This is a genomic window from Pseudomonas thivervalensis (assembly GCF_001269655.1).
GTDB lineage: Bacteria > Pseudomonadota > Gammaproteobacteria > Pseudomonadales > Pseudomonadaceae > Aquipseudomonas > Aquipseudomonas thivervalensis.
In genome coordinates this window covers 460,463-516,970 of the sequence record NZ_LHVE01000009.1, presented here as the reverse complement: position 1 = coordinate 516,970, position 56,508 = coordinate 460,463, and the positions used below count along the sequence as shown (strand labels likewise).

At 62.0% G+C, this 56,508-nt stretch carries 51 protein-coding genes (2 of these 51 only partly in view); 25 read left to right on the top strand and 26 right to left on the bottom strand.

What is annotated here, in order from left to right; all coding sequences use genetic code 11:
• From pnuC to AD659_RS14380, 8 genes are all read left to right on the top strand, one after another.
• Nucleotides 1-537: the 3' portion of a nicotinamide riboside transporter PnuC gene (pnuC, locus tag AD659_RS14415; RefSeq protein ID WP_053122302.1), read on the top strand. It extends 27 nt beyond the left edge of the window; the window shows 537 of its 564 coding nt (coding positions 28-564); its start codon lies off the left edge, out of view; it ends in the stop codon at nt 535-537.
• A complete protein-coding gene (locus AD659_RS14410) occupies nt 534-1,058 on the top strand; it encodes an AAA family ATPase (RefSeq protein WP_053122300.1) in 525 nt (174 codons plus the stop codon). The genes pnuC and AD659_RS14410 overlap by 4 nt, the downstream gene beginning before the upstream one ends.
• A 320-nt stretch (nt 1,059-1,378) precedes the next feature.
• Nucleotides 1,379-1,825: a hypothetical protein gene (locus tag AD659_RS14405; protein WP_053122299.1), complete on the top strand. Its 447-nt coding sequence runs from the start codon at nt 1,379-1,381 to the stop codon at nt 1,823-1,825.
• A gap of 1 nt (nt 1,826) precedes the next feature.
• Nucleotides 1,827-2,420: a hypothetical protein gene (locus AD659_RS14400; protein WP_053122297.1), complete on the top strand. Its 594-nt coding sequence runs from the start codon at nt 1,827-1,829 to the stop codon at nt 2,418-2,420.
• A gap of 62 nt (nt 2,421-2,482) precedes the next feature.
• Nucleotides 2,483-3,469, top strand: a complete 987-nt coding sequence (locus AD659_RS14395; protein WP_053122295.1) for a hypothetical protein — start codon at nt 2,483-2,485, stop codon at nt 3,467-3,469.
• 235 nt (nt 3,470-3,704) lie between these two features.
• Nucleotides 3,705-4,385 carry a C39 family peptidase gene (locus AD659_RS14390; RefSeq protein WP_053122293.1) on the top strand — a complete coding sequence of 227 codons (681 nt, stop codon included), beginning with the start codon at nt 3,705-3,707 and terminating at the stop codon, nt 4,383-4,385.
• A 58-nt stretch (nt 4,386-4,443) separates the two neighbouring features.
• Nucleotides 4,444-5,190, top strand: coding sequence for a hypothetical protein (locus AD659_RS14385; protein WP_053122290.1), 747 nt, complete (start codon nt 4,444-4,446; stop codon nt 5,188-5,190).
• A gap of 46 nt (nt 5,191-5,236) precedes the next feature.
• Nucleotides 5,237-6,517 carry a transporter gene (locus AD659_RS14380; protein ID WP_053122289.1) on the top strand — a complete coding sequence of 427 codons (1,281 nt, stop codon included), beginning with the start codon at nt 5,237-5,239 and terminating at the stop codon, nt 6,515-6,517.
• Nucleotides 6,518-6,678: 161 nt separating this feature from the next.
• Here AD659_RS14380 and AD659_RS14375 read toward each other — a convergent pair whose 3' ends face one another.
• A complete protein-coding gene (locus tag AD659_RS14375) occupies nt 6,679-8,004 on the bottom strand; it encodes a sigma-54 dependent transcriptional regulator (RefSeq protein ID WP_053122287.1) in 1,326 nt (441 codons plus the stop codon).
• Between the two features lie 341 nt (nt 8,005-8,345).
• Here AD659_RS14375 and AD659_RS14370 point away from each other — a divergent pair, with 341 nt between their 5' ends.
• From AD659_RS14370 to nhaB, 3 genes are all read left to right on the top strand, one after another.
• The gene (locus AD659_RS14370) at nt 8,346-8,612 is read left to right on the top strand and encodes a hypothetical protein (protein ID WP_013693488.1); all 267 of its coding nucleotides are present in this window, start codon (nt 8,346-8,348) and stop codon (nt 8,610-8,612) included.
• Between the two features lie 185 nt (nt 8,613-8,797).
• The gene (locus tag AD659_RS14365) at nt 8,798-10,087 is read left to right on the top strand and encodes a hypothetical protein (RefSeq protein ID WP_053122284.1); all 1,290 of its coding nucleotides are present in this window, start codon (nt 8,798-8,800) and stop codon (nt 10,085-10,087) included.
• A gap of 94 nt (nt 10,088-10,181) precedes the next feature.
• The gene (nhaB, locus tag AD659_RS14360; protein WP_053122282.1) at nt 10,182-11,684 is read left to right on the top strand and encodes a sodium/proton antiporter NhaB; all 1,503 of its coding nucleotides are present in this window, start codon (nt 10,182-10,184) and stop codon (nt 11,682-11,684) included.
• Between the two features lie 203 nt (nt 11,685-11,887).
• Here the strand turns inward: nhaB and AD659_RS14355 are convergent, their stop codons facing one another.
• Genes AD659_RS14355 through gnd form a run of 3 tightly spaced genes read right to left on the bottom strand, consistent with a single transcriptional unit; the run spans nt 11,888 to nt 15,224 of the window.
• On the bottom strand, nt 11,888-12,706 hold the full coding sequence (locus tag AD659_RS14355) for a Cof-type HAD-IIB family hydrolase (protein WP_053122280.1): 819 nt from the start codon (nt 12,704-12,706) through the stop codon (nt 11,888-11,890).
• On the bottom strand, nt 12,703-14,223 hold the full coding sequence (gene zwf / locus AD659_RS14350) for a glucose-6-phosphate dehydrogenase (protein ID WP_053122278.1): 1,521 nt from the start codon (nt 14,221-14,223) through the stop codon (nt 12,703-12,705). The genes AD659_RS14355 and zwf overlap by 4 nt, the downstream gene beginning before the upstream one ends.
• Nucleotides 14,220-15,224, bottom strand: a complete 1,005-nt coding sequence (gnd, locus tag AD659_RS14345; RefSeq protein WP_269457833.1) for a phosphogluconate dehydrogenase (NAD(+)-dependent, decarboxylating) — start codon at nt 15,222-15,224, stop codon at nt 14,220-14,222. The genes zwf and gnd overlap by 4 nt, the downstream gene beginning before the upstream one ends.
• A 251-nt stretch (nt 15,225-15,475) precedes the next feature.
• Here gnd and AD659_RS29975 point away from each other — a divergent pair, with 251 nt between their 5' ends.
• Together AD659_RS29975 and AD659_RS14340 are read left to right on the top strand one after the other, a co-directional pair.
• Nucleotides 15,476-15,649 (top strand): DUF6026 family protein, encoded by a 174-nt coding sequence (locus AD659_RS29975; RefSeq protein WP_013693491.1) that lies wholly within the window; start codon nt 15,476-15,478, stop codon nt 15,647-15,649.
• 340 nt (nt 15,650-15,989) lie between these two features.
• Nucleotides 15,990-17,729: a phosphoethanolamine transferase CptA gene (locus AD659_RS14340; protein ID WP_053122274.1), complete on the top strand. Its 1,740-nt coding sequence runs from the start codon at nt 15,990-15,992 to the stop codon at nt 17,727-17,729.
• Between the two features lie 24 nt (nt 17,730-17,753).
• On the opposite strand, the gene AD659_RS14335 is transcribed toward AD659_RS14340, so the two are convergent.
• From AD659_RS14335 to AD659_RS14320, 4 genes are all read right to left on the bottom strand, one after another.
• Complete coding sequence (locus AD659_RS14335) at nt 17,754-18,248, bottom strand: GNAT family N-acetyltransferase (RefSeq protein ID WP_053122272.1); 495 nt, start codon at nt 18,246-18,248, stop codon at nt 17,754-17,756.
• A gap of 57 nt (nt 18,249-18,305) precedes the next feature.
• Nucleotides 18,306-19,427 carry a cell division protein ZapE gene (gene zapE, locus AD659_RS14330; protein WP_053122270.1) on the bottom strand — a complete coding sequence of 374 codons (1,122 nt, stop codon included), beginning with the start codon at nt 19,425-19,427 and terminating at the stop codon, nt 18,306-18,308.
• A gap of 268 nt (nt 19,428-19,695) precedes the next feature.
• Nucleotides 19,696-20,037, bottom strand: a complete 342-nt coding sequence (locus AD659_RS14325; protein ID WP_053122268.1) for a nuclear transport factor 2 family protein — start codon at nt 20,035-20,037, stop codon at nt 19,696-19,698.
• Between the two features lie 51 nt (nt 20,038-20,088).
• Nucleotides 20,089-20,805 (bottom strand): helix-turn-helix transcriptional regulator, encoded by a 717-nt coding sequence (locus tag AD659_RS14320; RefSeq protein ID WP_053122266.1) that lies wholly within the window; start codon nt 20,803-20,805, stop codon nt 20,089-20,091.
• A gap of 305 nt (nt 20,806-21,110) precedes the next feature.
• Between AD659_RS14320 and AD659_RS14315 the strand changes: the two genes are divergently transcribed.
• Entirely contained in the window at nt 21,111-21,581 is a 471-nt protein-coding gene (locus AD659_RS14315) for an LEA/WHy family protein (protein ID WP_053122264.1), read from the top strand.
• A gap of 1 nt (nt 21,582) precedes the next feature.
• Here AD659_RS14315 and AD659_RS14310 read toward each other — a convergent pair whose 3' ends face one another.
• Nucleotides 21,583-22,506 carry a carbon-nitrogen hydrolase family protein gene (locus tag AD659_RS14310; protein ID WP_053122527.1) on the bottom strand — a complete coding sequence of 308 codons (924 nt, stop codon included), beginning with the start codon at nt 22,504-22,506 and terminating at the stop codon, nt 21,583-21,585.
• Between the two features lie 85 nt (nt 22,507-22,591).
• Between AD659_RS14310 and AD659_RS14305 the strand changes: the two genes are divergently transcribed.
• Nucleotides 22,592-23,500 carry a LysR family transcriptional regulator gene (locus AD659_RS14305; protein ID WP_053122525.1) on the top strand — a complete coding sequence of 303 codons (909 nt, stop codon included), beginning with the start codon at nt 22,592-22,594 and terminating at the stop codon, nt 23,498-23,500.
• A gap of 3 nt (nt 23,501-23,503) precedes the next feature.
• On the opposite strand, the gene AD659_RS14300 is transcribed toward AD659_RS14305, so the two are convergent.
• Nucleotides 23,504-23,758 (bottom strand): hypothetical protein, encoded by a 255-nt coding sequence (locus AD659_RS14300; protein ID WP_003181187.1) that lies wholly within the window; start codon nt 23,756-23,758, stop codon nt 23,504-23,506.
• A gap of 161 nt (nt 23,759-23,919) precedes the next feature.
• Here AD659_RS14300 and AD659_RS14295 point away from each other — a divergent pair, with 161 nt between their 5' ends.
• The gene (locus AD659_RS14295; RefSeq protein WP_053122262.1) at nt 23,920-24,237 is read left to right on the top strand and encodes an ElaB/YgaM/YqjD family protein; all 318 of its coding nucleotides are present in this window, start codon (nt 23,920-23,922) and stop codon (nt 24,235-24,237) included.
• A gap of 179 nt (nt 24,238-24,416) precedes the next feature.
• Here AD659_RS14295 and AD659_RS14290 read toward each other — a convergent pair whose 3' ends face one another.
• The 3 genes from AD659_RS14290 to AD659_RS14280 all read right to left on the bottom strand — a co-directional run bounded on the left by AD659_RS14290 (nt 24,417) and on the right by AD659_RS14280 (nt 28,818).
• Complete coding sequence (locus tag AD659_RS14290) at nt 24,417-26,294, bottom strand: feruloyl-CoA synthase (RefSeq protein WP_053122523.1); 1,878 nt, start codon at nt 26,292-26,294, stop codon at nt 24,417-24,419.
• A 140-nt stretch (nt 26,295-26,434) separates the two neighbouring features.
• On the bottom strand, nt 26,435-27,883 hold the full coding sequence (locus AD659_RS14285) for an aldehyde dehydrogenase (RefSeq protein ID WP_053122260.1): 1,449 nt from the start codon (nt 27,881-27,883) through the stop codon (nt 26,435-26,437).
• Nucleotides 27,884-27,987: 104 nt separating this feature from the next.
• Nucleotides 27,988-28,818 (bottom strand): p-hydroxycinnamoyl CoA hydratase/lyase, encoded by an 831-nt coding sequence (locus tag AD659_RS14280; RefSeq protein WP_003202420.1) that lies wholly within the window; start codon nt 28,816-28,818, stop codon nt 27,988-27,990.
• Nucleotides 28,819-29,031: 213 nt separating this feature from the next.
• Between AD659_RS14280 and AD659_RS14275 the strand changes: the two genes are divergently transcribed.
• Nucleotides 29,032-29,517, top strand: coding sequence for a MarR family winged helix-turn-helix transcriptional regulator (locus tag AD659_RS14275; RefSeq protein WP_053122258.1), 486 nt, complete (start codon nt 29,032-29,034; stop codon nt 29,515-29,517).
• Nucleotides 29,518-29,692: 175 nt separating this feature from the next.
• On the opposite strand, the gene AD659_RS14270 is transcribed toward AD659_RS14275, so the two are convergent.
• A complete protein-coding gene (locus AD659_RS14270) occupies nt 29,693-31,000 on the bottom strand; it encodes an OprD family porin (RefSeq protein ID WP_053122256.1) in 1,308 nt (435 codons plus the stop codon).
• Between the two features lie 313 nt (nt 31,001-31,313).
• On the opposite strand from AD659_RS14270, the gene mhpT reads away from it, so the two are divergent.
• Entirely contained in the window at nt 31,314-32,531 is a 1,218-nt protein-coding gene (mhpT, locus tag AD659_RS14265) for a 3-(3-hydroxy-phenyl)propionate transporter MhpT (protein ID WP_053122254.1), read from the top strand.
• 193 nt (nt 32,532-32,724) lie between these two features.
• Here mhpT and AD659_RS14260 read toward each other — a convergent pair whose 3' ends face one another.
• From AD659_RS14260 to AD659_RS14235, 6 genes are all read right to left on the bottom strand, one after another.
• Nucleotides 32,725-35,145: an efflux RND transporter permease subunit gene (locus AD659_RS14260; protein ID WP_053122251.1), complete on the bottom strand. Its 2,421-nt coding sequence runs from the start codon at nt 35,143-35,145 to the stop codon at nt 32,725-32,727.
• 52 nt (nt 35,146-35,197) lie between these two features.
• Complete coding sequence (locus tag AD659_RS14255; protein ID WP_053122249.1) at nt 35,198-36,301, bottom strand: WD40/YVTN/BNR-like repeat-containing protein; 1,104 nt, start codon at nt 36,299-36,301, stop codon at nt 35,198-35,200.
• 69 nt (nt 36,302-36,370) lie between these two features.
• The gene (locus AD659_RS14250) at nt 36,371-37,732 is read right to left on the bottom strand and encodes a DUF1329 domain-containing protein (RefSeq protein WP_053122246.1); all 1,362 of its coding nucleotides are present in this window, start codon (nt 37,730-37,732) and stop codon (nt 36,371-36,373) included.
• A 15-nt stretch (nt 37,733-37,747) separates the two neighbouring features.
• Nucleotides 37,748-39,397 carry a DUF1302 domain-containing protein gene (locus AD659_RS14245; RefSeq protein ID WP_053122244.1) on the bottom strand — a complete coding sequence of 550 codons (1,650 nt, stop codon included), beginning with the start codon at nt 39,395-39,397 and terminating at the stop codon, nt 37,748-37,750.
• A 91-nt stretch (nt 39,398-39,488) separates the two neighbouring features.
• Complete coding sequence (locus AD659_RS14240) at nt 39,489-40,256, bottom strand: coniferyl-alcohol dehydrogenase (protein WP_053122242.1); 768 nt, start codon at nt 40,254-40,256, stop codon at nt 39,489-39,491.
• Nucleotides 40,257-40,324: 68 nt separating this feature from the next.
• Nucleotides 40,325-41,797, bottom strand: a complete 1,473-nt coding sequence (locus tag AD659_RS14235) for a benzaldehyde dehydrogenase (RefSeq protein WP_053122240.1) — start codon at nt 41,795-41,797, stop codon at nt 40,325-40,327.
• Between the two features lie 283 nt (nt 41,798-42,080).
• On the opposite strand from AD659_RS14235, the gene AD659_RS14230 reads away from it, so the two are divergent.
• Nucleotides 42,081-43,856, top strand: coding sequence for a sigma-54-dependent Fis family transcriptional regulator (locus tag AD659_RS14230; RefSeq protein ID WP_053122239.1), 1,776 nt, complete (start codon nt 42,081-42,083; stop codon nt 43,854-43,856).
• 259 nt (nt 43,857-44,115) lie between these two features.
• Here the strand turns inward: AD659_RS14230 and AD659_RS14225 are convergent, their stop codons facing one another.
• Together AD659_RS14225 and AD659_RS14220 are read right to left on the bottom strand one after the other, a co-directional pair.
• Nucleotides 44,116-44,751, bottom strand: coding sequence for a hypothetical protein (locus AD659_RS14225; protein ID WP_053122237.1), 636 nt, complete (start codon nt 44,749-44,751; stop codon nt 44,116-44,118).
• Complete coding sequence (locus tag AD659_RS14220) at nt 44,735-45,664, bottom strand: helix-turn-helix domain-containing protein (RefSeq protein WP_053122235.1); 930 nt, start codon at nt 45,662-45,664, stop codon at nt 44,735-44,737. Before AD659_RS14220 ends, AD659_RS14225 begins: the two co-directional genes overlap by 17 nt.
• A gap of 305 nt (nt 45,665-45,969) precedes the next feature.
• Here AD659_RS14220 and AD659_RS14210 point away from each other — a divergent pair, with 305 nt between their 5' ends.
• On the top strand, nt 45,970-46,743 hold the full coding sequence (locus AD659_RS14210; RefSeq protein ID WP_053122231.1) for an L-iditol 2-dehydrogenase: 774 nt from the start codon (nt 45,970-45,972) through the stop codon (nt 46,741-46,743).
• Nucleotides 46,744-46,938: 195 nt separating this feature from the next.
• On the top strand, nt 46,939-47,790 hold the full coding sequence (locus tag AD659_RS14205) for a CAP domain-containing protein (RefSeq protein ID WP_053122229.1): 852 nt from the start codon (nt 46,939-46,941) through the stop codon (nt 47,788-47,790).
• Between the two features lie 131 nt (nt 47,791-47,921).
• On the opposite strand, the gene AD659_RS14200 is transcribed toward AD659_RS14205, so the two are convergent.
• Nucleotides 47,922-48,818 carry a LysR family transcriptional regulator gene (locus tag AD659_RS14200; RefSeq protein WP_053122227.1) on the bottom strand — a complete coding sequence of 299 codons (897 nt, stop codon included), beginning with the start codon at nt 48,816-48,818 and terminating at the stop codon, nt 47,922-47,924.
• Nucleotides 48,819-48,918: 100 nt separating this feature from the next.
• On the opposite strand from AD659_RS14200, the gene AD659_RS14195 reads away from it, so the two are divergent.
• From AD659_RS14195 to AD659_RS14185, 3 genes are read left to right on the top strand one after another with little or no spacing between them, the layout of a single operon-like run.
• A complete protein-coding gene (locus AD659_RS14195) occupies nt 48,919-50,268 on the top strand; it encodes an acyclic terpene utilization AtuA family protein (RefSeq protein ID WP_053122225.1) in 1,350 nt (449 codons plus the stop codon).
• Nucleotides 50,268-50,591 (top strand): AtuA-related protein, encoded by a 324-nt coding sequence (locus AD659_RS14190; RefSeq protein ID WP_003201468.1) that lies wholly within the window; start codon nt 50,268-50,270, stop codon nt 50,589-50,591. Before AD659_RS14195 ends, AD659_RS14190 begins: the two co-directional genes overlap by 1 nt.
• A gap of 52 nt (nt 50,592-50,643) precedes the next feature.
• Nucleotides 50,644-51,951, top strand: a complete 1,308-nt coding sequence (locus tag AD659_RS14185; RefSeq protein WP_053122223.1) for a CitMHS family transporter — start codon at nt 50,644-50,646, stop codon at nt 51,949-51,951.
• 16 nt (nt 51,952-51,967) lie between these two features.
• Here the strand turns inward: AD659_RS14185 and AD659_RS14180 are convergent, their stop codons facing one another.
• Entirely contained in the window at nt 51,968-52,864 is an 897-nt protein-coding gene (locus tag AD659_RS14180) for an NAD(P)/FAD-dependent oxidoreductase (RefSeq protein WP_053122221.1), read from the bottom strand.
• A gap of 145 nt (nt 52,865-53,009) precedes the next feature.
• Between AD659_RS14180 and AD659_RS14175 the strand changes: the two genes are divergently transcribed.
• A complete protein-coding gene (locus AD659_RS14175) occupies nt 53,010-53,477 on the top strand; it encodes an Rrf2 family transcriptional regulator (protein WP_053122219.1) in 468 nt (155 codons plus the stop codon).
• Nucleotides 53,478-53,596: 119 nt separating this feature from the next.
• On the opposite strand, the gene mqo is transcribed toward AD659_RS14175, so the two are convergent.
• The gene (gene mqo / locus AD659_RS14170) at nt 53,597-55,240 is read right to left on the bottom strand and encodes a malate dehydrogenase (quinone) (RefSeq protein WP_053122217.1); all 1,644 of its coding nucleotides are present in this window, start codon (nt 55,238-55,240) and stop codon (nt 53,597-53,599) included.
• 518 nt (nt 55,241-55,758) lie between these two features.
• Nucleotides 55,759-56,508, bottom strand: partial view of a hybrid sensor histidine kinase/response regulator gene (locus AD659_RS14165; protein ID WP_053122215.1) — the 3' portion only. 621 nt of this gene lie beyond the right edge of the window; only the last 750 of its 1,371 coding nucleotides appear in the window; the start codon falls outside the window, past its right edge; the stop codon is at nt 55,759-55,761.

Sequence of the window (56,508 nt, the reverse complement as noted above, 5' to 3'; positions counted from 1 at the left end):
GCCCTCGGCGTGATCGCTGTCTGGCTGACCGTCAAGCAGAACCCCTGGTGCTGGCCGATCGGCCTGGTCATGGTATTGCTGTACAGCTGGATCTTTTTCGAGGTGAAGCTGTACTCGGACATGCTGCTGCAGGTGGTTTACGCGGTGCTGCAACTTTATGGTTGGTGGCAATGGACGCGCGCCGGGCACAATCATGATGGGCGCCAAGTCAGCCGCCTCGGTGGGCCCTCGGTGTTGCTCGGCCTGGTCATCGGCGCAACGGGCAGCCTGTTGCTGGGTGCCGCCATGGCCCACTGGACCGACGCCGCCCAGCCCTGGCTCGACGCCGCACTCACGGGGTTCAGCCTCGTGGCCCAGTGGTGGATGGCGCAAAAGCGCGTGCAATGCTGGCCATTGTGGATTGTCCTGGACGTGATCTTTGTCGGCCTGTTCATCTACAAGGGCTTGCACCTGACCGCCGCGCTTTACGCCCTGTTCACCCTGCTGGCCGTGCAGGGTTGGCGGGAATGGCGCGCCGACCCGGCCCTGCGCGCATGAAGGTGGTGGTCCTGACCGGCCCGGAATCCAGCGGCAAGAGCTGGTTGGCGGCGCAATTGCAGCAACGCTTCGGTGGCGCGCGGGTGGACGAGTATGTGCGCCATTTCATGGAGCAGACCCAGCGCGATACCTGCCTGGCCGACATCACCGACATCGCCTCCGGTCAATTGGCCTGGGAAGACGAGGCACGTGCCCGCCAGCCAGCGCTATTGATCCTCGACACCCACTTGCTGAGCAATATTCTCTGGAGCCAAACCCTCTTCGGCGATTGCCCGGAGTGGCTCGAACCGGCGCTGCTGGCCCGCCATTACGACCTGCATCTGTTGTTGAGCCCGGAGCAGGTCGAATGGAGTGGCGACGGTTTGCGCTGCCAGCCCGAGCTGGCAGACCGGCTAGCGTTTTTTCAAGCGATCGAAGCTTGGCTGAGCCAACATCGGCAACCTTTCCAGGTTATCCAAGGCAATTGGGCGCAACGCCAGCAGCAAGTGTTTACGGCCGTAACCCAACTGCTTGAAGCCTGAGCACAGGTGATCTGTTTCACGCTTGAAACATCACGCTCGCCCCAAAGCCGGATCCAACGCCGTTTCATGCCATTGTTCTCAAGACTGTCAAGTCACTGAAACACTCCCTCAAAAACCTGGATCCAGAGCTCTGGAACGGCGTGTAGCCGGTTGGCCCTCATGGGCCTTGTCTCAACGCTGAAACAGGTTTCTTTCCCTCCATCGCATAGCCCAACCCAACTCGTTGAATTCATAGGCAATTCAAAACCCGGCACGACACCTGCTCTCCCCCACTTCGCAACGCTGACTAGGGCCAGCGTACCGAAGAAGGAATCGATGCCATGGGGATGTTCGATAGGGGCATGACGTGCCTGCTGTTGATCGGCTGGGCGGCCAGCGCAACGCTCAGCTTGCCAGCACAGGCCGAGGGTAACGGCGTCATCGTGCTCAGCCGTGACGTGCAACCCATCGCAATCGGGCGCAACGGCGGCAAAGACCCCTACCCGACCACCGTCAATGCCAACCCCTCCGAACGCATCAACCAGGCGACCGCCAGCACCGAACTGAGCGACGGCGAGTTCGCCAGCGTGGCCAGCGGCTCGTCGATCCGCAACATCGTCACCCCCAATACCGGGGTGCAAGGCCTGAACGTGGTCACCAACCCCAACGGCATGCCGGGCATGAACGCCGGTCACGGTGGCGGTAGCGGCGGTGCGATTTCCGGCACCATCAATCGTTCGCTGAGTTCCGGCCTGGCCCCGCTGGGTCGGCTGGCGGGGGGGCAGTGACATGAAGCCCGTCCTGTTTCTTCTGGCCCTGGTCATGCTTTCCCTGCTCAGCTCTTTCACCGTATTTGCCGATTCGGGCGTGGCGGTGGTCAGCAACGCCAACTTGCAGGATTCCGGCAGCCACTACACCGGCAATTTCAACGTCAACCAGGCGGCCGGCGACCGGATCCAGCAAACCAACACCCGGGCCATCGCCATTGGCAGCCACGCCCAGGCCAGCACGAGCGTGCAACAACGCGTCGACACGCAGGCCAACCCCTCCATGGACGCCACCGCCCGTATCGGCGGCCAGTCCTTTACCAACGGCAACGGCGTATTGGGCGTGAACCAGTCCGCCGGGGCCAACAACCAGATGGCCAATGTGATGCGGGTGGGCATCAGTGCCCATCCGCAAAGCATGGACGACAGCGCCCTGTCCCAACAGAACGTGGCGCTGTTACCGAACTCAGGAGCAACTGGCGCCCCAACCGGCAGTCGCCAGGTCGTTACCAGCGACCAGGCCTTCACCGGCAGCCGAGGGGTGATTCAGGTGAACCAGAGTGCCGGGGTGGGGAACCGCATGGCTAACACCCTGAGCATCCGGGTCGCTGACTGATCCGGCGCAGTGCGCATAAGAAAGCACCAACACTTAACCAACGACACGCAAGGAGAAACACCATGAAACCTACAATGGCGCTCAAACCATTGGTTTTCGCTCTCGCCGCTGTCATGGCAATGGCTGCACAGGCTGGAGGAAACGACAACAATAATGGCCATGGCAATGGTCACGGCCACGGCAACGGCCATCAGCAAGGGCCGACGCTGGATCAGATCCTCTCCATCAGTGCCGGCGCTGGGGCCACAGTGCTGGATGAGCAGAACAGCGACGGCAACGTGGTGACCAACCAGGCCACCAAAAACACCGCTGAAGCCAAAGACTCGCTCAATGGCAGCAACGGCAACATGGGCGCCAACATTGCCGGCGGCGACGGCAACCAGCAAGACAACGCCGCCGCCCTCGCCACCGCCGACGAAAGTTTCATCTTCGGCTCGGCTGTGGCCGCCTCCAGCGCTACACAAGTCAATAACAACAACTACGTCAAGAACAACTCGACGCAAAACAACGCCTCGCTCACCAATGCCGGCAACAACGGCTCCGGCAACATCGGCATCAACGTGACCGCCGGCAACTTCAACCAGCAGAAAAACAACCTGGCCATCGCCGTATCCGGGGGCCGTGTCGCACAGGCCTCTGCCGCGGCCAACCAATCCTCCACCGGCCTCGAAGTGGACAACAAAGGCGTGCGGACCTACAAGACCGACACCCTTACCAACAGCTATACCGCTGAAGGCTCGTTCAAGGCCAAAGGCACCGGTACCGTCGAAGACGACGGCGGCTGGGGCAACAAGGGCGGTGGCTACGGCGGCGGTCACGATGACGACAAGTTCAAGTTCTCCGCCGTGGGGACTTTCGAACTGGCCGGCAGCAACACCCAGCAGGTGCTGACCCGCGACGGTTGGAAAAACCCTGTGATCAACAACGCCACCATGACCAACTCCATGAACGGCTTCTCCGGTAACGGCGGCGCCAACGTGTCGGCGGGCGTGGGCAACCAGCAAAGCAACTCGCTGTCCATCGCGGCCGGCTGCAAGGCTTGCATGTAAGCGTGGGTGAAACGAAGCCCCGGCAACAGCAATGCTGTTCCCCTAGGGTTTGGATGAATCTTGTGGCGAGGGAGCTTGCTCCCGCTCGGTTGCGCAGCAACCGCAAAAACTTGGGGCCGCTCCGCAGCCCAGCGGGAGCAAGCTCCCTCGCCACGGACTCATTTTCAATGCTCTAGACGAAGGGTGCTGCTGGAAAAGGGGCTTTTTTTCCGGATGTCCATCAGGCGTATTGATCATGCGTGTCACTGCCGTTTCCCTGCTGCTCTGCCTGGCCTGTGTGGCCGAAGCGGCGCAGATGCCGGTCGCCGCCCTGCCTGGCGGCATGCTGGTCTACAAACCGGTGCAAAGCGTACGCGAGCGCAAGTTCAGCGACATCGTCGAGCAGAAAACCGATTTCAGTTGCGGCGCCGCCGCGCTGGCCACGGTGCTGCGCCAGGCCTATTGGCTTGACGTCGATGAAGAGCACGTCATCAAAGGCATGCTGGTCAATGCCGACCATGACCTGGTTCGCACCCAGGGCTTTTCCATGCTGGACATGAAGCGTTACGTGGAAACCATCGGCATGCGCGCCCGAGGCTACCGGATACCGCCGGAGAAACTCGAAGCGGTGACGATCCCGGTGGTGGTCCTGATGGAAATACGCGGCTACAAGCACTTCGTGGTATTGCAGCGGGCGGACAAGCAATGGGTCTACATCGGCGACCCGGTGCTGGGCCACAAGCGCTATTCCCACGATGATTTCGTCAAAGGCTGGAACGGCATCGTCTTCGCGATCGTCGGCCCGGGCTATGACAAGACCAATGCACTACGCAGCCCTCCTCAACCCCTGACAGCCCGTAACAAGCTGGACGGTTTCAACCCGGTCAGGGATGCGGAACTGATGGATTTCGGCTTTATACAGAGCGACTTTTTCTAATCGCCGACCACTGCCAACAATAAGTACAACAAGGAGCAGGACGCTCCGGGAGCAGCACATGAAAACCTCACACTGGCTGTCGCTGGCCTGCCTGCTCGCGACTGCCTCGGGCTATGCCCATGCCGGCTTCAAACCCATCGAAGTCAAGGACCAGGAGCTCGCCGAGCTGCGTGGTCGTTATGTCATGCCCGGGCGCGTCATCAGCTTCGGCATCGTCATGAGCAGTACCTGGCGCAACGCCAGCGGCGACCTGATCGGCGCCACCAGCACGATGCAAATCCAAGCCGCCACCGTCAAACCCGAGTTCTATGTCTCCACCGTCAAGCAAACCGGTAACGGCAGCGTCCCGGAACAGGGCAGCGGCAACATTACCGGTGGCGCCGGCCTCGGCACGAGCCAGGGCGTGACCCAGAGCGTGCGTGCCGCCGGCGACGGCAACATCGCCTACAACAACGTCAACATCAACGTGAAGGAGAGCAACCAGGCGCCGGCGCTTGTCCCCTCGCAAGGCCAACTGTTGACCAAAGGCCAGACCATCAGCGGCAGCAACGCCGCCGGCAGCGTCGCGGTCACTGCCACCGGCAACGGCGTGCAAATGGCGATCCAGGCCAGCCACAATCAGGGCGGCACCTTGCAACAAGTGGCCCAGGGCGGCTTGCTGCAGAACACCCGCCTGCTGGGCAATAGCAACCTGGTCAACAACCTGACGCAGCTCAACGTGGTGCTGAACAATAACGGCCCCAGTGCCGGGGCATTGGACTGCAACCTGACCCAACTACGCGGTCTTCGAAACCTCGGATATTGATCTACGCTGATTTCCGATCATTGGGCAAATAGGGACGGCATATTTCATGTATCGATCCGTATCGTTGCGCGCTGTGATGTGTTTAAGCACGTTGTTCCCGGCGGCCGTGTTGCAGGCGGCGCCGGATGCCGAAATAGAAGCCCTGAAACAGGAGCTTCTCGAGCTCAAGCAACGATACGAGGTCCAGCAAAAGGCCCTGGCGGTGCTCGAACAGCGGGTTCGCCAGGTCGAGGACCAACCCGCCGCGCCGCCGCCCAAGCGCCTGGCCAAATCCCCGGCCGACATGAAAGGCAACCAGACCGCCGGCGGTGCTGCAACAACGGCGGGCGGCAGCGGCTATGGGCAATCCCTGGCCGACGATTCCCAGCCGGCCCAAAGTGTCTCCAACCTCTATGACGAGGCCAGCGGCTTCTTTGGCGGCGGCAAGTTCAGTTTCGAGACCGGCGTGACCTATTCGCGCTACGACACGCGGCAACTGATCCTCAACGGCTTCCTGGCCCTGGATTCGATTTTCCTGGGCAACATCAACCTCGACCGGATCAAGGCCGACACCTGGACGCTGGACCTCACCGGCCGTTACAACTTCGACAATCGCTGGCAGTTCGACCTCAACGTACCGGTGGTCTACCGCGAATCCACGTACCAGTCAGGCGGCGCGAACAATGGCGCGGCCGGGGTCACCAGCGAAGAAACCGTGACCCGCGACCCGACCATCGGCGACGTCAACTTCGGCGTCGCCTACAAATTCATGGATGAGTCGATCAACTCTCCGGACGCGGTGGTCACCCTGCGGGTCAAGGCCCCCACCGGCAAGGACCCGTTCGGTATCAAGCTGCGCCAATCCCAGGCCAACACCAACCTGTTCGTGCCGGACGACCTGCCCACCGGCAACGGCGTCTGGTCGATCACCCCCGGGCTCTCACTGGTCAAGACGTTCGATCCAGCCGTCCTGTTCGGCACCCTTTCCTACACCCATAATCTCGAAGAATCGTTCGACGACATCAGCTCGACGGTCAACCAGAAGGTGCCGGGCAAGGTGCGCATCGGCGACAGCTTCCAGATCGGCGCAGGCATTGCCTTCGCCTTGAACGAGAAGATGAGCATGTCGTTCTCGGTCTCCGACCTGATCCAGAAGAAAAGCAAGCTCAAACAGGACGGTGGCGACTGGGAGTCGGTGACCTCCAGCGACGCCAACGCGGGCTACTTCAATATCGGCATGACGGTTGCCGCGTCCGATAACCTGACCATCGTGCCCAACCTGTCCATCGGGCTGACCGACGATGCGCCGGACTTCACCTTTAGCCTGAAATTCCCATACTACTTCTGACACTCTCAGGGATATGTGAAGGACACCTATCCCAAAAGCACCACAAATCCCTGTGGGAGCGAGCTTGCTCGCGATGAGGCCCTTCTAGTCAACATGGATGTTGAATGAAAGACCGCTATCGCGAGCAAGCTCGCTCCCACAGTTTTTTGCGCAGGTTTTAGTCAGCGGATCTGATGCTTGTGCAGCAGACGATAGAACGTCGGCCGGGACACGCCCAGCACCCGGGCGGCCACGCTCAGGTTGTCGCTGTGCCGGTTGAGCACATCGCTCAGGGCCTGGCGCTCGGCGCGGGTCTTGTAATCTTCCAGCGTGCCCATCGGTGCCGCGACACCCTGCTGGCTCGCCAGGCCAAGGTCGCGGGCTTCGATCTGGCGCCCTTCGGCCAGCACCAACCCGCGACGGACGCGGTTGGCCAGCTCCCGCACATTGCCAGGCCAGTCGTGCATGCCCATCGCCACCAAGGCATCGTCGCTGAAGCTACGGGGGCGGCGACCGGTTTCCTGGCTGTAGAAGTGGGAAAAGTGGCTGGCCAGCATCGCCAGGTCGCCATGGCGTTCGCGCAGCGGTGCCATGACCACCTGCAACACGTTCAAGCGGTAATACAGGTCCTCGCGAAATCGCTTGTGCTCAATGGCCGCCTCAAGGTCCACATGGGTGGCCGCCAAGACTCGTACATCGACGGCAATCGGCTGGCTGCCACCGACCCGCTCGATGTGCTTTTCCTGGAGGAAGCGCAGCAGGTTGGCCTGCAACTCCAACGGCAGGTCGCCAATTTCATCGAGAAACAGCGTGCCACCGTGGGCCGCCTCGATCCGTCCGATCTTGCGTTGGTGAGCGCCGGTGAACGCGCCTTTCTCATGACCGAACAATTCGGACTGGATCAAGTGTTCCGGAATCGCCCCACAGTTGATGGCGATGAACGGCTTGTTACGCCGGTGCGACTGGCAATGCAGAGTGCGCGCCACCAGTTCCTTGCCGGTGCCGCTCTCGCCGCGAATCAACACTGGCGACTCGGCCGGCGCCAACTTGCTCAACAACTTGCGCAGTTCGCGAATCGGCTTGCTGTCGCCCAACAGTTCATGTTCGGGCTGGTCGATGTGAATCGAGCCCTGCCCTCGCAGGCGCGCCATGCCGAATGCCCGGCCCAGTGTCACTTGGACCCTGGACACGTCGAAGGGCAAGGTATGGAAGTCGAAAAACCATTCGCAGACAAAATCACCGACGTTTTGCAGACGCAAGACTTCCTGGCTGAGCACCGCGATCCACTCGGTGCCGCTGCGGCTGATCAACTCCTTGACGGCTTCCGGGCGCTCCAGATGAAAAGGTTGCAAGCGCAACAGACCGACGTCACAAGTCCGATCGCCGGCGTGTTCGAGGGCGCAACTGTCCACATCCCAACCAATGGTGCGCAGCCCTGGCAACAGGCGATGACAATCGTCGCAGGGATCAACGACGAGCAGACGACGTGACGTACTGGCTTCGATCATGACTGATCCTTGGCGCCAAAATAAGGAAATATGATTAGAAACAGTCGTTTGGCAAACCTGCATGTAACAGTAGCAAGAAGTTGACGCGCCCTTGTATCAATTGATTATCGAGATCGCGTGAAACTGGTTATAAGCGAGCGTTTCGTTAGTTGTCTTAGTCCGTTTTCTTTCAGGGCGCTTTCAAACAAAAGTCCAAAAGCCTGGTCTGAAAGAAAATCGAAATTTATTTAAATAATGTGTGACCCGCCTGCGGGTTCGGGACATCAGTACAAGTAACCAGCCGCACGGTACGCCCAACCGACGGCACATCATTTGTTTGGGCACACTGAAGAGAAAACGCCATGAACGCCCCGCTCCGTATCAACGAAGCTCTTTTGATTGCCGACCGCGCATTCCGTCCTTTCCAATGCGTGGCCTGGGCTCCACAAGACGGTAACGGCGAACTTAGCCTGACCGTCATTGACCGCACCAATACCCACATTGGCCGCACTCAGATTCCAAGCAGCGCCTACACCGACCCGGTCCAACTGGCCGATCTGTTGAAACAGGCCCGTGCCGAATTGAGCCAGGAAGGCTACACATTGCAGTCTTGGTCGATGCCTGAATAAACCCGCCGATAAAGCCTGTTATCGATTGCAGGCTTGGCATTGGGTTGCAAAGCCATCGTTATGGCACGCATCGCCTCTGTAACTGTAAAGCCTGACAGTTGTGCATTGTCACATTCAGGGATTGAATGTTGCCATCATGCAGTCGTCGCCCTTCCGGGCCGGTCGACACGCAAGGAGAGGCAGGCATGCTCAACCAGTTCGCGTTCGTGCTCCCCAAGGCCATGGCCCACCCCGGGCAACTTGACCCAGGCTTTGCCGCCAACGGCAAAGCCTGGGTTCATTTCGAAGGCAGCACCTCGAGCCTGATCACCGGATTGACCCTCGATCGTGCTGGACGAATCCTGGTGGCAGCCCGGATCGAGACGCCCGATGGCAGTCGGTTCGGGCTGGCGCGACTCAACCACGACGGTTCGACCGACCCCGGTTTTGGCACCCGCGGCTGTGTGATCGGCGCATTCGAACACGGCTTCGAAGCCACGGCGGGCAAGGTGATCGAACTGCCCGACGGGCATGTCCTGCTCTCCGGCCTGCATTACGAAAATACCGAGAACACCCTTCCCGCCCTCGCGCTGTTCGATCCACAGGGCCGTGCCGCCCAGAGCTTCGGCAACGCCGGCCGGCACATCATCCGGCTGTGCGGCAATCTTTCCCAAGGCCTGCGTGATCCCTGGCTGCCGCCCGGCGTGCCAGGCCTCGAAGCCTGTGACATGCAAGTGCAGGCCGATGGCCGGATCCTTCTGCTCGCCAACCATCATTACCAATTGTCCGACCATGTCGGCGTACTGATCCGACTCCTGCCGGACGGGGCCCTGGACACCTCGTTCAACGGTCGCGGTTTCGTGATGGTACGACGCTTGTTGAAAAATACCTGGCTCGGCTGCCTGACGCTCCAGGCTGACGGTCATATTGTCGTCGGTGGCGCCATCGACCTGCCCCAGCATGGCTTGATCGCCCGCTATGACAGCAGCGGCAGGCTCGATGACAGCTTCGGCGAAGAAGGTTTCCTGTCCATCCTGGCCCAGGGTCACAGCGCGATGGTCAGCCAAATCGTTGAGGATGCGAACGGATATCTGCAGGCCTTCGGCAGCAGCCGCGATCCGATGCATAGCCTGTCCCTGAAAGTGCGTCCGGACGGCACGCCGGATCGGCACTGCAATCAGGGCCAGTGCCAACTCATGGCGATCGGGCGCAACGCCAGCCAGTGGACCGCGGCCCAGATTCAACCGGACGGCAAGCTGGTGACCGCCGGTGCCACCATTGGCGGTATCGAGGCCGACTTCGTGCTTGCCCGGCATTTGCCGGATGCCAGCCTCGACCCGGATTTCGGCCAGGGCAAGGGCTGGGTTCGCACGCGACTCGGCTACAGCCTCGACACCGCCACCGCCTTGGCGGTGCAGGCTGACGGCAAAATCCTGGTGGGCGGCTACTCGCTCCAGGGGCATTATCGGGCGGTGGTTGCGCGGTATTGGGGCTGAGTCAGATTGTCGCGGGCGACCGGTATTCATCCTACGCTTGATATTCCTCATTTCTTACGGCAAGTTGCGCGCTTCTAACTAAAAGGAGCAGCCGATGTCCGGTTCAATGGCTCAGGCTTTCGCGCATAACTTTCTGGGGCATTCCCCGCGCTGGTACAAAGCGTGCATCATCACCTTCCTGGTCCTCAATGCCGTGGTGCTATGGACACTGGGCCCGGTCGTTGCTGGCTGGATGCTGGTGCTGGAATTCATCTTCACCCTGGCCATGGCCCTTAAATGCTACCCGCTGATGCCCGGCGGCTTGCTGCTGGTCGAAGCCCTGGCGCTGGGCATGACCACGCCCAAGGCGCTCTACGACGAACTGCTGCATAACTTCCCGGTCATCTTGCTGCTGATGTTCATGGTGGCCGGGATCTATTTCATGAAGGACCTGCTGCTGTTCCTGTTCTCACGCCTGCTGCTGGGCGTGCGCTCCAAGGCCATCCTCGCCTTGATGTTCTGCTTTCTTTCCGCGTTCCTGTCGGCCTTCCTCGATGCCTTGACCGTCACGGCAGTGATCATCAGCGCCGCCGTGGGCTTTTATTCGGTGTACCACCGGGTGGCATCGGGTAATGATCCGCGCCAGGACAGCAGCGTCGATGAAGACCACGACCTGCCGTCGCTGCACCATGGCGACCTGGAACAGTTCCGGGCATTCCTGCGCAGCCTGCTGATGCATGGTGCCGTGGGCACAGCGCTGGGCGGTGTCTGCACCTTGGTGGGCGAACCGCAGAACCTGTTGATCGGCCATGAAATGGGCTGGCATTTCGCCGAGTTTTTCCTGAAAGTCGCGCCAGTGTCACTGCCGGTGCTGGTGGCCGGGCTGGTGACTTGTGTGGCGCTAGAGAAGCTGCGCTGGTTCGGTTATGGCACGCTGTTGCCGGACAACGTACGCGCCGTGCTGGCCGATTACGCCGAGCAGGACAATCGCGAACGCACCGCACGTCAACGCGCGGCCCTGATCGTCCAGGGCCTTGCCGCGCTGATCCTGATCGTCTGCCTGGCCCTGCACCTTGCCGAAGTTGGTCTGATCGGCTTGATGATCATTGTGTTGATTACCGCCTTCACCGGCATCACCGACGAACATCGGCTGGGCAATGCGTTCAAGGACGCCATGCCGTTCACGTCGCTGTTGGTGGTGTTCTTTGCGGTGGTGGCGGTCATTCACGACCAGCAGTTGTTCACGCCGCTGATCCAGTGGGTCCTGGCCCTGCCCGCCGACCAGCAGCCCGGCATGCTCTTCATTGCCAACGGCCTGCTCTCGGCCATCAGCGACAACGTGTTCGTAGCGACCATCTACATCACCGAGGTCAAGCAGGCCTTCGTCTCCGGTCACCTCAGCCGCGAACAGTTCGAGACCCTGGCAGTGGCCATCAACACCGGTACCAACCTGCCGAGCGTCGCCACACCGAACGGCCAGGCGGCTTTCCTGTTCCTGTTGACCTCGGCGATTGCACCGCTGATTCGCCTGTCCTATGGCCGGATGGTCTGGATGGCCCTGCCCTACACCGTGGTGATGGGTGGCTTGGGGTGGTATGCGGTGACGTACTGGCTGTAGGAATACTGCTGAGCAGAAGAAAATCCTGTGGCGAGGGAGCTTGCTCCCGCTGGGGTGTAGGAGCTGGCGAAGCCTGCGATCTTTTGATCTTTCACTTGAGATTCAAGTTTCAGGGGAAAGATCGCAGCCTCGTTGCACTCGACAGCTCCTACACCCCTGCGGGAGCAAGCTCCCTCGCCACAAAGAGCCGGACAGCTTATTTATTACAGCAGGATGTACCGCTCGATCGCCAGGGCCGCGCCGTCTTCGGTCACGGCGGCGGTCACGACATCCGCCTGGCGCCTGATCGCCTCTTCTGCCTGCCCCATGGCAATCGACAATCCCGCCCGGTGAAACATCGCCGGATCGTTGCCGCCGTCCCCCATCGCTGCGGTCTGCTCCAGCGGCACGCCAAGGAACTCGGCCAGCGTCGACAACGCGTCCCCTTTGTTCGCCTTCATCGCCGTCACATCCAGATAGATCGGCTGCGAACGCGACACCTGGGCCTGGCCCTTGAGCAATGGATGCAGTCGAGCTTCCAACTCCACCAGCAGGTCGGTGTTGGCACTGGTGGCGACGATCTTGTCGATCCGCTCCAGGTAAGGCTCGAAACTCTCGACTTCTACCGGCGGGTAACCCAGGCCACGGGTCTCCACCGGCACCATCGGACCGTGGGCGTCTCGCACCAGCCAATCGCCATCGGCGAATACCCAGACCTCGATGCCCGGTTGATCGGCGTACAGCGCCAGCGTGGCCAGTGCGGCCTCGGGAGGCAGGTAATGGACGGCAAGAAAGCTGCCGTCGGGATGAACCAGCGTGCCGCCATTGAACGCCGCCGTGGGCAGGTCGACGCCCAGGGCCTCGATCTGCTGCAACATGGCCCGCGGCGGCCGCCCGGTGGCGAGGCTGAACAACACCCCGGCCTCACGCAATGCGCGAACCGCTTCGATGGTGCGCTGGTTGAGACTGTGATCAGGCAGCAGCAGTGTGCCGTCCATGTCACTGAGTAGAAACCGGATGGGACGTTTCACCAGCTCACTCATCCGAGGCCATGCCAGACGCGACTGTCGCGGGTCAGCAAGTCATCGGCGGCCGCCGGCCCATCTTCACCGGCCTTGTAGGGCTGGACCGTTGCGTCCTGTTGCCAGGCATCGAGGAACGGCTGCACGGCGCGCCAGCCGTTTTCGATGTTGTCGGCGCGCTGGAACAGGGTCTGGTCGCCGGTCAGGCAATCGTAGATCAGGGTTTCGTAACCCGTGGACGGCTGCATTTCGAAGAAGTCCTTATAGGCAAAGCCCAATTCGATATTGGCCATGTCGAGGGCCGGCCCCGGCCGTTTGGCCAGCAGGTCGAACCACATGCCTTCATTGGGCTGGATCTGGATTCTCAAGTACGTAGGTTGCAGTTCGTCGACTTCGGTGTCGCGAAACTGCGCGTAAGGCGCCGGCTTGAAGCAGATGACGATCTCCGTGTCCCGCACGCTCATGCGCTTGCCGGTGCGCAGGTAGAACGGCACGCCCACCCAACGCCAGTTGTCGATCATGACCTTGAGGGCGACGTAGGTCTCGGTGTTGCTGTCGGCGGCGACGTTGGCTTCCTGGCGATAACCGGTCACCACCTTGCCGCCGACCTCACCGGCGGTGTACTGGCCGCGGATCGAGTTGGCACGGGCCTGTTCCACCGACCAGGGCCGGATCGCCCCGACGACCTTGGCCTTTTCCCCACGCACGGCGTCGGCCCCGAACGCCGCTGGCGGCTCCATGGCCACCATCGCCAGCAATTGGAAAAGATGGTTCGGCACCATGTCTCGCAGGGCGCCGGTGTGTTCATAAAAACTGCCACGGGTTTCCACGCCAACGGTTTCGGCGGCGGTGATTTGCACGTGGTCGATGTAGTGATTGTTCCAGAACGCCTCGAACAGGCTGTTGGAGAAACGGCTGACCAGAATGTTCTGCACCGTCTCCTTGCCCAGGTAATGGTCGATGCGATAGATCTGTTTCTCGCTCATGACCTTGAGCAGGCAGGCGTTCAGCGCTTCGGCGGTGTGCAGGTCGGAACCGAAGGGTTTTTCGATCACCACTCGTCGGAAGGCCCCCTCCTGTTCCTGAAGCAGCCCGGCCGCACCGAGACGGCTGACCACTTCGCTGAAAAAGCGTGGCGCGGTCGCCAGGTAGAAGACCGCGTTACCGGTGCCGCTGGCGGCGATTTTCGCCGCCAGCGCCTGATAGGTGCCGTCATTGAGGAAATCACCCTGGACGTAGCTGATCCCCTGGGCCAGCTTGGCCCACAGCACCGGGTCGAGCGCGCGGTCGGCATCGCCGCCCTTGCTCGCCGCTTCGTTGCGGATGAAATCCTCGAGTTTCTTGGCAAAATCCACATCGCTGATGGCGTTGTGGTCAACCCCGATGATGCGCAGCCCATCACCCAGCAGACCGTCGCGACTGAGGTGGTACAGCGCCGGCATCAGCAGGCGCTTGACCAGATCACCATGAGCGCCGAACAAAAACAACGTGGTCGGCGGCGCGGGTTCTGCCTTGGATTTGCTGGCGATCGAGGTCATTTCTTCGGCGTCTCCACGTGGCCGCCAAAGCCGAAGCGCATGGCCGAGAGCATTTTGTCGCCGTAGGTGCTTTGCTGGCGCGAGCGGAAACGGGCGAACAGCGAACTGGACAGGACCGGAACCGGTACTGCTTGCTCGATGGCGGCCTCGATGGTCCAACGCCCTTCGCCGCTGTCGGCGACTTCACCGGAAAAACCATCCAGTTTCGGATCGCTGGCCAATGCGTCGGCAGTCAAGTCCAGCAACCAGGACGAGACTACGCTGCCACGGCGCCAGACTTCGGCGATATCAGCCACGTTCAGGTCGAAACGCTGCTCCGGTGGCAGGCTTTCGCTGGATTTGGTCTTGAGGATGTCAAAGCCCTCGGCGAAGGCCTGCATCATGCCGTATTCGATGCCATTGTGGATCATCTTCACGAAATGCCCCGCACCGGCCGGGCCCGCGTGGATGTAGCCACGTTCGGCGCGGTCATCGTCGGACTGGCGGTCACGGGTACGTGGGATATCGCCCATGCCCGGTGCCAGACTGTCGAACAGCGGGTCCAGGCGCTTTACCACCTCGGCCTCACCGCCAATCATCATGCAATAACCGCGTTCAAGGCCCCAAACGCCGCCGGAAGTGCCGACATCGATGTAGCTCAGGCCTTTTTCCGACAGCGCTTGGGCACGGCGGATGTCGTCCTTGTAGTACGTGTTGCCGCCATCAATGATCACGTCGCCCGGCTCGAGCAGCTCGCTGAGGACGTTGATGGTGTCTTCGGTGGGTGCGCCGGCCGGCAGCATGACCCAGACCGCCCGTGGTTTCTCCAGGCCCGCGACCAGCGCCGGCAGGTCCGCGACACCCGTGGCGCCCTCCTGGCTCAGGTTTTCGACAAAAGCGGCATTGCGGTCATAGACGACGGTGGTGTGCCCATTGAGCATCAGGCGCCGCGCAATATTGCCGCCCATGCGGCCCAGTCCAATGATCCCGAGTTGCATGTGCTGATGCTCCCTACTACAAATAAAGGTATGTCAAAGGTTTAGCTCAAGGTGACTTGTGGAGGTTAGTCCAGAGCATTGCTGCATAGTTTCCGGGTAAATCGCCCGATCACAAAGGATAACGTTCAAAAACCGGCCGAAGACACGGCGACCATGAAAAATAAAAAAGTTCCATTCACGAGCAAAAGTATTCAGAATCGGCGCCGATAAAGAGGTGTCGACCAAAAAACTGGCGACATCTCTCTAGTTGATGTACGCCATTTGCGAGGTGAGCAATGGGCCCAGTCGTTACCGCACGTCCTCCCCAAACCCTTTATGTGACCATTCGTCGCGATGAATTGCGCCTACTCAAGGAAGAACGCGATCTGCTGCTCGATGAAGTGACGCAACTGCGCATGCAGCTGCAACACGCACAGCTGTCCCACCAGAGCCAGTCGCTGGCTCGGTAACCGCCCCAGCGGCATGGCATCAGGAAGTGACACTGGCTCCAAAACGGTGTCACTGATATCCCCTGTGGCGAGGGAGCTTGCTCCCGCTCGGTTGCGCAGCACCCGCCAGGCCTTGGGGCCGCTACGCGACCCAGCGGGAGCAAGCTCCCTCGCCACGCGATGGTGCGCCTGTTCGCCCGTCTCGCTATCGGTTCGTGCCTCCCCTGCATTTTGTAACCGAAAAACTCACAAAGTTTTCACAACCGGCTCGTAATACTCCCCGCCTTTAAGATTGCTCGGCGTATGCCTGTGGCCACCACTCCGGTGCCAGCAGCTTCGTCGACAGAGGCTGGAGCGCTTGATGAGCTTGTTCAAACGCAGCAAAACGACTGCGAAAGGTTTTGACTGGGCCGGATTCGGCTGGTTATTCCTGTTCTTCTGGTATTTTTCGGGCATTACCCAACTGCTCATCCTGCTGAGCGATACCTCTGGCTTCACGGGCTTTCGCCAGGCATTCCTGATGAGTGCGGTCTGGCTGGCGCCCCTGCTGCTCTTCCCTGCCCGTACACGCTTGTTTGCCGCATTGGTCGGCGTAGTGCTGTGGGCATGCTCCATGGCCAGCCTGGGCTACTTCTTCATCTATCAGCAGGAGTTTTCCCAGAGCGTTATCTTCATCATGTTCGAATCGAACGTGTCTGAAGCCGGCGAATACCTGACCCAATACTTTGCCTGGTGGATGGTAGCGGCCTTCCTGGCCCATACCATCGTCGGCTATTGGCTCTGGACCCGCCTGCGCCCGGTATACCTGCCCCGGGGCCAGGCCGTAGTTGTCGCAACCGTTATCATGCTCGCCGTGGTCGGTTATCCGCTGATCAAGCAGACCCTGCGCACCGGCAGCTTCGCCCGTGGCCTGGAGAAGTTCGAAGACCGGATCGAGCCGGCGGTGCCGTGGCAGATGCTGGTGGCCTATCGTCGCTACGGTGAACAGCTGGAAAACATGCAAGGCATGCTGCACAGCGCCAGCAAGATTGCCCCGCTGCGCAACCTCAAGGATCCCCTGGCCGAGCAGCCGGCCACCCTGGTGCTGGTGATCGGTGAGTCCACCAACCGCCAACGCATGAGCCTTTACGGTTACCCGAGGGAAACCACGCCGGAACTGGACAAGCTCAAGGACCAGCTGTCGGTGTTCGACAATGTCATCACCCCGCGCCCCTACACCATCGAGGCACTGCAACAGGTACTGACGTTCGCCGACGAACAGAACCCGGACCTTTACCTGAGCACGCCGTCACTGGTGAGCATGATGAAGCAGGCCGGCTACAAAACCTTCTGGATCACCAACCAGCAAACCATGACCAAGCGCAACACCATGCTCACGACCTTCTCCCAGCAGGCCGATGAACAGGTGTACCTGAACAACAACCGCAACCAGAATGCCGCGCAATACGACGGCGACGTGATCGAGCCGTTCAACAAGGCCCTGGCCGACAGCGCTCCGCGCAAACTGATCGTGGTGCACCTGCTCGGCACCCACATGAGCTACAAGTACCGGTACCCGCCGACGTTCAACAAATTCACCGACCGCCAGGGCGTACCGGCAAGCTTGCGTGACGATCAGGTCCCGACCTACAACAGCTACGACAATGCGGTGCTGTACAACGACTTCGTTGTCTCCAGCCTGATCAAGGATTACGCCAAGACCGACCCCAACGGCTTCCTGCTGTACCTGTCGGACCATGGCGAGGATGTATTCGATTCGCCGGGCCATGGCACGCTGGGCCGTAACGAAGGCAAGCCGACCGCGCCGATGTACACCATTCCCTTCATGGCCTGGGCGTCGCCCAAGTGGCGCGAAAACCATGACTGGAACTTTGCCGGCGACCTGTCACGGCCCTACAGCAGTTCGCACCTGATCCACACTTGGGCAGACCTGGCCGGCTTGAGTTTTGATGAGCTGGACCGCAGCAAGAGCCTGGTCAGCGATGACTTCAAGGCCCGTCCCCTGCTGATAGGCAATCCGCATCAAACCCCGCGCAAGGCCTTGATCGATTTCAGCCTGATGCAGCCCAAGGCCCCTACGGCTGAAATCGTTCAGAAATAATCGCCACCCACCTCAAGCCCGCTTTTACAGGGGCTTGATCCAGAACTGCATCAACCCGTGGGCCGGGTCGAACATGCCGGCGGCAAAGCCGAACTTGGCGTAACTGGCCTGGGCCACGGCATTACCCTCGAGCACTTCCAGGGTGATCTTGCAGCAACCGCGCTGACGGGCGATGTCCTCGACCTTCTGCAGCATCTTCTGGCTCAACCCCAGGCCGCGAAATTCCGGCATGACCGCCACGTCATGGATATTCACCAAAGGCCGGCAGGCAAAGGTTGAAAAACCTTCGAAACAATTGACCAGTCCCGCTGGTTCGCCGTTGACGAACGCCAACACGCTGAAGGCATGGGGACGCTTGGCCAGTTCTTCGGGCAGGTGCAGTAGCACCTCGGCCGGCAACGGATGTCCCCCACCCATCGGGTCCTGCGCATAGCCGTTGAGCACATGACAGATCGCTTCGGCGTGGACCGGGTTGGTGTAGCTGGCTTGCAGAACAAGAATGTCCTTGGCTTCTTCCATGACCTTCCATCTCACTTCGGTAGTACCGGCGGCTCGATGCCGTCGGCGGGATACAGGTCAGGCTTGCTGACCAAAACGTTGCATTTGCATTTCCTGGAGGCGACTGAGCGTACGGCGAAACGGGAATTGCAGATAGCCCTCGGTGTACAACTCATCCATCGGCACCGCGGCCGAAAGGCACAGCGGCACCTTGCGGTCATAGCATTCATCGACCAGGGCGATGAACCGCCGTACGCCGTCGTCGTGGATCGACAACTGCGGCAACTCGCGATCACCGGCCGCGACCCGCTCGACGCCGTCCTCGGTGCCACGGGCGATACGCCCTTCACGCTGTTCGGCGCTCAGGCAGGGTACGTCACTGAGCAGGATGACGCTGAAGCGGTCACACAGCGCCATGAAATCCAATGCTGAGAACGGTTGCTCGCACAAGTCGGCGTAACGACTCCACAGCACGGTATCGCTGGCCTGGACCGGTTCCAGCAAACGATGTCCCACTTCAATCGGCGCGCGGCTCGACACCTGCCCTGCGGTCAGCAAAATGAAGGTATCGCCCAGCGGGTCGGGTTGCCCGGGATCGCGCAGCCAGTAACGCTGCTGCAATTGGCCTGGATGCTGGCGGTGGTCTTGCCAGCCGTTCACCGGCACGACCTGCATGTACTGCTTGATCGCGGTGATGGTCGGCAGGAAGCGCTCGCGGTTGTGGCCGTTGGCATAGAGTTCTTCCGGCGGCAGGTTGGAGGTGCTCACCATCACCATGCCGAGTTCGAACATCACCTGGAACAAGCGCCCGAGGATGATCGCATCGCCAATGTCGTTGACGAACAGTTCGTCGAAACACAGTACCCGCACTTCTGCGCTCAGCTCGCGGGCCAGGGCTTGCAAAGGGTCCGGCGTGCCGGTGAGCTGGAACGAACGCTGATGCACCCACGCCATGAAATGATGGAAGTGCTGACGGCGGGCCGGCACCTTGAGGCTTTCATAAAAGCGGTCCATCAGCCAGGTCTTGCCACGCCCCACCGGGCCCCAGAGATAAACGCCCTTGATCGACTTGCGCCCTTCGTGCAACGCCTGGTGGCATTGTTCCAGGGCCATGATGGCCAATTCCTGGGCCTCATCCTGGACGAAACCGTGGTGTTCGATGGCATGCTGCCAGGCACTCAGGGGGGAATCGAAAGTCATACGGCCCGGGTCCGGAAAACGAAGGTGGGGAGTATGCCATGGCAGCGAGGGCCGAGGCGTCATTCACCTGGTTGTGATGCAAACCCAGGGTTCAATACAACACCCTCCGATTCAACGCGCCCCCCTGTGGCGAGGGAGCTTGCTCCCGCTGGGCTGCGCAGCGGCCCCAAGCTTTTGCGGTTGCTGTGCAACCGAGCGGGAGCAAGCTCTCTCGCCACAACAGCGTTCACCTCCTGGCACAACAGCACTCATTTCAGGGGGCAGGACGCTAGATTGAGATATCCAACCGACTGATCTTGCCCTGCTCATCGAGCCGGAACGTGTAGCGCAACTCCAGCGGGCTACCGGGGAATGTGCCAGAGATCAGGTTGTGCACCAGCACCTTGCCCGTGCGCTGCTGCACATTGAGGACTTCCACTCGCGGCTGGAAACGCTGGGCGGTGTCTTCCATCCATTGGGCGATGGCCTGGGTGCCGACGCGGTGCTGGCCTTCATCGAACACGTTGGCATCCTCGGCGAAGAAACGCGTCACCGCCGAACTGTCACGGGCATTGGCGGCCGCAATGTAGCCGGCGATGGCCGGGGCCAGGGAAGAGACGGGATTGGACATGGCATGGCTCCTTGTTTTATCGATCTGGCACCATGCTAAAACAGCGTTGTGTCAGTTTTTGTCAGGAGTGAAACGCCCAGTGTCGTCCAGCTTCATCAGCGCAAACCAGTCCCGCAGCAAGTCGCTGCGCCGGCCCGGGTAACGCTCGCCCTGCTCGGTGGCAGAGGCAATCCGGTCGGTTCGAAAGGTCCGATAAGCGCCGCGCAGTTCACACCAGGCCACCACCACCCGCGCCTCATTGAAAAAGCCCAGGGCCAGCGGCCAGATCAACCGCTGGCTCGGGGTCTTGTTCACGTCGGCATAGTCGATGTGCAGCTTGGCCTGGGCGCGAATGGCCTGGCGGTACACGTTCAGTTCCACGGTGTTCTGCGGATAGCCATACCCCGGCGGGCCCGGCAATACCGTGGGGTTGCGCAAGGCGTCGCGCACATCGGGGGCCAGCACTGCTGCGACCTTCGCCAGCGCGTCGGCGGCTGCCTTGCCCAGTACCTCGTCGGCGCGCTGATCCACGTAGCGCAAACCCAGCACAATGGCTTCGATTTCATCGGCGGTGAACATCAGTGGCGGCAGGAACAGGCCACTGCGTAATACATAACCGATGCCCGCTTCGCCCTGGATCGGCGCGCCCAGGGCCGTGAGTTCGGCAATGTCACGGTACAAGGTGCGTTCGGATACGTTCAGCTCCCCCGCCAATGTCGCCGCGGTGACCGGGCAACGCTTGCCCCGCAAGACTTGCAGCAAAGTGAGCAGACGACTGGTACGCGACACGATGGACTGTCCGCAAAGAAAAGATGACGCAGATTAGCAGAGGCTGGTGTCAGAAACTGTCAGGAGGCCTTTGACTGTGTCGATGAGTCTGTGCGGTCTGTGTGGTGCGAGCCTTTGTGGTATGAACCCTGTGATATGAGCTGTTGTGGCGAGGGAGCTTGCTCCCGCTCGGTTGCGCAGCAACCGCAAAAGCTTGGGGCCGCTGCGCAGCCCAGCGGGAGCAAGCTCCCTCGCCACAAAAGCGCTCTCTCCAGAGTATCGTGCTCGATCGCTTCCGAGTTTTTTCATTCATTGAGAGTTTATCCATGCGCAGAATCCTCGGCTTTTCCGTTTTCCTGTTCATGCTCAGCCTGAGCGCCTGTGCCCTCTTCCCGCACCGTGATCCGCTGAACATCAACGTGGTCGGTATCGAACCGTTACCCAACCAGGGCCTGGAAGTGCGCTTCGCCGTGAAACTGCGCGTGCAGAACCCCAACGAAACCGCCATCGACTACAACGGCATGGCCCTCGATCTGGAGGTCAACGGCCGCACGCTGGCGACCGGAGTCAGCGACCAGGCCGGTTCGATCCCGCGTTTTTCCGAAGCGATCCTCAGCATCCCGGTGAGCATCTCGGCGTTCTCCGTGCTGCGCCAGACTCTGGGCCTGAGCCAGACCCAAGGCCTGGACAACCTGCCCTATGTGCTCAAGGGCAAGCTCGCCGGCGGCGTGTTCGGCACGATGCGTTTCGTCGACCGTGGCACCCTCGACCTGCCGGGCTCCGCGGCGACGTGGTGAATCACGCCGTAAAGCGCACGCCGGGCTTGGCGCGCTCGTCCACCACCAGTTCGAACACATCCGGCCTGGCGTAGTGCCCGACCACGTCATAGTCGTAGCGCGCCCGCACCAGGTCATCGGTGTCGATTTCGGCGGTCAATAGCCCGGTGGTGTCTTTCAGCGGCCCGGCGAGCACATCGCCCATGGGCCCGACAATCACACTGCCACCGGCGATCAGCGGCCGCTCGGCCGGCCAGTGCGCGACGTCGATGCCCAGGGCCTGCGGCGAGGCCTGGACCTGGCAGGCACTGACCACAAAACAGCGACCTTCATGGGCGATATGGCGCATGGTCACCTGCCACATCTCCCGCTCGTCCACCGTTGGCGCACACCAGACGTCTACCTCCTTGGCATACATCGCGGTGCGCAGCAGCGGCATCATGTTTTCCCAGCACACCGCCGCGCCGACCCGGCCAACCTGGCTATCGATCACCGGCAAGGTCGACCCATCGCCCTTGCCCCAGATCAGCCGCTCAGTGCCGGTGGGCATCAGCTTGCGATGCTTGGCCACCAGGCCCGCATCGGGCTCGAAATACAGCGCGGTGCAGTACAAGGTGCTGCCGACACGCTCGATGACGCCCAGCACCAGGCTCGCCCCCGTACGTGCCGACAGCCCGGTCAGCGCTTCGGTTTCAACGCCGGGCACGTCAATGGCATTGGCAAAATAGCGAGCGAACGCCTCGCGCCCCTCCGGCAGCCGGTATCCCAGCTGAGTGCCGAACCCCTCGCCCTTGGGATAGCCGCCGAGCAACGCTTCGGGCATCACCACCAGCCGGGCGCCCGCCTCACGGATGGCGTCTTCGTAGGAAAGAATCTGCGCCAGGGTCTCGCCCTTGCCGCCAGGTAACGAACCAATCTGCAGGGCAGCCACAATGGATTTGGGCATGGTTTTCAACTCCTTGATCATCAGGTGTTGCTGATTCTCAAGGAGCGGCCGATCATGAATAAAGCCCCGAATGCTGCTAAATGATATGAGCCTAATGAATATCGCCGACATCGACCTCAATCTGCTCAAGACCTTCGAAGCCCTGCATGACGAATCCAGCGCCAGCCGCGCCGCCGTGCGCCTGGGCGTGACGCAATCGGCCATCAGCGCCGCACTGCGCAGGCTTCGCGATCTGTATGGCGATCAGTTGTTCGTGCGCACGGGCCGGGGCCTGGCGCCGACGTTGCGGGCCAATCAACTGAAGCCGGTGATCAGCGAAGCCCTGGACAAATGTCGCCAGAGCCTGGCAATGGTCGACCCGGGCGCTAGTCATTACGAAGGCCGCTCGGTTATCGTCGGCCTGTCGGACGATTTCGAGATTGCCCATGGACGACGCCTGATCGAGGAAGTGGCCCGCCGCGCGCCGGGTCTGCGCTTGATTTTCCGCCAGACCCACAGCCTGATCGTCGGCCGGGCCTTGATGGAGCGCGACCTTGACCTGGCGATCACGGCGGGCGGTTTCGCCCAGCGATTGCTCAGCCGCCAGGTGTTGGGCGAAGGCGATTACGCCTGCCTGCTGGACGCGGCAAGCCTGGCGGATGGCCAACAATCCCTCAGCCTGGAGGCCTTCGTGGCCCGCGAGCACTTGCTGGTGTCTTCGGGCGGTTTCATTGGCATTACCGACGAGGGGCTGGCCGGACTTGGCCTGAGGCGACGGGTCTGCGCTTCGACCACGCACTTTGCCGCGTTGCCGTTCCTGCTCAAGGGCAGCCAGGCCGTGGCGACGATTCCGACCCACGCCGCCCGGGCCATCGCCGACCTCAGCGGCCTGGCCTTGCTGCCCTGCCCCCTGGCCCTGCCCCGCTACCCCATCGAACTGGGTTGGCGGACGCACACGCAGATGGACCCGACGGTGCTCAAGGTGCGCGAGGCCATTACTGCAACGTTCGCCTGAGGCTTACTTGTTGGCGGCCATCAGTCGATTGACTTCGCTGCGCACCATGTTGGCGTATTCCGGCGGCGACATGCCGTCCAGTTCGGCACGCACCCACTCGGCCCACTTGCCCTTGCGCTTGGAGCGCTCGCCGAACAGCCGGGCGGCATCGCCCTTGGCCTTGCCCAGGTTGTTTTGCCACAGTTCAAAAAGTCGGGATTTTTCGTCTTCCAGCGCGGCGCGCTCGGCCAGGGGCTTGTCAGCCAGATTGAAGCTCATGGGAATTACCTGTTGCGTAAATAGGCGCCATCTTACACCTTGAAGGGAAACGTCTTAACCACGATTTGCGATGGACCGGCCTGCCAGGGCCAAGCGCTGCAACTTTTGTACAGGCGCCGCACTCCATTGTTCAATGCCATCAATCCACAAGGAGTACTTCCATGGCCCGTAAAGGCACCGTGCAAGCGAACGGAGAACAAATCAAGGATCAAGCCTTCAGTGAACTGAAGGCGTTGATTGAAGAGTCGGAGAAGCTGCTCAAAAGCAGTGCCTCGCTGGTGGGCGAAGAGGCCGAAGACCTGCGCGGCCAGATCTCCCAGAAACTGCAACAGGCGCTCGATTCGGTCGCCAGCGCACGGGAACGCACCCGCCCCATGGTCGATGCCACTGAGGTCTACATTGGCGGCCATCCCTGGCAGACCGTGGCGATTTCAGCGGGATTCGGGCTGGTGGTGGGCTTGCTGCTCGGGCGGCGTTAAGCCCCCCAGAGTTCCCACAAGATTTGTGAACAGTTAAAACTGTGGGAGCGAGCCTGCTCGCGATGACGGTGTGTCAGGCAACATCTCTGCTGCTGAATCACCGCTATCGCGAGCAGGCTCGCTCCCACAGGGATTTGTTGAATGGGCATGCAATGTGTAACTACCCACAAGATCTTGCTTTAAGCCACAGGCCCCGCCCGCAGGATCGACACATCCTCCCCGCGATACAACGCCTCCACCTTCCCCGCCCGCCACTGCAACACCGCCCGCTGGTTGATCGAGCCCTTGTCGGTGATCTCACCGCGGTCGATGGACGCCGGTTCATCGAGCAAGGCAATCCACTCCACGCGACTGGCGTTGCCGCTGGCTTCACGGTTCAGGCGTTGCAGCCAGTCGGCGAACCATTGGCGTACCGGTGGGCTGGCGAGGATCTGGGCATCGCTGGCGCCCGCGCCCAGGCCTGACAGGCGTCGGCATTCCGCAAGTCGTGGAAACACCAGGGCGCCCAGGCACTCGCGATCCGGCGCGGTGATCACCAAGTCCTGGACATAGGGTGTGCCCTCCAACACCGCCCGGTTGCGCAACGGCCCGACGCTGACAAACACACCGGAAGACAACTTGAAGTCCTCGGCGATCCGCCCGTCGAACATCAGCCCCAGTTGCGGATTACTGGCATCGGCCAGCTTGATCGCATCCCCCGAGCAATAAAAACCGTCCTCGTCGAACACGTCGGCCGTCTGCTGCGGCGAGCGCCAGTAGCCAGGCATGATGTGCGGCCCGCGAAAACGCCCTTCGAACTTGCCGTCCACCGGCACCAGGCGCACTTCGCAGCCAGGCGCCGGAAGGCCGATGTAGCCGGCCATGGACAAGGGCCCGGTGGTAAAGGTGCAGGACGGCGACGCCTCGGTCATGCCCAGGCCCGCCATCATGCGGATACGCTCGCCGCAATGCTGCTCGGCAACCTTGTCGAGCCGGTCCCAAGTGGTTTGCGACAGGCCCGCCGCGGCAAAGAAAAACAGACTGATTCGCTTGAAGAATCGCTCGCGCAATTCACTGTCCTGCTCCAGGGCACTGACCAACTCTTCCCACCCCTTGGGCACGGTCAGGTAGGCAGTCGGCGAAATCTCCTTGAGGTTGCGCAAGGTTTCGGCGAAGCCCTGGGCGGTGGGTTTGCCGTCGTCCAGGTAGAACGTGCCGCCGTTGTACAGCACGATGCCGAGGTTGTGGCTGCCACCGAACGTGTGGTTCCACGGCAACCAGTCCACCAGCACTGGCGGCGCCTCGCCGAACACTGGAAAGGTCTGCAGCAGCATCTGCTGATTGGCGCACAGCATGCGCTGGGTGGTGATCACCGCCTTGGGCAGCTTGGTGGAACCCGAGGTAAACAGGAACTTGGCGATGCTGTCCGGGCCCGTGGCAGCGAACGCCTGCTCGGCCTCGACGCCGCCGGGTTGGTCCAGCAGGCTGGCGAAGCTTGCTCTAGACCGGCCCGCCATCTCGCCACGCACCGTGATCAAGGGAACGTCCATCGGCAATACAGCATTGATCGCCCGCTCGAACGGTGCGGCTTCGCTGACGAATACCAGCCCCGGCTGCAACAAATCGCAGACGTGGCGCAGCTTGGCGAAATCCTGGGACAGCAATGAATAGGCCGGCGAAACCGGGCAATAGGGAATCCCGGCGTACATCGCGCCGAGGGCCATCTGCAGGTGCTCGATGTCATTGCCGGAGAGCAGCGCCAAGGGTTTTTCCGCCGACAAACCGTAACTCAGCAGGCTTTGGGCGATGGCCCGGACACTGTCGAGCATCTGCGCATAACTGACTCGACGCCAGTCACCGCCCGCTTCACGGGCCGCGATAAACGTCTGTTCTGGGCGCACCTCGGCCCAGTGCACCAGGCGCTCAAGCAAACGCGCCGGCAGCGGGGCCAGGGGTTCCAGGGAACGCATGTGCAAGATGCCGCGCTCTTCCCGGACTTCGACGGCAGGGTGACCAATCGACACCTGGCGATACCGCCCGGCCTCGGGTCGGGAGGACGATCTGGACTCGGAACTCACGTACATTTCCTCCACCAAGGCACGCTCGGGTCGCGATGCGAACGGAGCGTGGCAGCACTGGCTGCGGCCTTGTCATTATTATTCTGGCCTGCATCCGGGCGGCGGCTTTCGAGGCTCGACCGCCCGTGACGCGACGGGTTTCAGATCGGGTAATGCCGCGGACCGTTCTGCAAGGTCACCCAACGCAACTGGGTGAAATGCTCAATGGACGCCTTGCCGCCAAAGCTGCCGTAACCGCTGGACTTGACCCCGCCGAAGGGCATCTGCGCCTCGTCGTGCACGGTCGGCCCGTTGATGTGGCAAATGCCTGACTCGACCCGCTGGGCCAAGGCCAACGCGCGGCTCGTGTCGCGACTGAAGATGGCGGCCGACAGACCGAACTCGGAATCGTTGGCCAGGCGCAGCAGTTCTTCATCGCCGTCACCGCGCAGCAACACCGCCACCGGCCCGAAGGATTCTTCGCGGTACAGGCGCATCTGCGCAGTGACACCGTCGAGCAAGGTCGGTTGAAGGATGCTGCCTTCCAACTGTCCGCCAGTGACCAGCGTTGCACCTTTGGCCAAGGCATCGTCGATCAGCCCCTTGATGCGCTGGCCGGCACTGGCATCGACCAACGAGCCCAGCACCGAATCGCCGGCCGCTGGATCGCCGGCTCGCAAGGTGGCGATCTTGGCGGTCAGCTTGGCGATGAACTCATCCGCCACGCGGGCATCGACGATCAGTCGCTCGGTGGACATGCAGATCTGTCCCTGGTTGAAATAGGCCCCGAAGGCGGCCGCTTGCACCGCAGCGTCCAGGTCGGCGTCGTCCAGCACCAGCAGCGGCGCCTTGCCGCCAAGTTCCAGCAATGCGGGCTTGAGATGGCGCGCCGACAGTTCGCCGACGATGCGCCCTACGTGGGTCGAGCCGGTGAAGTTCACGCGGCGAACCGCCGGGTTGGCGATCAACCGTTCGACAATGGCGGGCGCATCCGCCGGTGCGTTACAGATCACGTTGACCACGCCATCACCCAGCCCGGCGTCTTGCAACACCTGGCCAATCAAGCGGTGCACCGCCGGGCTGATTTCGGAAGCCTTCAGCACCACGGTGTTACCGCACGCCAGGGGCATGGCGATGGCGCGGGTGGCGAGAATCACCGGGGCGTTCCAAGGGGCGATGCCCAGCACCACGCCGCAAGGCTGACGCAGGGCCATGGCGAAACTGCCGGGCACGTCCGACGGAATGATTTCGCCGTTGATCTGGGTGGTCATGGACGCCGCTTCGCGCAGCATGTTCGCCGCCAGGTGCACGTTGAAACCGTACCAATTGGCCATGGCGCCGGTCTCGCCGGCCGCAGCGATAAACTCACCGCCGCGGGCCTGCAATTGCTCGGCCGCACGCAACAGACGCGTACGGCGCTCGTTGGGCGCCAGCGCGGCCCAGGCAGGAAACGCCGCTTGGGCCGCGGCCACGGCGGCATCGGCGTCTTCCAGGGTGGCGGCGGCCACGCGAGACACCACCTCTCCCGTCACCGGGTTGCAGCGTTCGAAGGTCCGGCCATCGCGGGCCGGGCACGACTGGCCGCCAATCAACAGGGGCACGTCCAGCATGGTGATTCCTCTTTATTGTCTTTATCGGAATACAGTCACAGTAGCGCCGAGGGCTTTGGACGAACAGCCTGCGGGCGCTCGATGGCACCCGCGGCGCGGTTGTCTCAGCGCTTGTAGGTTTGCAGGCCCGGCTTGATGCTTTTGTCGTCCAGGAACTGCTTCATCCCCTGCTCGCGCCCCCCCTCGGTGTCGAGCAGGCGCGACTGGTCGAGCTTGGCGTACAGGTAATCCTCGTTCTGCTCCCAGGTCAGTTCGCGGCAACGTTTGAAGCCATGCTTGGCGGCCCGCAGCACCACCGGGTTCTTTTCCAGCAGGTTGCGCGCCAGTTCCACAGTGACTTCACGCAGTTGCGCCAGGGGCACGCTTTCATTGACCAGGCCCATTTCGGCGGCTTTCTGCCCGCCGAAGGTCTTGCCGGTCATGATGTAGTACAGCGATTGGCGGTGGCCCACCGTATCGGCCATGGCCTTGCTAACCAAGTTGCCCGGCGGGATGCCCCAGTTGATTTCCGAAAGACCGAAGGTCGCTTCGTCGGCACAGATCGCCAGGTCGCACGCCACCAGCGGGCTGAAACCGCCACCGAAACACCAGCCATTGACCATGGCGATGGTCGGTTTGGCGTACATGCGCAGCAGCTTCCACTGCCACTGCGACGCTTCGCGACGGATTTTTTCCTGGAGGATTTCCGGCCCGGCGTCCACTTCGCGGAAGTATTCCTTGAGGTCCATGCCAGCGGTCCAGGCATCACCGGCTCCGGTCAGCACCAATACGCCGGCGGCCGGATCCTGTTCCAAGGTCTCGAGCACGTCGATCATCTCGCGATTGAGGGTCGGGCTCATGGCGTTGCGTTTTTCCGGGCGGTTAAGGGTGACCCAAGCGATGCCCTCCTCGATATCGACCTTGACCGTTTTCCAGCGACCTTCGTAATTGCTCATGATGCGTGCTCTCTTGTTCTTGGCTGAAGATGATCAAAAACTAAACCGGAAAAATAGTTATGTCAATTAACTATTAATCGATTTACCTGTATTTTTCAGAGGCTGGGTTAAAGATTAAAAAACTTGAAGATGTCCAAGCCCGTAGCCAGCGCGCCGCAACCCCGGCAAACTGGATAGCCTTGTTAATCACTTACCTTGAGGAAGCTCATTTCGATGGCCAAGTCTTCCAAGCTTGCCGAACCCGCCGAGCCCCCGGTCACCGGTACCGACGCGCAGGCACCGCTGGACTCCGCGCTGGACGACCTGATCGGCTACGCCCTGCGCCGCGCCCAGTTGAAACTGTTCCAGAACCTGATCGGCCGGCTCGCCGTCCATGACCTGCGCCCCGCCCAGTTCTCGGCCCTGGCGATCATCGACCAGAATCCCGGCCTGATGCAGGCCGACCTGGCCAAGGCCCTGGCGATCGAGCCGCCGCAAGTAGTGCCGCTGCTGAACAAACTGGAAAGCCGGGCCCTGGCCGTGCGTGTGCGCTGCAAGCCGGACAAGCGCTCCTACGGGATTTTCCTGAGCAAGACCGGCGAAACCCTGCTCAAGGAACTCCAGCACATCGCCGCCCAGAGCGACCTTGACTCCACCGCAGCCCTCTCAGGGGCCGAGCGCGAGGAGTTGCTGCGGTTGTTGAAGAAGGTTTACCAATAAGGAACACCGCTCCTCCCTGTGGCGAGGAAGCTTGCTCCCGCTGGGCTGCGCAGCAGCCCCCAGGCTATTGAATACGGTGCGTCAGAATGACCGAGTCGACGGTTTTGGGGTTGCTGCGCAACCCAGCGGGAGCAAGCTCCCTCGCCACAAAAGTGCTGCGTCGCACCTCAGCGCATCACCAGATCGGCACGCTGTACGTCACCAGGAACCGGGTCTGGTTCTCGTCGCGAAACGCCGCCGTACCGGGGAAGTCGTTGCGGTAGATCGATTTGCGCGCCAACAGCCCGACGTTTTTCAGCGGGCCGCTCTGGATCACGTATCCCAGTTCCATCTGGAACTCGCGTTCCTTGCGATCCTCGGCATTGAGGGCCGCCAGCTCGATGTGGTCGCCACGCACATAACGCAGTCGGGTCCTCAAGCCCGGCACGCCCACGGCAGCGAAATCGTAGTCATGGATCGCCTGCCAAGTGCGCTCCTTGGCATTGAGAAAGTCCGAACTCATGGTCATTTCGCTCAGGCCCATCAGCTCGGTGCCGGACACGTAGGGCGTGGCCGTATCGCCACTGGCGTGCATGTAGCCCAGGCTCACACGATGCCCTCCCAAGCGATAGCCGACCAGCGCCGAGACATTGCGGTTATCCACCTTCCCGGCCTTGGCCGCACCGTCTTCATCACTGAAAAAACTGCGCAGGTCGGTGGTTAGCACACCGTCGCCCAATGGCAGGTTGTGCAGCAATGCCAGGGTATTCTGTTGATACAAATCCGCTACTTCGGCGTGGTAGGCCCGCAGGCTGAGGTCTTTGTTGACTTGGTAGTCGCCGCCCACATACGCCATATGGGAAGAAGTCGCCGCGCCATTGAAACGGCGGTTGGGCGAGGCGATGCTCATCGGCTGGTAGTCGGTGGAATCGCGCCGGGCGATGCGGTCGATGTAACCGGTGTTCAACGTCAAACCGTCGAAATCCTTGGAACTGAGGGTCGTGCCGCGAAAGGTCTGCGGCAGCAACCGCGACGGGCTCGCAAAGGCAAACGGCAGGAAAATCGACACGTCGCCGGTCTTCACTGTGGTTTGCGCGAAACGCAGCTTGCCGGTCACGCCCAGGCGCGAATACTCATCCGCCGCGCGTTTGTCGCTGCTGGACACCGGCAACAGTTCGGTGCCACTGCGATCCGGCGACGAGTCGAGCTTGACGCCCAACAATCCCCTCACGTCCAGGCCGAACCCGACCGTGCCTGGGGTAAATCCCGACTCGACGTTCATGAACACGCCTTGGGCCCATTCCCGGGCTGCGGTCTTGGCGCCGTCGTCCTTGTAGTCGCGGTCCATGTAGTAGTTGCGCAAGGTCAGGGTGCCGTGGCTGTCGTCGATGAACCCTTCCGCCCACAAGGCCGGAGAACCCAGGCTCAACCCGAGGCAGGCCAGCAGAGGAACCAGGGATGAAACAGGGCGCGCCGTCAGCACGTCCCGAGCGAGATTTGGCATGGTCGATGTCCATTTATTGTTGTTGTTTTGATCGGCCCAACCTTGGCGATGGGGGCCGTGCGAGCAAAGAATGGAAACGAGGCAGGTGCTTCGTCAATCGACAATGACCGATAATCGAACGTTAATGTAATTAACTAATTTACTAATTCATCCGTAGATTTCTGCCAAACCGCTGATTTTTATAATGAACTGGCCAGGTATTGACGTCCTATTCGCACCCTTCATTTTTTAGTTAGCTTTGTTAATCTTAAATGCACCCACCGGTTTTCCTCCGAGCCGGTGTTCCCTCACAAAAACAATAAGAGGATTTGCCATGGACCGTCCGGCGCGTCGTGCGACGCTGACCATCGCCTTGTGTTTCATCGTTGCGTTGATCGAAGGTTTCGACCTGCAGTCAGCCGGTACCGCCGCCGCAGGGTTGCGACAGACCTTTGCCCTCGACCCGAGAATGATGGGCTGGGTGTTCAGCGCCGGTATCATCGGGTTGCTGCCGGGCGCCTTCTTCGGCGGCTGGATCGCTGATCGCATCGGTCGCAAGAAAATCCTCATCGCCGCGGTCTTGCTGTTCGGTGTGTTTTCCCTCAGCACCGCTTATGTCGAACACTTCTCCAGCCTCTTGCTGGTGCGCTTCATGACCGGCCTGGGCCTGGGCGCCGCCCTGCCCAACCTCATTGCCCTGTGCGCCGAAGCCGTGGGCGAGCAACGCCGGGGCACGGCCATCAGCGTGATGTATGCGGGGGTGCCATTGGGTGGTGCGCTGGCGGCAGTGGTCGCGATGCTGTTTGGCGAACACTGGCAGATGACGTTTTTCATCGGTGGGTTGGCGCCCTTGCTGGTGGTCCCGTTGATGCTCCTGTGGCTTCCCGAATCCAGCGCCTTTCGCCAGGCCCAGGGTGACGGCGCCTCATCGCGAAGCTCCACCGTCCAGGCGCTGTTCGGTGAAGGTCGCGGCCGAACTACCTTGGCGCTGTGGCTGAGCTACTTTTTTACCCTGACGGTGATGTACATGTTGCTCAACTGGCTGCCGTCGTTGCTGCTGGAACAGGGCTTCAGCAAACCCCAGGCCGGGCTGGTGCAGATGCTGTTCAACATCGGCGGTGCCCTTGGCTCGTTGCTCGGTGGTCTGTTGCTGGACCGTTGCAATGGGGTCAAGGTGGTGCTGTTCGTCTATGCCGGTCTGCTGAGCGCCCTGGCCGGGGTCGGGTTGTCCGTTGGTATCGTGCCAATGGCGATTGCCGGGTTTGCCGCCGGGTTGTTTGTCATGGCTGCGCAGTTGGTTCTCTATGCGTTGGCACCGCCCTCCTATCCTACGGCGGTGCGTGCGACGGGAGTGGGTGCGGCGGTGGCGATCGGGCGCCTGGGCTCGGTGGCCGGGCCTCTGGCTGCTGGGCAGATCCTGGCGGCCGGGGGTGGGACTACCGCCGTATTGCTGGCGACTTCTCCGGGGTTGGTGGTTGCGACGTTGGCTGTTCTTAGTGTGATTCGTTATTCGGCTGGGCCGGGGTTGGGTGCGGCGAAATCGGTTGTTTGACTTGGTGTGAATATCCGTTGCTGCGGTAACGGCTGCTTATGGTTCCGCCCTGACGGCGGGTCGTACCCCCATCAGATATCAGATCTGTGGGAGCAAAGCTTGCTCGCAATGGCGGTGGCTCAGTCAATGAAGATGTTGGCTGTGCCAGCCCCTTCGCGAGCAAGCCCGCTCCCACAACCCTTCCAAAAAAACGTCACCCCCTAACCCACCGCTCCCGCCGACTAAGCACAGGCTTTTTTGCAAACACCCTCTGCGGCAACAGCAACCAAGCCAAAGCCGGCAGCAGAATCAAGGCCCCCAGCATGTTCACCAAAAACATAAAGGCCAGCAAGATCCCCATGTCAGCCTGAAACTTGATCGGCGAAAACGCCCAGGTCGACACCGCCACCGCCAAGGTCATACCCGTCAGCAACACCACTTTGCCGGTGAACAGAAGCGCCTGGTAGTACGCCTGGGCCAGGGTGTCACCGGCACGCATCCGCGCCAGGATCACGCTCAGCACATAGAGTGCATAATCGACGCCAATGCCCACGCCCAAAGCAATGACCGGCAGTGTCGCGACTTTCACCCCCATGCCCAGCCCCACCATCAGCGCCTCGCACAGGACCGAAGTGAGCATCAGCGGCAGCATCGCACACAGGGTCGCGCGCCAGCTGCGGAAAGTCAGCAAGCACAGCAGGCTGACCGCACCGTAGACCCAGAACAGCATCTCGCGCATGGACTTCTTCACCACGATATTGGTCGCCGCTTCGATCCCCGCGCTGCCGGCCGCCAGCATGAACTTGACCTCCGGCATCTGGTGTCCGGCAATGAATTGCTCGCTGGCCTCCACCACACGGTTCAAGGTGTCAGCCTTGTGATCGGCCAGGTAGACATACAGCGACAGCATCGAGCAGCCCTGATTGAACAGCTCCCGCGGTGCACGGGTCTGCACGGCACCCAGCGCGCCGTCGTTGGGGATCAGTTCATACCACTTGAAATTGCCTTCGTTATATCCGGCCGTGGCGATCTTGCTCAGCGCCGCCATCGAGGTGGTCGATTCCACGCCGGGCAATTGCTCCAGTTGCCAGGCCAATGCATCGACCGCGGACAGGCTGACGTAACGGGTGCATTGATCCTCCGGGGTCTTGATCATGACCACGAAAATATCCGAGCTGGCCGCATAATTTTGGGTCATGAACAACGCATCGCGGTTGTAGCGCGAGTCGGCCCGCAGCTCCGGAGCACCGGGGTCCAGGTCGCCGATCTTCAGGTGCAGGCTCACGGCGAAGCCAAATGCGGCCAACAACAAGCCCACCAACATGGCACCAATGGCCCAGCGCGGTTGGGTGAACAGATCGAGCGCACGCCACAATGGATGCTTGATCTGCGCCTGCTGCTCATTGGTTTCCGCACTCAGGCTGCGTTGCGCCGCCGCCGGGCTGACGCCAATGTAGCTGAGCAGGATCGGCAGCAGAATCAGGTTGGTGAAAATCAGCACCGCGACCCCGAGACTCGCAGTGACCGCCAGGTCCTGGATCACCCGGATGTTGATCAGCAGCAACACCGCAAAACCGACCGCATCACAGAGCAACGCGGTGATGCCAGCAGCGAACAGTCGGCGGAAGGTATAACGCGCGGCGACCACCCGGTGGGTGCCGCGGCCGATGTCCTGCATGATGCCATTCATCTTCTGCGCGCCATGGCTCATGCCAATGGCGAACACCAGGAACGGCACCAGTGCCGAGTATGGGTCGAGCTCATAACCGAGCAAGGCAAGCAGCCCCAGTTGCCAGAGCACCGCCGCCAGTGAACAGGTCACCACCACCAGAGTGCTGCGTGCGCAACGGGTGTAGCCGAACAGCACCAGCACCGTCACCAGTACCGCCACCACGAAGAACAGCAGGACCTGGGTCATGCCCTCGATCAAGTCGCCGACGATCTTGGTAAATCCGGTGATGTGAATCCGCAGGTCGTCGGTCTGGTACTTGTCCCGCAGCGTCTCCAGTTGCCGGGAAAAGTCGCCATAGTCCAGCGCCTTGCCCGTCTGCGGATTGATTTCCAGCAGCGGCACGAAGATCACGCTGGACTTGAAGTTGCCGGCGACCAATTGACCGACCTCCCCGGAGCGGGCCACGTTGGTCCGCACCTGCTCGATGCTGGTGGCCGAACCGTCGTAGTCGTCGGGGATCACCGTGCCGCCGTCTAGCCCTTCTTCGGTCACGGCGGTCCAGCGCGTGGTCGGGGTCCATAGCGACTTCATGTAGGGGCGATCGACACCCGGCAGCAGATAAAGCTCGTCGTTGAGCTTGGCCAGGGTGTCGAGGTAGTCCTTGTTGAAAATGCTCCCTTGCTTGACCTCCACGGCGATCCGCAGCGAGTTGCCCAGACCGCTCAACTCACTGCGGTTCTCGAGGAAATTGGCGACATAGGGATGCCCGGTGGGAATGGTTTTCTCGTAGCTGGCATTGATGCCGATGCGCGTGGCTTGCCAACCGAGCACCAAGGTCACCAGCAGGCACAGCAGGATCACCAGCGGTCGATGGTTGAAGATCGCCCGCTCAGCGAAGTTGCCCGACGCCCGGTCGAAGTCTTCCTGGCGGCCGATCACGGTTTGGGTTCTGTCGTCTTTCAAGTTTGACTCCTGTTGCACGAGCCGTGGCCCGATAGCGCTACACCGTGAAGTTTCAAGGTTTACCCGAGGCCCGCGGATCCTGGTCAGCGGCCACGCCGCTCAAGCCGACGCTGGCCAGGCTGCCGTCGACCGCCTGTTGCACGGCAGCGACGGTCCCGCCACTGCGGCTCTGACGCTTGTCGAAGCTGCGCCCCTGGTCATGACTGAAGAGAAGCTCACCGCTCTGGCTGGCCAACAGCAGGCTGCCGTCGCGCAGTTCGAGGGCGCTCGCCAGGGTCGATTCGATACCGGTTTCCAAACGTCGCCAACTGCCGCCACGGTCGTCGGACCACCAGGCGTTTCCGCGCAAGCCATAGGCAATCAAGGCCCCATCGCGGGTGCCGAGCAGGCCGAAGAAGCTGCCCTCATACGGTGACTTCAAGGCCTGGAATGACTGCCCGGCATCGGTCGAACGCAACAGCAGGCCGCGCTCCCCCACCAACAGCAGATCCTTGCCCAAGGCGCGGATGCCATACAGGTTCAAGCCCTGGGGATTGTCCACATGCTGCATCCACGGTTGCCAGCTTCGCCCGCCGTCGTCGGTGCGGTAGATCTGGTTGTAGGCGCCCACGACGTAGCCGTGCAGGCGGTCGCTGAAGTACAGGTCGAGAAACGGCTTGTCCGGTCCGTCATCGAGCATGTGCCGTGCCTGCTCCAAGTGGATGCCACCGCCAGGTTGATGGGCATCGCGCTCAGCGGTCTGCACCGCCAGGGCGATGGCACGCTCACCGTCGAGTTGTTTTTGCCAGGTTTGTCCGCCGTCCTCGGTATGCAGCACCACGCCAAGGTGACCGACTGCCCAGCCCTGCTCGGCATCGACGAACTGCACCGCCGTCAGGCTGACGCTGACCGGCACCTTGGCCTGGCGCCACGTCACGCCAGCGTCGTCGGAGAGCAGCACGATCCCACGCTCGCCAACCGCGACCAGGCGCTCGCCGGCACGGGCCAGCCCAAGCAATACCGCGCGCGAGGCCTTGACCGTCGGCAGCGCCGGTTGCTGCAGCACCGCCAATGTCGTGGCCTGTGCGACCCAGGGCACGCTGGCCAACAGGCATCCCACCAGGGCGCAAGCCCCCCATAGCGAAGCACGACTCGCAAAGTTTTTTTCAACGTTCATATCGTTATCCCGCCAGGAGAATCGTAAGCGACCGCGACGAACCTCCTCCTCGCCACGGCCGCCACCGGTTCAACGCATGTTTTCGTTGGCCATCGCATCCGGCGTGAAATAGGACGCCGAAGGCTTCGCGACTTTCTGGTACTGAACCGTCAGGTCGTTGCTCGATGAGTTGAGGAAGTAGGCCCCGGTGTCGAGGTTGTAGCTGCCCCACATGACCTGTGCGGTAAAGGCCGGCAGGTCCGGCGCCAGCAGCGTCAGTGAGTACATCTGCCGGCCGAGCTTCCCCTGGGCGTCATAACCGTCGGCCATCAGGATCTGCCAGGAGTCCTCGTCGACGTAGTAGGTCCGACGCGGCACGACATGGCGCTTGCCGGATTTGAGCGTGGCCTCGACCACCCAGACCCGATGTTTCTCCCAGCGCACCAGGTCCGGGTTGAGGAAGTTCGCCTTGACCAGGTCGTCGCTCTTGGCCAGGGCGGCGCGGTTATTGTTGTAGGTGACGAGCAGTTCCTTTTTGCCCACCAGCTTGAGGTCATAACGATCGGTCGGTCCGAACAGCATGAACGCTTCGTCGAACAGGCCGACGCCGGAGGTCACGAAATCCGGCGTGTCATAAGCAATGTTCGGTGCCCGGCGAACCCGCCTCTGACCGACCAGATACTGCCAGGCCGCCCGATTGGCCGGGTCCAGGTCCCAATGGGTCATCAGGCCTTCGCCGGCCTTGGACGACGGCAACTCCGTGAACAGCTTGCCCAGCAGGTACTTGCCCGAATAGTTTTCCAGGCTGCCGCCTTCGACGTAATAGGGGAACTGATAGGTGTACTGGGCCCGGGTCGCCTGGACTTTCTTGCCACCGGCGGTCATCAGCCAGGTATCGAAAGGCGAGCTGATGGTGTCGCCGCCCTGCCAGGACAACCGATAATTCCACAGCACCTGCGCACCGTTTTCCGGGATCGGGAACGGGATGCCGCCATACGCACTGGAGACCTTCTCGCTGTCCACATCCAGCGTGGCGCGGGTGGCGTTCTTGCTGGTGTTGTCATAGACCCATTGCGGCGCGGCCGCCGAGCGATGGGTCGGGTACACGTCCAGGCGATAGTCCGGGTACTTTTTCAGCAGCAGCTTGGTGCCTTCGGCCAACTCGCCGGCGTACTGCTCCATGTTCGCGGCCTTGATCGAGTACAGCGGTTTCTCACTAGCGAATGGATCGGGGCGCTTGTCACCCGGTTTATAACCGGGCGTGACCTGGGTGTAACCGCCCTGCCACGCCGGGATGCTGCCATCGGCATTGCCGGCACGCTCACCGCCCAGGGGGGTCAGATCGGTTTTCAAACGGGCGGCCTGTTCGGGCGATACCGCCGCCTGCGCCAGCCCCATGCCGACAAGGGCCAGGGTGAGGACGCAGGTGTTCAGGAAAGCTGTGTTCTGCATGGCGAATCCACCTTATTAGAATGAGGTTTTCACGTAGAGCGAGACGAAGTCGCGGTCGGCCAACGACTGTCCGTAACTGAAATTGCCGTCCTCGCGCAGCCCGGCTTTCGGGGCGCCGAAGAAGTTCACGTAGTTGAGGCCGACGTCCCAGCGTTGCAGGTAGGTGGCTTTGAGCCCGACACTCCAATCACCGGAATGGGTGTTGCCGAAGCCGGATTTGTTGACTGCCGATGAGCGCCCGTCGAGCACGATCCCCATGCCGATCGGCACGGTCAGGTCGATCCCGTCGACAATCTGGAAGTACGCCGGCTCGATCAATACCCGCAGCGCCGTGGCATCGCGAGTGGTGTTGGAATCCAGGGCGGCAGCGTTCTTGGTCACGCTCAGGGTGCGGTTCCAGGCCAGTTCGGCCAAGGCCGAGCCGCCGTCCCAGAAGGCGGTGGGGGATAACAGGTAAATCGCCGACAGGTTGGCGTGGGCGGTCTTGCCCCTGGCGAACAGCTCATTGTCGCCACCATCGGCCTCCACGCCGGGGGCTACCACTTGCAGGTTGCTCACCAGCGGCGCGTTCCAGCGCACCGAGGTTTCACCGGCAAAGTTGAACGGGCCGTAAGCGGTGGAGAAACTGACGCCGGCGGTCTTGATGTCTTCGGCGTAGACCTGGCGATAGGAGCCCAGGATCGGCAAGCCACTGGCCGCTGCCGCCGGACCGTCCAGGTACGCGTACAAGCCGATCGGCGCCTTATCGTGATACTGGGCTGCGTAAAAACCCAGCTCCAGTTCAGTGCCGCTCGGTTTGAAGCGGATCTGCATGCCGCCCTGCCCCGAATTGCGCGGTTTCAGATCGCCGCCATTGACCGTGTCGTTGCCGAACACTTCGCGCAGCGGGCCGCTGCCGTAACCGATGGCATCGACATCGCTCAGGTAGCTGCCCGCACCCGGCAGATTGGAACGCTCCCACTCGAACTGATAGTAGGCGCCCACCGACAGTTGCGGGTTGATCTGCAACTGCCCGGAAATCTGATTGACCGGGCGCAGGATCTCCTTGAACTGGGTTCCCGGCACGCTGAGCAATTTGACGACATCCGTCGGCCCCTGGGCATTGGCAATGCCGTTGCCGCCGTAGAACAGGCTTTCGCCGTAGATCAGGCTGTGTCGGCCCAGGCGCGCCACGCCCTGGGAGTCTTCACCGAGGTCACCGCGCACGAACACAAAGGCATCGAGAATTTCCGCGTCGCGGCCGTGAAGCTCGCGGGTTTCATGGAGGAAGTTCGGCTGTTCGCTGCTGTCAGTGTCCTGGTTGTAGACATCGTCGTACCAAGCCGCGCCGCTCACCCGCAGCCCATAGTTTTGTCGGCTGAGGTCCATTTCAGAAAACAGGTCCAGGCGGTTGGAGACCAGGCCACGGCTGAAATTCTTATCGCCCTGGCTCTGGATCGAGGGGTACAGGCCGTTGGCGGTTGGCGCGTTGACCAAGCGACTGTCCTGCCCTTGCAGGCGCCAGGCCTGGCTGTACTTGATGGTGTTGTCCCAGCGCAGTTTCCAGTCGGAGTCACCCAGGTCCATTTGCATGGCCTCGACCCGGTCGACCATCACACCGGTGCTGCATAACGCCAGGAACAGCGCGCAATGCTTGAAACGAAAGCTATCTTTGACGTTATCCATGGACGCTTCTCATTATTGTTATTTTTGGGCATGGCTTTGGCAGCCAACACGCTCAGGTCACGGCTTGCGCCGTTGTCTACGGGTGCGCATTTCAGATGTAGGTGGAGGCCAATCCACCATCGACCGGCAGGTTGACGCCGTTGATCCAGCGCGACTCGTCGGCACACAGGAAAGCGATCACCGCCGCCACCTCATCGGCATAAGCGGGACGTTTCATGCGGTGGGCATCGGCCTGGGTCCGGGCCTCGCCGAGCATGCTCACGAAGTCGTCGAGGATGGGCGTGAACACCGGGCCTGGCGCGACGCTGTTCATGCGCACCGAATGCTCAAGGAACCAGGGCTGGGCCTGCAGGTAGTTCCAGACGATCAAGGCTTCCTTGAAGTACTGGTAGCAGGTCTGGTCCGGCACCGGGTGGTCGGCCAGCCAGGCCTGCGCGGCGGCAAAATCTTCGATGCGCGCCAGCGCCTTGTGCTGTTCCAGGCGCAGCGGCCATTCGGCGCCAAGGATCGAGGCGATATTGACGATGCTGCCGCCCGCACTGATGCGCGGCAGCAGCGCACGGCTCAAATGGCGCAACCCGAGGTAATTGACCCGCGCCAACAATTGCGGGTTGGCGGTGCCCGGCACGCCGGCAATGTTGCACAGGCTGTCGAATCGTGCGGGCAGTTGTGGCAGCAACCGCTCGATGTTCTCGGCGCTGCTCAAGTCGCCCTGCACAAAACCGTCCAGGGTCATGTGCGGTGCCTTGAGGTCCACGCCGATTACCTGGGCGCCGTGAGCGCGCAGCAGGCTCGCCGTGGCAGCACCGATACCCGACGAAACACCGGTCACCAGCACAATCTTGTTGTCGAGTTTCATGTTGAGTCCTCTTCTTATTTTTGTGTACCCGCAGGGCCCAGCTCATCGGGCCCGGTAAAACCGGCCGGTCAGAACGGGTAGACCGGCGCCGTGTCCTTGACCGTCACCCACTGCCACTGGGTGTATTCGTCCCAGTCCGCCGGGCCGCCGACGCTTCCGCCATTGCCCGAAGCGCCACGCCCGCCGAACGGGTTGACGCACTCATCGGCGACGGTCTGGTCATTGATGTGCAACATGCCGCACTGCAATCGCTCGCCAATGGCCATGGCCCGGCCCACGGACGGTGAAATGATCGCCGCCGCCAAGCCGTACTCGGTGCGATTGGCCAACTCGATGGCTTCCTCATCCGTGGCGAAGCTGACCACCGTTGCCACGGGCCCGAACACCTCTTCGTCGAACGCGCGCATGCCCGGTTTCACGCCACTGAGCACGGTGGCCTGATAGAACAGCCGATCATGGTCGCCGCCCGCTTCCAGCCGAGCCCCGGCGCGCACGGTGTCGCTGACGATGTCGTGGACCCGTTGCAACTGCCGCTGATTGATCAGCGGCCCCATCGCGGCCTCTTCGCGGGCGGCGTTGCCGAAGGTCATGGCCTGGGCCTTTTCCACCAGTTTGCGGGTCAGTTCGGCGGCGATGGATTCATGGGCGAGGATCAAGCCGGTGGCCATGCAAATCTGCCCTTGATGCAGCCAGGCGCCCCAGGCCGCGTTTCGGGCCGCGAGGTCGAGGTCGGCGTCTTCGAGAATGATCAGTGGGTTCTTGCCACCCAACTCCAGGGCGACTTTCTTCAGGTTGCGCCCGGCCACTTCGGCGACCTTGCGCCCGGCGCCGGTGGAACCGGTGAAGGCGATCATGCGCACGTTAGGGTCGCGGCACAGGGCCTCACCGGCATCCGCCGCGCCGGGCAACACTTGCAGCAAGCCCTTGGGCAGGCCTGCCGCCTCGAACAAACGGGCGATGAGGAAACCGCCGCTCACCGGGGTTTGCGGATCCGGCTTGAGCACCACTGCGTTGCCCGCCGCCAGGGCCGGCGCGACGGAGCGCATGGACAGCACCAAGGGAAAGTTGAAGGGCGAAATCACCCCGACCACGCCATGGGGTTGGCGCCGCGCATAGGACAGACGCCCCGCCTCGCTGGGCAGGACCACCCCGTGGGCCTGGGACAGCAAGCCGGCGGCCTGATGCAACAGCACGATGGCTTCGCGTACCTCGTGCTGCCCCTTGAACAGCGCAGCGCCGGTCTCCCGGGCCACGTACAGCGCCAGTTCGTCGAAGGATTGCTCGGCCACATCGGCAGCCTTGCGGAAGATCGCCGCCCGTTGCCGCGGGCCCAGCGCTGCCCATGCCGGCTGAGCGAGGGCGGCGTCGCGACTGGCCTTGGCGATGTCGGCGGTGTCGGCCGTGGCACAGCGCATCAGCCGCTCACCGGTGGCCGGCTCGATGATCGATTGCAGCGGGCCCGAGGCAGGCACCCAGTCACCGTTGAAGACACATTCCGATTCGATCACCTGGGACAGCAGGTGGCTTTTGGGTGCAGACATTTAACACTCCCGGCTCTTTGTTGTTGTCATCGTTTGCCGCACCTGGAAGGTGTCGACGCAAACGCCGTGCAAGTGCTGAGCAAGCGCTGTGCCGGTTTTGCCCGCAGACCTTGATAAACCTGGCGCAGGGCTCTGGTTCAAGGCTCTTCGCCGGGCACGACGGACCCGGAGCCGACGCCGACCTGGCCGTTGGCCAGCTGCCGCTTGTTCATTTGATAAAGTTATGCTTAATAACTATCTCGCCAGGTGATCATTTCGATCACCTGCCATCAGGGGCATAACAATGAATAATCCCCACTGCCAGTTGCCGGACCACCGGATCGCCACCGAGCATTTCCATCCACGGGGTGACAGTAACGAGCTGAGCGACAGCAGTTCGCCCACCACGGCAGAGCTCACCGCGTGCCTGTTTTTCTCCCCCGACGATGGCCGCATCTGGCTCAACGACCAGCGCATGTTGCTGCTGCACAGTTCCTCCTTCGGTGCGTTGCGCCGTGAAATCATCGAGCGCCAGGGGCTGGAGCAGGCCCGCGGCATGCTCACCCGCACCGGCTATTCCTCCGGCGCCCGCGACGCTCGGCTGATTCGCGAACGCTGGCCCCACGCCGACGCCGCGGCGGTGTTCCGTGCCGGCACGCACCTGCATACCCTCGAAGGCATGACCAAGGTCGAGCCGCTGCATTTCAAGTTCGACGCCGACTCGGGGTTCTATGAAGGGGAGTTTCTCTGGCATCACTCCTGCGAGGCCGACGAGCATGTCGCCGCCTATGGCACCGGGCAGGACCCGGTGTGCTGGACTGAGCTGGGCTACGCCATCGGTTTCGTCAGCGGGCTGTTCGGCCAACTGGTGGTCTTCCGCGAAGTGGAATGCCGGGGCATGGGCCACGAGCGCTGCCGAGTCGTCGGCAAGACTGCCGAACAATGGGGTGACATCGAGCAGGACCTGAATTACCTCAATGCTTCACCGACGACAGTCGTTCCGCGCGCTGATATTCAGTCCGACAATGTCGCCGGAGCCGCCCCGCTGCCGGACAGCGAACAGCCGCTGATCGGTGCCAGCGCCGCCTTCAACGCCGCGACCCAGGCCTTGCAGCGGGTGGCCTTGACCCCTGCCACCGTGCTGGTCAGCGGCGAATCCGGCGTGGGCAAGGAGATGTTCGCCCGCCAGTTGCACCAACTGAGTCGCCGCCGTGATGGTCCGTTCATCGCCCTCAATTGCGCGGCCATCCCCGACAACCTGATCGAGGCCGAACTGTTCGGCGTCGAGCGCGGCGCCTACACCGGGGCCACCCATTCACGCCCCGGGCGTTTCGAACGCGCCCATGGTGGCACGTTGTTTTTGGACGAGATCACTTGCCTGAGCCTGGCCGGGCAAAGCAAGCTGCTGCGCGCCTTGCAGGAGCGGGAAATCGAACGGGTCGGCGGTGGCCATGGCATCAAGGTCGATGTGCGGGTCGTGGCGGCCACCAACATCGACCTGCGCAAGGCCGTGGCGGACGGCGCGTTCCGTGAAGACCTGTTCTACCGGCTCAACGTCTACCCCATCGCCCTGCCGCCCCTGCGCGAGCGCCGCGATGACATACCATTGCTGATCAATGCCTTCCTCAAGCGCTTTTGCCAGGAATACGGCCGCACGCCGATGGGGCTGACCATGCGCGCCTTGAAGGTGCTGTTACGCTATGACTTTCCGGGCAACGTGCGGGAATTGCAGAACCTCATCGAGCGGGGCCTGATCGCCAGCGAAGAAGGCCAGGCGATCGATCTGGTCCATCTGTTTCGCAATGAGCAATTACCGGTGGATGCGTACTCCGTGGACCACCTCGGCGGCCTCTCGCCCATGGGCCTGGCTGCCAACGATGCAACGGAAAAACCGGCGCTGCTCCAGTCCCTCAGCCAACTGGACGCGGACTTCTCCATTGACGGCCTGGAATCACGCCTGATCAGCGAAGCCCTGCAACTGAGCAGCGGCAACCTGGCGGCGGCCGCGCGCTCGTTGGGACTGAGCCGGGCGCAGTTCGCCTATCGGTTGAAGAAGCATCAAAGGATTCATTCAGACTAAACACCTAACCTACTGTGGGAGCGGGCTTGCTCGCGAAGGCGGTGGGCCAGCTTGCATGTTTGTCGGATGCACTGACGTCATCGCGAGCAGGCTCGCTCCCACACTGGTTTCTGGGTGACCACAAGGTCTGTGCCCAGCACAAATCCCCTGTGGGAGCGAGCTTGCTCGTGATGGCGGTGGGTCAGTTGGCATTGATGTTGGCTGGGCTGGCGTCATCGCGAGCAGACCCGCTCCCATCGGGAGGCAGAGCGACTGCAACTCAATCCGTGGTGCTCGCCGCCAGCACCGCGAGCGTCCGACGCTTGGGGTTCCAGATGCTCAGGCACCAGACGCCCCACCACTCCAGGCCATCGTCGAAATAATCGCTCCAGGGCTCCCGTGCCGGATCAGGCTCGTCGCTGGCCGTCCAATTGAAGTTGAAGTTGTCGACCCAACTCAACACCACGACATCGCCCCCTTCTTCGAGCCCGAGCAGATCGAGCCACGTCTGGAACAGCGCTTGCGTCGCGTCGTCGCTGAACCGGGTGCCATAGGGCGGTTCGCAGAAGTCTGCGTACAAGGCGTAGGGCTGCTGATTGCGTTCGCCCGCGTCGGCGCGCATGAGTCGAGTCACCTCGTCGCGGTTCAGCGGTTTGGCGACAGCCTTGTTCAAATCCCAAACCATGGTGGGGGGCGCAACCTCGGCATAGCGCGGATCGAGGGTCAGTTGGCGGTGACGTTCCAGCCACTGCGCCTTGATCTGCTGGAACAACAGGTCCACGGCCTGGCGATGGAGCGCCTCGTCAACCGCTTCACTCACCTCGGGCGCGAGCACCAGGAACTCGAAGGCGCAACCGGCCTTTTCCATCCGCTGGCGCAGGGATGCGCTGGCTGGCTGTTCAACGACATTCAACATGACAGGCTCCGTCAGGCAAGGCAGAAGCGCCCCGGCGATACTCGCTGGGGGTCTGGTTCATCTCGATGCGGAAATGCCGATTGAAGTTGGACAGGTTGTTGTAGCCCACTTCAAAACAGATATCGGTCACCGGCATTTCGCTCTGCAACAGCAAACGGCAGGCGCGCTGGACCCGCAACTTGCGCATCAAGTCGATGAAGCCATGCCCGGTGATGCGCTTGAAGAACCGCGAGAAGCCCGGCTCGCTCATGTCCAATTGACGGGCGATCACCGACAGGCGCAGGTCGCCGGTGAGTTCGGCTTGCAGGTACTCGAAGGCTTTATGGATGCGCTCGGAACTGCGCGCATCGAGGGTCGGCGCGTAGCAGGGGCTCGCCAGGCTCAGGGCCTCGTCGCCAGAGGCTTGGTTGAGGGCATGGAGCAGCTCGAGGAACAGCGCCAACCGCGCCAGCCCCTGGGCCAGGCCGATGGCTTCCAGCAGGTGCGCGGCCCTCAGCGCGGTGCCGCCTGCGAAGGCCAAGCCACGCCGGGCACGTTCGAACAGCCCCTGCAGATCCCCCAGTTCAGGCAGGGTGCGGCGCAAGGTCAGCAGCGTGGCGCCGTCGAATTGCAACACCACGTCGCGTCCGGCCAAGTGCTCGCCCGGCGCCAGGTCGCCCATCCAGTCGTGGGGCAAGTCCGGGCCGATCATCGCCACATGGCCTGGGCCAAACGGACCGATGTAGTCGCCCGCCAACAGTTTGCCGCTGCCCTGGCGGATCAGGTGGATTTCAAATTCAGGGTGATGATTCCAGCGCGCCAGCGGGTACGGGTAGTCATGCTCGTACCAGCGAAAACTGTGTTCGGGCTCAGGCAGGATGACTTCCAGTTCGGCCGGTCGCTGCTCGAACAGGGGCGTTCGGTGATCAGGCATGTCGCGCCTCTTTTAGCGTTATAGCGGGCACCTTACGCCGAGTGCGCAGCGCTTCGCCAGCCTCGACCTGATCGTCCACCGATACTTTTTTAACCCGCGCCTGGCGCACTGATGAGCGTTAAAAAAGTATCAGCGCGCGATCCTCCCGGCGTTTGTCGGCCTCTGTGAGCGCTGCTGTAATCGGCTTGCCCATGACCGACCTTATATGTGGCGAGGGAGCTTGCTCCCGCTGGATCGCGCAGCCGTCCAGCTCCTGCGCCACAGAGTGTGTGACGCCTATTCCCTGGACTGAAAGGACAACCCCCATGAAACGACTGGAAGGAAAAAGTGCCCTGGTGACCGGCGCCGCCCGTGGTATCGGCAGGACGTTTGCCCAGGCCTATCTCAACGAAGGGGCCACGGTGGCGATTGCCGATATCGACCTGGAGCGGGCCCAGGCCACCGCCGCCGAACTGGGCAACAGCGCCTACGCGGTGAAAATGGACGTGACCGACCAGGCGTCGATCGACCAGGCCATTGAGGCCGTAGTGGCCCGGGCAGGCAAGCTGGATATCCTGATCAACAATGCCGCGCTGTTCGACCTGGCGCCCATCGTGGACATCACCCGTCAAAGCTACGAGCGGCTGTTCTCCATCAACGTCGCCGGCACGCTGTTCACGTTGCAGGCGGCGGCGCAGCAGATGATCCGCCAGGGCCATGGCGGGCGGATCATCAACATGGCCAGCCAGGCCGGCCGGCGTGGCGAAGCCCTGGTGGCGGTCTATTGCGCCACCAAGGCGGCGGTGATCAGCCTGACCCAATCCGCCGGGCTGGACCTGATCAAGCATCGGATCAACGTCAACGCCATTGCCCCCGGCGTGGTCGATGGCGAGCATTGGGACGGTGTGGATGCGCTGTTCGCCCGCCACGAAAACCTGCCGCTGGGGGAAAAGAAGCGCCAGGTCGGGCAGCAGGTGCCCTATGGCCGGATGGGCACCGCGGAAGACCTCACCGGAATGGCGATTTTCCTGGCCTCGGCGGAGAGCGAGTACGTGGTGGCGCAGACCTATAACGTCGACGGCGGGAACTGGATGAGCTGACAATCCGCGATTTTATGGGCCTTGAAACGACGGAAATGGACTTATTCGCTTGAAAATTGATCCCACTACTTGAGGATTATCCCGAACGGTACCCAACGGTGCCGTTCCAAGGGATTTCAAGAGAGCGTGAATACCATTGCCCCAGCGGGGCAAAAATTGCGCATCATAGGCGCCGTCCGCTCAAGGGAGATTTACATGCGTGCCATTTCATCCGTCATGGGTCTTGTCGTGCTGTCGCTGGGCCTGGTGTTCACCACTAGCGCCACGGCCACCGAAGAGACGCAACTGGTCGAGTCCATCAACCTTTACCGCAGCCAATCCCAAAGCTGTGCCGGCCAGGCCTCGCTGGAGTTGCCGCCGCTGGCGATGGACTCCCGACTGATCCTGTCGGCCAATGGCATCGGCGACCTGCAACAGGCGCTGGCGCGGGCGGCCTACCCCATGGTCAACGTGCAAGCCATCAGCCTGTCCGGGCCGCGCGATGCGCAATCGGCCATGAAAGCCGTGCAGGAAAGCTTCTGCCAGGTGGTGCTCGACCCACAGTTCGTCGACATCGGCGTCAGCCGCCTGGATCGCGAATGGCGCATCGTGCTGGCGCGCCCGTTGCTGTCGGCGCGCCTGGGTGATTGGCAGGCCGAAGGCCAGAAGTTGCTGAAGCTGATCAACAGCGCCCGCGCCCAGCCCCGTCGCTGCGGCACCGAAGCCTTCGCCGCCACCACGCCGCTGGCCTGGAACGCCACCTTGGCCCTGGCCGCCGTCACGCACACCCGGGCCATGGCCAACAACAATTTCTTCGACCACAAGGACCGCGACAACCGCACGCCGGGCGACCGCGCCGAACTGGCTGGCTACCTGGGCCAATTGATCGGCGAAAACATTGCCGCCGGACAAGATACCGCGCTCAAGGTGGTGGACGGCTGGCTGGCCAGCCCGGGGCACTGCGCCAACCTGATGAACCCGCAGTTCCGCGAATTGGGGGCCGGGTACGCGACCGATCCGAAAAGCGATGCGGGGATCTACTGGACGGCGATGTTCGGCACGCAGTAGGCGCGTTGCCCGGCTGCCGCCATCGCGAGCAAGCTCGCTCCCACAGGGGCTTCGTTGGCCGCGAAATCGGTGTCAGGCACGAACCTCCTGTGGGAGCGAGCTTGCTCGCGATAGCCATTTCCCGATCAACCTCAGCGCCCATGGCCGACCTCGTCCTGCCGCAGCACCCGCCGCACATGCCCCATGAACTGGCTCAACGAAGGTGATGGGGCCACCGGCTTGCGCTGCAACAGGCCGATCGAGCGTTTCGCCGGCTGGTCGATGGCCGTGACAGTGCACTGCTCGCCGATGTTGAACACCGCCCTGCAGCTGGCCGGCAACAGCGAAAACCCCAACCCTTCGCGCACCAGGGCCGTGGCCGTGCTCATGTGCGCCACCTCCCAGGCCGGGACAGGATCGACGTTCAGATAGCGCAATGCAGCATCAGCCAGGGGACGGATGCTGGTGTCGGGCGTGAGGGCGATGTAGGGCTGGCGTTTCCAGTCGTCCTGGTCTCCACCCGGGTGATTCTTGTGGCTCAGCAACACCAGGTTGTCATCCACCAGGCGTTCGAAACTCAGCCCGGAGAGATCGTCAGGCAGCGAACTGATGCCGGCGTCCACCTCGCCTCGTTGCACCCAACCCATGACTTCCCCGGCGCGGCCGTCCAGCAAGCTCACCGTCACGCCCGGGTTCTCACGCTGGAAAGCCGCAATGGCGATCGGCAGGAACGACGCGGCGGCGGTGGGCAGCGCCGCAAGCCGGAGGGTGCCACGGCTCAGGCTCAAGGTGTCGCGAGCGTCGCGCACGGCATCGTCCATGTCCCGGAGCATGCGCCGGGCCTGGGGCAAGAAATGCTCACCGGCGGGCGTCAGCTCGACGCTGCGGGTATTACGCGCGAGCAACTGCAGGCCCATGCTCTCTTCCAGTTTGCGAATGCTATAGCTCAGCGCCGGCTGCGACAGGTGCAACTGTTCTGCGGTGCGGGTAAAGCTCGACGTCTCGGCGATCAGGATGAAGGCACGAAGCTGACGAAAAGAAACGTTCATGGCCCACTCATAAAATTACTGGATCAATTGATTCTATCTTTAAAATTCACAGAATAATCCAGTCCCTCCACTATGGGTCACCCTTCAGTGGAACACGGACATGACAAAAACAATTCTCGTCGGGTGTGGCGCCGGTTTCGCCAATGATCGACCCGACGCCGCCCTGCGCCTGGCCCAGGATCTGGCGCAACGCAGCGGCCAGCGCTACATCATGCTGGAGCTACTGGCCGAACGGACCCTGGCCGAGGCGCAGCTACGCAAACGCCTTGATCCAGAAACAGGCTACTCCGCGCGCCTGTTCGATTTTCTCGAGCCCATGCTGGACTTGTGCATTGAGGCCGGCATCCCAATCATCACCAACGGCGGCGCCGCCAATCCCCGGGCGGCCGCGCAACGGCTGCGCCATGGGCTGGCGGGCCGCTCCCCTGAACTGAAAATCGCCTGCGTGCTGGGCGATGACCTGCTGGAAGAAACACCGCCCCGCTACGAACGATGGCTGGCATCGGGGCCCCTGGAGCATCCCGTTTCGGTGAACGTCTACACCGGTGCCGACGGTATTGCCCAGGCGTTGGCCGAGGGCGCCGGCATCGTGCTGTGTGGCCGGGTCGCGGATCCGTCGCTGGCGGTCGGGGCGATCCGCCATGGGCTGGGTTGGGCGGCTGACGATTGGCAGAAAATGGCCGTCGCCACCACGGCCGGGCACCTGCTGGAATGCTGCACCCAAGTCACCGGCGGCTACTTTGCCCATCCCGGGATGAAAGACATTCCAGACCCGGCCAATCTTGGTTGTCCAATTGCCGAGGTGCACCAGGACGGCCGCTTGATCATCGGCAAGACCCGCAACAGCGGCGGTCGGGTCAGCGAACAGACCGTCAAGGAACAGCTCCTTTACGAAGTACACGACCCTCGACGCTATCTGACGCCGGACGTGGTGCTGGACCTGGGCCAGGCCCGCGTCCAGGACTTGGGCGAGGACCGTGTCGAGATCAGTAGCCTGCTTGGCCACCCGCGTCCCGACACGCTCAAGGGACTGGCGGGTGTACGTGGTCTCTGGTTCGGCGAGGCGGAAATTTCCTACGCTGGCCCCGGTGCCGTGGCGCGTGCCGCACTGGCGCGGGAAATCCTGCTGCAACGTTTTGACCAACTGGCACCGGGGATACAGCCTTGGATTGACCTGTCCGGAATCGCCAGCCTGTTCAACGACCAGGGCGGTCGTTACCTGCAAAAGCAGCTGGCCCAGGCGCCTTCCCTGGAGGATGTGCGCGTACGCATCGGCCTGACCCACACCGACCGGCCACAGATCGAAGCGCTGCTGGCGGAAGTGGAATCGCTCTACACCAACGGGCCGGCGGGCGGCGGTGGCGTGCGCCGGCACCTCGCCGAGACCGTCACCACCCGCAGCTTCCTGCTGCCGCGAGATGAAATCCACACAACCCTGGAGTGGTACTGATGAACCTGGTCACCCTCGCCGACTATGCCCATGCCCGTGCTGGCGACAAAGGCAACATCCTCAGCATCGCCCTGTTTCCCCACGACCCGGCCCACTACCCCTGGCTGCTACGGGAACTCACCTGCGCCCGAGTGGCCGAGCAATTCGCGACGCGACAACCGTCCAAGGTGCATCGCTATGAACTGCCGAACCTGAACGCGCTGAATTTCGTGCTCGAGGACGCCTTGGAAGGCGGAGTGAATCGCAGTTGCGGTCTGGATCGCCACGGCAAGAGCCTGAGTTACCTGCTGCTGGCCTTGCGCCTGCCAGGCCCGCAAGGCTGACCGAGCCCCCGTCCGCGAACCTTCGACAACAATAAAAAAGCGAGGCTGCAACATGATTACAACCCTGGGTTTCCTGATGATGCTCGCCATCATCGGCTTGATATTGCTGCGCCGGATCAGTCCGGTGGTGGCGTTCACCACCCTTCCCGTCGTGGTTTGCCTGCTGGCCGGCTTCAATCTCGGGCAGATCGGCGAGTTCATAAAGGCCGGCCTGATCACGGTGGCGCCGACCGCCGCGCTGTTTCTGTTTGCCATCCTGTTCTTCGGCATCATGCGTGACCGCGGATTGTTCGATCCGTTGGTCAACCTGCTGATCCGCAGCACGGGCGGCAAGCCGTTGGCCGTGGCGTTGGTAACGGTATTGGTGACGTCGGTGGTTCATCTCGACGGCGTCGGCGCGGCCACGTTCTTGCTGACCATCCCGGCCCTGCTGCCCTTGTATAAACGCCTGAACATGAGTCCGGCGATGCTGTTGTGCCTGGTGGGCACCACGGCCGGTGTCATCAATATGGTTCCTTGGGGCGGGACGACTGCCCGCGCCGCGGCGGTGTCCGGGCTGGATGCCACCGAGCTATGGCTGGGCTTGCTGCCGGTGCAGATGGTCGGCCTGGCGTGCATGCTGCTTGTCGCGACCGTATTGGGCCTGCGCGTCCAGCGTCGCCAACCGATGTCGCTGGGGGCGGCGGCGACGTATGACATGGATAGCCTGAATCCACAGGATCGCGAATTCAGCCTCTCGCCCCGGGAGCCGCGCTACTGGCTGAACGTGGCGCTGACCGGCGGGATCCTGGTGTGCCTGTTCACCGGCATCTTTCCCTTGTATGCCTGTTTCATGGTGGGACTGGGCATCGCCCTGCCCTTGAACTTCCCGTCCCTGGACGCCCAGGCCGAACGCCTCAAGGCCCATGCGGCCGATGCACTGCAAATGGTCCTGGTGATGATGGCCGCCGCCGTCCTGCTGGGCGTGCTCTCCGGTGCGAAGATGTCCGACGGCATGGCCTTGGCGCTGATCGATATCCTGCCCGCGGGCTCTGCCCAGTACCTGCACGTAATCGTCGGTTTCTTCGGTGTTCCCCTGGGCATGATCTTTTCACCGGACGCCTACTATTTCGCTCTGCTGCCGGTGATCAAGGACGTGGCCGCCGCTGCGGGCGTTCCCCTCGAAGCCGTGGCCCGGGCCATGCTGATCGGGGAGAACACCGGGTTTTCCATCAGCCCGGTGGTGCCTAGCGTGTACTTGGCGCTGGCGCTGTCCGGCGTAGAGTTACGCAAGCACATCGCCTATACGTTCTTCTGGGCCTGGGGCGTCAGCCTGGTAATGCTTGCCTTCGCCGTGGCGACCGGCGCGGTACAGGTGTAACGCTCAAGGGCGGGCTTCAATGTGCATCGAAGATCAGCGAACGATGCACCCCCGAGCCCGCCCTCACTCCATCGCCGACCGCCAACGCCACCGAGCCGAACGGCATCGCCGCATCGCCACAGACAAATACCCCCGGGACGCTGGTTTCACGCGTCATCGGATCGGCCTGGATGAACGCCCCGAGCGGGCCGTCTTCAAGTACGCAACCCAAGGACGCCGCGAGTGAACCGGCCACCTGGATACGCGGCAAGACAAACAGGCCGTCAATGGCGATCACCCGCCCGTCCGCCAGCACCACATCGGCCCGTTCACCTTCGATACGCTCGACACGTTCCGGCACCAGGGTCACGCCGCGTCGGGCCAGGCTGTCCTGTTGCTCGGCGTCAGGCTCGAACACGCCATTGGTGAAGAACGTCGTTGGCCCCCAGTCGGGCAGCATCAAGGCATGGTGGAACGACATTGGCGAGGTCGCCAACACTCCGATGGGACCTTGTTCCAGCTCATAACCGTGGCAATACGGGCAATGGAATACGCTTTTGCCCCAGCGCTGCGCAAGCCCTTCCACATCCGGCAACTCATCAATGACACCGCTGGCCAACAATAGGCGCTGGGTGCTGTAGCGTTGCCCGCCATCGGTCTCCACGATGAAGCCGCCCGTCTCCTGGCTGGCCTTGCTCGCAGTACCCGATACCCACTCCACCGTCGGATAGGCCAACAGTTGACGACGGGCATCATCGGCAATGTCCCCGGGGGCACGGCCGTCCTGCCCGAGAAAACCATGGGCGCTGGCCGCGAACCGGTTGCGCCGCTGGCCGGCATCGATGACCAGCACTTTGCGGCGGGCACGGGCCAGTTGCAGGGCTGCGGACATACCGGCGTAGCTGCCGCCTGCGATGATGACGTCGTAGCGCATGATCAATCTCCACGGTGGTGTGACGGAACTGGAAAAGTCTCGACACATCGTAAGTTCCTTGAAAAGCACCTGTCAACGATCTCGTAACTTTTGCAATTACAGGCGATACTCAGGCCGGTCTTCGCCACGGAACGCTGCAACGCTCATGAGAACCGACACCCGCCTGTCCCGCATGCTTCACGTGCTGATCCACATGGATCGCCACCAACAATCGGCCACGTCCGACACCCTCGCGCAGATGTTGGGCACCAACCCGGTGGTGGTGCGCCGGACCATGGCGCTGCTCAAGGAACAGGGGTATGTCACGTCGGAAAAAGGCCATCGCGGCGGCTGGACCCTGAGCAAGCCGTTGTCGGAGATGACGTTGCTGGACATTCACCAGGCCTTGGGCAGCACGTCGATCTTTGCCATCGGCCTGTCCACCGATCACCCGCAATGCCTGGTGGAACAGGCCGTGAATGGGGCGCTGACTGATGCATTCGATGAAGCCCAGGCATTGCTGCTCGAGCGATTGGGGGCGATTACCCTGGCGCAGTTGGCGGAGGATTTTGATGCGCGGTTTCGACAGGTGTGCGCAGAGGACGGGACAGACCTTTCGCAGATCGGGCATTGATGTTGGCGGGCCCACCGCTATCGCGAGCAAGCTCGCTCCCACAGGGTTAACCGAATCCCCCCCAAAAAAAACGCCGCTCAATGAGCGGCGTTTTTATGCCTCACCAGACAGCGTCCGGTTTACAGCGCCATGTCAGCCGCTGGGTTCGCTTCCGGGGCTGCGCCCGGCTTGGCCGGTGCCACGGTGGCGCCTGCCTTGCCGATCACCGGCGGCGTGTCCAGTTGCAGGACTTCGCTGGTGTATGCCCACTCCTGGGCTACGCGCTCAGGGCTATCGTTGAGCTTGGTGCCGTAGCTTGGCACGATCTGGCGCAGTTTTTCCTGCCAGGCCGGGCTGGCGACCTTGTCCTTGAAGACTTTCTCAAGCACGGTCAGCATGATCGGTGCAGCAGTCGAGGCGCCTGGCGAGGCACCCAGCAGGCCGGCGATGCTGCCGTCCTGGGAGGCAACCACTTCGGTGCCGAGTTTCAGCACGCCGCCCTTCTCTTCGTCACGCTTGATGATCTGCACGCGCTGGCCGGCCTGCCACAGGCGCCAGTCTTCCTGCTTGGCGTCCGGGAAGTACTCTTTCAAAGCATTGAAGCGATCTTCATCCGACAGCATCAACTGGCCGGCCAGGTATTCGACCAGTGGGTACTGTTCGATACCGACCTTGGTCATCGGCCACACGTTGTGGGTGGTGGTGCTGGTCAGCAGGTCGAAGTACGAACCGTTCTTCAGGAACTTGGTGGAGAACGTTGCGAATGGGCCGAACAGGATCACGCGCTTGCCATCGAGCACACGGGTGTCCAGGTGCGGAACCGACATCGGCGGTGCGCCCACCGAAGCCTTGCCATACGCCTTCGCCAGGTGCAACTGGGCGACGGTCGGGTTTTCGGTGACCAGGAACGAACCACCCACCGGGAAGCCTGCGTATTCACGCGCTTCCGGGATGTCGGACTTCTGCAGCAGGTGCAATGCACCGCCACCGGCGCCGATGAACACGAACTTGGCGTCGGTCTCGGTTTCGGTACCGTCTTTCAGGTTCTTGTACGAAACACGCCAGGTGCCGTCTTCGTTGCGGGTGATCTCTTCCACTTCGCTGGACAGCTTGAGGGAGAAGTTCGGCTTGGTTTGCAGGTAAGTCGCGAATTGGCGAGTGATTTCGCCGAAGTTCACGTCAGTACCCAACGGACTCCAGGTGGCCGCGATTTTCTGGCTCGGGTCACGCCCTTGCATCATCAGTGGGACCCACTTGCTGATCTGCGCAGGGTCTTCGGAATATTGCATGCCGGCGAACAAAGGGCTGGCCTGAAGGGCTTCGTAGCGCTTCTTCAGGAACGCGATATTGTCATCACCCCACACGAAGCTCATATGTGGCGTGGAGTTGATGAACGAGCGCGGGTTCTTCAGCACACCGTTCTTGACCTGCCAGGACCAGAACTGACGGGATATCTGGAAGGCTTCGTTGATCTCGACGGCCTTGACGATCTCGACCTTGCCGTTCTTGTCTTCCGGCGTGTAGTTCAGCTCGGCCAACGCAGAGTGACCGGTACCGGCATTGTTCCAGCCGTTGGAGCTCTCTTCGGCAACACCGTCCAGGCGCTCGACCATTTCCATGGTCCAGCCCGGCTCCAGCTCATTGAGCCAGACGCCGAGTGTCGAGCTCATGATGCCCCCACCAATGAGCAAGACATCCACTTTTTTTGGCTCGGCGGCGTGCGTGGTCGCAAGACCCATCGCCATCGCCAGGCCCAGTAGCGCCGTGTGTGTTTTCTTCAACATGTGTGTATCCCTAGGATGAACGCCATTCCGTCCACCGGTCCTGATCAAGGATAGATCACATCCACGGCCAGCATTGCCAGGGGGATGGGATCGAGACGGACTGGAGGATGGACCTACAGGGCCGAGCACATTCGTCGGCCTCTCGTTTATGTCTCTCCGGCGCTGACTTCTTGTAGGTCTTGGCTTCAGCTGGGTGAGGGACGCTGCAAACGGTGTTCATCGGGCCTGGCGTGGCCGTGCCCGATTGTCGCAGCGGGGGGAGTTTACATAAGGAAATAAACAGACCGAAGCGCATTTTTACATTCTTGGCAAAAACGCCGACCAAATGACGGCATTTTAATGGCCTTGGTAACCATTCGCGTAGGAACTGTACGTGACCCGTGTAGGAGCTGACGAGTGCAACGAGGCTGCGATCTTTTGATTCATCCGTTTGAGACTCAAGCGGCCAGGGCAAGATCGCAGCCTCGTTGCACTCGACAGCTCCTACGCAGTTCCTACAGAGCCTCTACAGCGTCAACCTACCCAAGGATCTGACTCAACACCGCCCGCAATTTGCCGGGCTTGACCGGTTTGTTGAGCAGCGGTGCATCCAGCTTGCGCAGGGCGCGGCGGCACTGGTCGCTGCGGTCGGCAGTGATGATCACTGCCGGGATCGCCTGGTGGAAATGCTCACGCAGGTGCTTGACCACTTCACAGCCCACGATCCCATGATCCAGGTGGAAATCCGCCAGGATCAGCTCCGGCGCACGGTCTTGCAGCACGTCCAGGGCGCCCGCCTCGTCGGTGGCGGTCAACACCTCGCAGCCCCATTGCCCCAACAGCGCGGCCATGCTTTGCAAGATGCTCAGTTCGTTGTCGATCACCAACAAACGCCGCCCTGGCAGCGGGTTGCCAGCGACCGCCTGGGCCGGGGCCTGGGACACGGGCAGTGGTTTCTCACTGGACAGCGGCACCTCGATGCTGAACACCGAGCCCCGCCCCGGTCGCGAACGCACCTGTACCCGGTAACCGAGGATATGGGCAATGCGTTCGACAATCGCCAACCCCAGGCCCACACCTTTGCGATCCGCCGCCCGACCGACGTCCAGTTGGTTGAACTCGAGGAAAATCGACTCCAGGCAATCGGCCGCGATGCCCCGCCCCGTGTCCCAGACTTCCAGGCTCAGGCGCCCTTCCCGGCGTCGGGCCGCCAGGAGAATGCCGCCCTGGTCGGTGTAGCGGCAGGCATTGCTCAACAGGTTGCGCAGGATACGGCTGATCAATCGCAG

What these genes read in the sequence shown, in the direction of transcription:
- AD659_RS14410 (WP_053122300.1), top strand. Translation starts at nt 534, where the DNA reads ATGAAGGTGGTGGTCCTGACCGGCCCGGAATCCAGCGGCAAGAGCTGG.
- AD659_RS14405 (WP_053122299.1), top strand. Translation starts at nt 1,379, where the DNA reads ATGGGGATGTTCGATAGGGGCATGACGTGCCTGCTGTTGATCGGCTGG.
- AD659_RS14400 (WP_053122297.1), top strand. Translation starts at nt 1,827, where the DNA reads ATGAAGCCCGTCCTGTTTCTTCTGGCCCTGGTCATGCTTTCCCTGCTC.
- AD659_RS14395 (WP_053122295.1), top strand. Translation starts at nt 2,483, where the DNA reads ATGAAACCTACAATGGCGCTCAAACCATTGGTTTTCGCTCTCGCCGCT.
- AD659_RS14390 (WP_053122293.1), top strand. Translation starts at nt 3,705, where the DNA reads ATGCGTGTCACTGCCGTTTCCCTGCTGCTCTGCCTGGCCTGTGTGGCC.
- AD659_RS14385 (WP_053122290.1), top strand. Translation starts at nt 4,444, where the DNA reads ATGAAAACCTCACACTGGCTGTCGCTGGCCTGCCTGCTCGCGACTGCC.
- AD659_RS14380 (WP_053122289.1), top strand. Translation starts at nt 5,237, where the DNA reads ATGTATCGATCCGTATCGTTGCGCGCTGTGATGTGTTTAAGCACGTTG.
- AD659_RS14375 (WP_053122287.1), bottom strand. Translation starts at nt 8,004, where the DNA reads ATGATCGAAGCCAGTACGTCACGTCGTCTGCTCGTCGTTGATCCCTGC.
- AD659_RS14370 (WP_013693488.1), top strand. Translation starts at nt 8,346, where the DNA reads ATGAACGCCCCGCTCCGTATCAACGAAGCTCTTTTGATTGCCGACCGC.
- AD659_RS14365 (WP_053122284.1), top strand. Translation starts at nt 8,798, where the DNA reads ATGCTCAACCAGTTCGCGTTCGTGCTCCCCAAGGCCATGGCCCACCCC.
- nhaB (WP_053122282.1), top strand. Translation starts at nt 10,182, where the DNA reads ATGTCCGGTTCAATGGCTCAGGCTTTCGCGCATAACTTTCTGGGGCAT.
- AD659_RS14355 (WP_053122280.1), bottom strand. Translation starts at nt 12,706, where the DNA reads ATGAGTGAGCTGGTGAAACGTCCCATCCGGTTTCTACTCAGTGACATG.
- zwf (WP_053122278.1), bottom strand. Translation starts at nt 14,223, where the DNA reads ATGACCTCGATCGCCAGCAAATCCAAGGCAGAACCCGCGCCGCCGACC.
- AD659_RS29975 (WP_013693491.1), top strand. Translation starts at nt 15,476, where the DNA reads ATGGGCCCAGTCGTTACCGCACGTCCTCCCCAAACCCTTTATGTGACC.
- AD659_RS14340 (WP_053122274.1), top strand. Translation starts at nt 15,990, where the DNA reads ATGAGCTTGTTCAAACGCAGCAAAACGACTGCGAAAGGTTTTGACTGG.
- AD659_RS14335 (WP_053122272.1), bottom strand. Translation starts at nt 18,248, where the DNA reads ATGGAAGAAGCCAAGGACATTCTTGTTCTGCAAGCCAGCTACACCAAC.
- zapE (WP_053122270.1), bottom strand. Translation starts at nt 19,427, where the DNA reads ATGACTTTCGATTCCCCCCTGAGTGCCTGGCAGCATGCCATCGAACAC.
- AD659_RS14325 (WP_053122268.1), bottom strand. Translation starts at nt 20,037, where the DNA reads ATGTCCAATCCCGTCTCTTCCCTGGCCCCGGCCATCGCCGGCTACATT.
- AD659_RS14315 (WP_053122264.1), top strand. Translation starts at nt 21,111, where the DNA reads ATGCGCAGAATCCTCGGCTTTTCCGTTTTCCTGTTCATGCTCAGCCTG.
- AD659_RS14310 (WP_053122527.1), bottom strand. Translation starts at nt 22,506, where the DNA reads ATGCCCAAATCCATTGTGGCTGCCCTGCAGATTGGTTCGTTACCTGGC.
- AD659_RS14305 (WP_053122525.1), top strand. Translation starts at nt 22,592, where the DNA reads ATGAGCCTAATGAATATCGCCGACATCGACCTCAATCTGCTCAAGACC.
- AD659_RS14300 (WP_003181187.1), bottom strand. Translation starts at nt 23,758, where the DNA reads ATGAGCTTCAATCTGGCTGACAAGCCCCTGGCCGAGCGCGCCGCGCTG.
- AD659_RS14295 (WP_053122262.1), top strand. Translation starts at nt 23,920, where the DNA reads ATGGCCCGTAAAGGCACCGTGCAAGCGAACGGAGAACAAATCAAGGAT.
- AD659_RS14285 (WP_053122260.1), bottom strand. Translation starts at nt 27,883, where the DNA reads ATGCTGGACGTGCCCCTGTTGATTGGCGGCCAGTCGTGCCCGGCCCGC.
- AD659_RS14280 (WP_003202420.1), bottom strand. Translation starts at nt 28,818, where the DNA reads ATGAGCAATTACGAAGGTCGCTGGAAAACGGTCAAGGTCGATATCGAG.
- AD659_RS14275 (WP_053122258.1), top strand. Translation starts at nt 29,032, where the DNA reads ATGGCCAAGTCTTCCAAGCTTGCCGAACCCGCCGAGCCCCCGGTCACC.
- AD659_RS14270 (WP_053122256.1), bottom strand. Translation starts at nt 31,000, where the DNA reads ATGCCAAATCTCGCTCGGGACGTGCTGACGGCGCGCCCTGTTTCATCC.
- mhpT (WP_053122254.1), top strand. Translation starts at nt 31,314, where the DNA reads ATGGACCGTCCGGCGCGTCGTGCGACGCTGACCATCGCCTTGTGTTTC.
- AD659_RS14255 (WP_053122249.1), bottom strand. Translation starts at nt 36,301, where the DNA reads ATGAACGTTGAAAAAAACTTTGCGAGTCGTGCTTCGCTATGGGGGGCT.
- AD659_RS14250 (WP_053122246.1), bottom strand. Translation starts at nt 37,732, where the DNA reads ATGCAGAACACAGCTTTCCTGAACACCTGCGTCCTCACCCTGGCCCTT.
- AD659_RS14245 (WP_053122244.1), bottom strand. Translation starts at nt 39,397, where the DNA reads ATGGATAACGTCAAAGATAGCTTTCGTTTCAAGCATTGCGCGCTGTTC.
- AD659_RS14240 (WP_053122242.1), bottom strand. Translation starts at nt 40,256, where the DNA reads ATGAAACTCGACAACAAGATTGTGCTGGTGACCGGTGTTTCGTCGGGT.
- AD659_RS14235 (WP_053122240.1), bottom strand. Translation starts at nt 41,797, where the DNA reads ATGTCTGCACCCAAAAGCCACCTGCTGTCCCAGGTGATCGAATCGGAA.
- AD659_RS14230 (WP_053122239.1), top strand. Translation starts at nt 42,081, where the DNA reads ATGAATAATCCCCACTGCCAGTTGCCGGACCACCGGATCGCCACCGAG.
- AD659_RS14225 (WP_053122237.1), bottom strand. Translation starts at nt 44,751, where the DNA reads ATGTTGAATGTCGTTGAACAGCCAGCCAGCGCATCCCTGCGCCAGCGG.
- AD659_RS14220 (WP_053122235.1), bottom strand. Translation starts at nt 45,664, where the DNA reads ATGCCTGATCACCGAACGCCCCTGTTCGAGCAGCGACCGGCCGAACTG.
- AD659_RS14210 (WP_053122231.1), top strand. Translation starts at nt 45,970, where the DNA reads ATGAAACGACTGGAAGGAAAAAGTGCCCTGGTGACCGGCGCCGCCCGT.
- AD659_RS14205 (WP_053122229.1), top strand. Translation starts at nt 46,939, where the DNA reads ATGCGTGCCATTTCATCCGTCATGGGTCTTGTCGTGCTGTCGCTGGGC.
- AD659_RS14200 (WP_053122227.1), bottom strand. Translation starts at nt 48,818, where the DNA reads ATGAACGTTTCTTTTCGTCAGCTTCGTGCCTTCATCCTGATCGCCGAG.
- AD659_RS14195 (WP_053122225.1), top strand. Translation starts at nt 48,919, where the DNA reads ATGACAAAAACAATTCTCGTCGGGTGTGGCGCCGGTTTCGCCAATGAT.
- AD659_RS14190 (WP_003201468.1), top strand. Translation starts at nt 50,268, where the DNA reads ATGAACCTGGTCACCCTCGCCGACTATGCCCATGCCCGTGCTGGCGAC.
- AD659_RS14185 (WP_053122223.1), top strand. Translation starts at nt 50,644, where the DNA reads ATGATTACAACCCTGGGTTTCCTGATGATGCTCGCCATCATCGGCTTG.
- AD659_RS14180 (WP_053122221.1), bottom strand. Translation starts at nt 52,864, where the DNA reads ATGCGCTACGACGTCATCATCGCAGGCGGCAGCTACGCCGGTATGTCC.
- AD659_RS14175 (WP_053122219.1), top strand. Translation starts at nt 53,010, where the DNA reads ATGAGAACCGACACCCGCCTGTCCCGCATGCTTCACGTGCTGATCCAC.
- mqo (WP_053122217.1), bottom strand. Translation starts at nt 55,240, where the DNA reads ATGTTGAAGAAAACACACACGGCGCTACTGGGCCTGGCGATGGCGATG.